This window comes from Kitasatospora sp. A2-31 (genome assembly GCF_022288725.1).
Taxonomy (GTDB): domain Bacteria; phylum Actinomycetota; class Actinomycetes; order Streptomycetales; family Streptomycetaceae; genus Kitasatospora.
This window is the reverse complement of sequence record NZ_JAKNTA010000017.1, coordinates 57,122-114,792: the sequence shown is the minus strand read 5'-3', so window position 1 is coordinate 114,792 and position 57,671 is coordinate 57,122. Positions and strand designations below refer to the sequence as shown.

Below are 57,671 nucleotides of genomic sequence, written 5' to 3'. Positions count from 1 at the left end.
GGGTCACCCCCGGCGCCCTGATCGGCCGCGACGTGGTCGTCGAGCCCGACCTCTCCAACGCCGCGCCGTTCTTCGCCGCCGCCCTGGTCACCGGCGGCCGCGTCACCGTCCGCGACTGGCCGAAGCACACCACCCAGCCCGGCGACCAGCTGCGCGAGATCTACAGCCGGATGGGCGGCGTCTGCGAGTTCACCGACGAGGGCCTGCAGTTCACCGGCACCGGCCGGATCCACGGCATCGAGGCCGACCTGCACGACGTCGGCGAGCTGACCCCGGTGATCGCCGCGGTCGCGGCGCTGGCCGACTCCGAGTCCCACCTCTACGGCATCGCCCACCTGCGGCTGCACGAGACGGACCGGCTGGCCGCGCTCGCCAAGGAGATCAACGACCTGGGCGGCGACGTCACCGAGACCGAGGACGGTCTGCGGATCCGCCCGCGCCCGCTGCACGGGGGCGTCTTCCACACCTACGAGGACCACCGGCTGGCCACCGCGGCCGCGGTGATCGGCCTGGCCGTCGAGGGCGTCCGGGTCGAGAACGTCGCGACCACCGCCAAGACCCTGCCGGACTTCCCCAAGATGTGGGACGAGCTGCTCACCGGGGCAGTGGCGGGCGGCTGAGCGGGAGACTGGGTACATGCGCCGCTACGGCAAGGACGCCGACGAGGACGACATCCGCAACCGCCCCGCGCGCCGGGGCTCCCGGCCGCGGACCCGGATCCGCCCCAAGCACGAGGACGCGGCCGAGGCGATGGTGCTCACCGTCGACCGCGGCCGGCTGACCTGCCTGGTGGACGCCGGGACGAAGCAGGAACGCGAGATCGTCGCCATGAAGGCCCGGGAGCTGGGCCGCAAGGGCGTCGTGGTGGGTGACGTCGTCAACATCGTCGGCGACCTCTCCGGGGACGCCGACACGCTGGCCCGGATCGTCCGGGTCGAGGAACGCAGCTCGGTCCTGCGGCGCACCGCGGACGACGACGACCCGTACGAGCGGATCGTCGTCGCCAACGCCGAGCAGCTGGCCATCGTCACCGCCCTGGCGGACCCCGAGCCCCGGCCCCGGCTGATCGACCGCTGCCTGGTGGCCGCGTACGACGCCGGGATGGAGCCGCTGCTCGTCCTCACCAAGTCGGACCTCGCACCGGCGGCCCCGCTGCTGGAGGCGTACGCGCCGCTGGGCATCACCTACGTGGTGACCCGGCGGGACGAGCTCGCCACCACCGGGGCGGAGGCGGTGCGCGCGTACCTGCGCGGCCGCTCCACGGTGTTCATCGGGCACTCCGGCGTCGGGAAGACCACCCTGGTCAACGCGCTGGTGCCGGAGCGGCAGCGGACCACCGGGCACGTCAACGCGGTGACCGGCCGCGGCCGGCACACCACCGTCTCGGCGCTGGCGCTTCGGCTGCCCCCGCCCCCGGGTGCCAAGCCGGGCTCGAAGAAGGCGCTCGACCCGGGCTGGGTGATCGACACCCCGGGCTTCCGCTCCTTCGGCCTCTCGCACATCGACCCGTCCCGGGTCATCCACGCCTTCCCCGACCTGGAGCCCGGCACCGTCGACTGCCCGCGTGCGTGCAGCCACGACGAGCCGGACTGCGCACTGGACGCCTGGGTCGCGGACGGGCACGCCGAGCCGGCCCGGCTCTACTCGCTGCGCCGGCTGCTGGCCAGCAAGGAGACCCGCGAGGGCGACTGACCGCCCGTCGGCACCCGCGTTTTCGCGTGTTCGAGGTGTCGGACCGCCCCGGCCTGGCGATCATAGGAAAGTCGGGCCGGGTCGCGGTCCGGCCCGTCGATCGACAGGGAGAGACGTGATGGCATGGGCCCTGGTGATCCTGGCCGGCCTGCTGGAGACCGGCTTCGCGATCAACCTCAAGCTCAGCGAGGGCTTCACCAAGCTCTGGCCCACCGTCAGCTTCTGCGTCTTCGCCCTCAGCAGCTTCGGCCTGCTGACGCTCTCCCTGAGGAGCCTGCCGGTCGGCCCGGCCTACGCGGTCTGGACCGGGATCGGCGCGGCCGGCACCGCGATCTACGGCATGGTGTTCCTGGACGAGTCCACCTCGGTGCTCAAGCTGGTCTCGATCTCCCTGGTGATCGCCGGCGTGATCGGCCTCCAACTCAGCGGCTCGCACTGATCGCCACTCCATCGGGGGGCAGGGCCGTCCGCTCCGCGAGCCCGACTGTCCCGATCCGGGTGGGCTCGCTAGGGTCTTGGACATGGCCGACTACCACGACGACCTCCGACTCGCCCACGTCCTCGCCGACTCGGCGGACTCGGTCACGCTGGAGCGATTCCGCGCGCTCGACCTGAAGGTCGAGACCAAGCCCGACCTCACCCCCGTCAGCGACGCGGACAAGGCCGCCGAGGAGCTGGTCCGCGGGGTGCTGCAGCGTGCCCGGCCGCGCGACGCGGTGCTCGGCGAGGAGTTCGGCCTGCAGGGCTCGGGCCCGCGCCGCTGGGTGATCGACCCGATCGACGGCACCAAGAACTACATCCGCGGTGTGCCGGTCTGGGCCACCCTGATCGCCCTGCTGGAGGACGGCCCCGACGGCGTGGAGCGCCCGGTGGTCGGCATCGTCTCCGCCCCGGCGCTGAACCGCCGCTGGTGGGCCGCCAAGGACCTCGGCGCCTTCGCCGGCCGCAGTCTGGCCAAGGCCGGCCGGATCCAGGTCTCCGGCGTCTCCCGGATCGAGGACGCCTCGTTCTCCTACTCCTCGCTCTCCGGCTGGGAGGAGCGGGGCCGGCTCGACCCCTTCCTGGACCTCACCCGGTCCTGCTGGCGTACCCGGGCCTACGGCGACTTCTGGTCCTACATGATGGTCGCCGAGGGCGCGGTGGACATCGCCGCCGAGCCCGAGCTCTCGCTCTGGGACATGGCCGCCAACTGCATCATCGTCGAGGAGGCCGGCGGCCGCTTCACCGGCCTGGACGGCGTCCCGGGCCCGGGCGGCGCCGACGCCGTCGCCACCAACGGCCTGCTCCACGACGAGACCCTGCGCCGCCTGAGCGTCTGAGCCACCTCCCCGGAGGCGAGTGGGCGAACCCCGCCCCGAGCCGAAGGGGCGCGCCGGTGCCGAAAGCGAGGAGCGACAAGCGAGGCACGAGCGCCGGAGCGACGACCGTCGGCACCGGGTCCGAGCGCCCCGGAGGCGAGTGGGCGAACCCCGCCCCGAGCCGAAGGGGCGCGCCGGTGCCGAAAGCGAGGAGCGACAAGCGAGGCACGAGCGCCGGAGCGACGACCGTCGGCACCGGGTCCGAGCGCCCCGCAGGCGAGCGGGCGAACCCCGCCCCGAGCCGAAGGGGCGCGCCGGTGCCGAAAGCGAGGAGCGACAAGCGAGGCACGAGCGCCGGAGCGACGACCGTCGGCACCGGGTCCGAGCGCCCCGGAGGCGAGTGGGCGAATAGTGGTGCGGGCCCGTTCCGGCCAGCTTTCTGGTCGGAACGGGCCCGCTGCTCATCGGGGTGCTACTGCTGCTTGCGCAGCTCCCGCACCGCCGCCTCCAGCCGCTGCCCGTAGTCGGCGTCGGCCTTGCGGAAGTTCTCGATCGCACGCTCGACGATGTCGTCGCGGTCGGCCGAGACCTTGGCGATGAAGCCGGCCAGGTTGGCGATCAGCCGCTGCTTCTCCTCCTCGGAGAACAGCCGGTAGAGGTTGCCGGCCTGCACGAAGTCGTTGTCCTCGGCGTGCGAGGGGGCCTCGTGGTTGCCGGTGGCGCCGGTGACCGGGACGGGCGCCCAGAGCGGACGGCCGGTCTGCACCGGGCCGCCGAAGCTGTTCGGCTCGTAGTTCTTCTGGCGGCCGTGGCGGCCGTCGTACAGGTGGCCGTCGCGGCTGTTGTTGCGGGCCTCGGTGGCGTGCGGGCGGTTCACCGGCAGGTGGTCGGCGTTGATGCCGACGCGGTAGCGGTGGGCGTCCGCGTACGCGAAGAGCCGGCCCTGCAGCATCTTGTCCGGGGACGGGCCGATGCCGGGCACGAAGTGCGCCGGGGAGAAGATCGACTGCTCGACCTCGGCGAAGATGTTGTCGGGGTTGCGGTTCAGCTCCAGCTTGCCGATCTCGATCGGCGGGTAGTCCGCGTGCGGCCAGACCTTGGTCAGGTCGAACGGGTTGAAGCGGTAGTTCGCCGCGTCCGCCGCCGGCATGATCTGGACCTGCACCGTCCAGCTCGGGAACTCGCCGCGCTCGATCGCCTCGCGCAGGTCGCGCTGGTGGCTGTCCGGGTCCTCGCCGGCGAGCTTGTTGGCCTCTTCCTGGGTCAGGTTCCTGATGCCCTGGTCGGTCTTGAAGTGGTACTTCACCCAGAAGTACTCGCCGGCCTCGTTCTGCCACTGGTAGGTGTGCGAGCCGTAGCCGTTGAGGTGGCGGTAGCTGGCAGGGATGCCGCGGTCGCCGAACAGCCAGGTCACCTGGTGGGTGGACTCGGGCGACAGGCCCCAGAAGTCCCAGACGTTGTCCGCCTCCTGGGAGCCGGTGTACGGGTCCCGCTTCTGGGTGTGGATGAAGTCCGGGAACTTGGTGGCGTCCTTGATGAAGAACACCGGGGTGTTGTTGCCGACGAGGTCGTAGTTGCCCTCCTCGGTGTAGAACTTCAGCGCGAAGCCGCGCGGGTCGCGGACGGCGTCGGCCGAGCCGAGGTTGCCGGCCACGGTGGAGAACCGCAGGAAGGTCTCGGTCTCCTTGCCGACCTCGGAGAGGAACGCCGCCCGGGTGTAGGCGGTGACGTCGGCGGTGACCGTGAAGGTCCCGTACGCGGCGGCGCCGCGGGCGTGCACGACGCGCTCCGGGATGCGCTCGCGGTTGAAGTGCGCCAGCTTCTCGAACAGCTGCTGGTCCTGGATGAGCGCCGGACCGCCGATCCCCGCGGTCTCGGTGTTCTGGTTGTCGGCGACGGGGGCACCCGCCTCCGTGGTGAGGATGGGGCGCAGCTCGTCCTGGGTGGTCATAAGAGGGTGCCTCCGCGTGATCCGCGTGATCCGGTCGTGACAGACTCGATCCTAACTTGGACTTTGTCTAAGTCAACACTGGAACCAATCTCGGAGCGTCACTTACCCTGTAGCCATGACTGACCTGCTGGAACGACTTCGCGGACGTGGGTGGCGGCTGACCTCGCAGCGCCGGGTCGTGGCCGAGGTCCTGAACGGTGAACACGTGCACCTCACCGCGGACGAGGTGCACGCCCGCGCCGTGGAGCGGCTGCCCGAGATCAGCCGCGCGACGGTCTACAACACGCTCGGCGAGCTGGTCTGCCTCGGCGAGGTCCTGGAGGTCGCCACCGACGGCCGGGCCAAGCGGTACGACCCCAACGCGCACCACGCCCACCAGCACCTGGTCTGCTCCGGCTGCGGCGCGATCCGCGACGTCCACCCGCAGGGCGACCCGCTGGCCGCGCTGCCCGACTCCGAGCGGTTCGGCTTCGCCGTCTCCGGAGCCGAGATCACCTACCGCGGGCTCTGCCCGGACTGTACGAACAGACCCTGATGCCCCGGGCGCCCGCGCGCCCCGACCCCCGACCGCCCGCTCGGCGACCGCCCGTCAGGCGCTCAGCTCGGCGTGCAGCGCACCCAGCAGCCGGCCGGCGCGCTCGGCGACCTCCGCCGGACCGTAGTCCGCGGCCCGGCGGCACCAGTTCTCCGCCTGCACCGGCTCGCCCCGGCGCAACGCCAGCAGCGCGAGCCGCAGCGCCGCCCGGCCGTGGCCCGCGTCGGCGGCCCGGGTGTACCAGAGCATCGCCTCGGCCTCGCTGTCCTGCCGGGCCAGCAGCAGGCCCAGGTTGAAGGCCGCGCTGCGGCTGCCCGCCTCGGCGGCCCGCCGGTACCAGCTCTCCGCGATCTCCAGCGCCCCGCGCTCCGCCGCCCGGACGCCCATCCGCACCTGCGCCCGGCGGTGCCCCGCGTCGGCCGCCACGGCGTACCAGTGCTCGGCCTCCTCGTCCGCGTCGCCGCGCCGGTCCAGCACCGAGGCCAACCGGAACGCCCCCTCGGCCGAGCCGCCGGCCGCCGCCTGCCGGTAGCGCTCCAGTGCGCCCGCCAGGTTGCCGCGCTGCTCCTGGACGACCGCGAGCTGCAGCGCCGCTTCGCCGTGGCCCTCGGCCGCGGCCCGCGCGTACCACTCCTGCGCCTGCCGGTGCTCGCCGCGCCCGGCGTGCAGGACGCCGAGGTTGAAGGCGCCGTCCACGCTTCCGGCCTCGGCGGCCTTGGAGAACCACGGCTCGGCGCCGGACTCGTCCCCGCGCTGGAGCAGCACCACGGCCAGCGCGTTGCAGGCCTCCCGGTGCCCGGCGTACGCGGCGCGGCGGTACCACTGCTCGGCCTGCTGGTCGCGGCCGGCGCCGGCGCAGAGCAGACCCAGGTTGAAGGCGCCGTTCTGGTCGCCGGCGTCCAGCGCGCTGCGGTACCAGCGTTCGGCCTCGGCGTCCTCGCCGCGGGAGGCGTGCAGCGCGCCCAGGGCGTTGGCGGCGTTGCCGTCGCCGGCCTCGGCGGCCTCCTGCCACCACTCGGCGGCGGTGGCGAGGTCCCCGGCGTCGCGCAGCAGGAAGCCCAGCGCGCAGGCCGCGCGCGGCTCGCCGTTCTGCGCCGACTGCCGGTACCAGCGGGCGGCCTCGTCGAGCAGCGACTGGTCGGTCCGGGCCCGCTCCTCCAGCAGCACGCCGAGCCGCAGCGCGGCGCGGGCGTGGCTGCGCGCGGCGGCGGTGCGGTACCAGGTCTCGGCGGTCTCCTTGTCCCCGGCGGCCTCGCGCATCCGGGCCAGCCGGTAGGCGGCCTCCCGGTGCCCCGCGTCCGCGGACACCTTGAACCAGCGTTCGGCGCGCACGTCCCGCCGGTGCTCCATCAGGTCGCCCAGGGCGTAGGCGCCCAGCGGGTGGCCGTGGTCGGCGGCGAAGTGCAGCCAGTACTCGGCGGCCTCCTCCTCGCCCTGGTCCCGCAGCTGCAGGCCGAGTGCGTGGGCGGCGGGCGCGCTGCCGGCCACCGCCGCCTGCCGCCACCACTGCGCGGCCTCGGCCCGGTGCCCCTGCTGGTGGAGCAGCACGCCGAGGTTGTTGGCCGCGGCGCGCAGCCCGGCCGCGGCGGCGCTGCGCAGGTAGGGCTCGGCGTCCTCCAGGTCGCCGCGGCGCAGCAGCAGCGTGCCCAGCCGGCTGGCGGCCTCCGGGTCGCCGTCGTCGGCGGCCTGACGGTGCCGGGCCTCCAGGGCGGCCTGCTCGCGTGCGGCCAGCGCGGTCTCGAAGCTGGTGGAGTCGATCCCGTCCGGGCCGGCCGCGTCCGCGCCGTCGGCCGGCTCGGTCATCGCGCCGTACGGGCCGATGGACGCGGTGAAGTGACGGGCCGAGACGTGCACCAGGCTGTCGGGGCCGTAGCCGCTCGGCCGGCGCTCGGACAGTCCGCTGGTGCGCTGCGCGGGCAGGGCGCCGGGGTGGTTCTCGGGGCTCTCCGCCCAGGCGTCGGTGTCCGCCTCGGTGGCCGCAGCGGGCTTGGCTCCTGGTCCGTTCCTGCCGATCAGCCTCATGCCGACTCCCGCTCCCCCAGAGTGTCGCGGCAGCATCCCCCAGCCTGCGGCCGGCGGGATCCCGAGGCGACGTGCCCGAACCGACGGCCGGTCAGCGGCCGTGCAACGTCCCCCATGTGTCCCATCGTCGCATCACCCGCAACCCGCGTACACCTGCCCCGGCCGAATTCGGCGGGGCGGACCCGAAGCCGACGGAATTGCTTCGGCGCTTTGTCGATTTCCCGACACTTCGGTCCCACAAACCCCGATGCCGGCGTCGTTGGCGACGGTCGATAGTACCGGAGCGGGCCCACACTCCCCCCGGTGACGACACGGGGGAACGCCGAAGGCCCGGAGGAGATCCTCCGGGCCTTCGTGCTACTGAGTAGCGGGGACAGGATTTGAACCTGCGACCTCTGGGTTATGAGCCCAGCGAGCTACCGAGCTGCTCCACCCCGCGTCGGTGGTTAAACCATAGCACGGGTGCGAGGTGGAACAGGAATCGGTTGTCGCTGCTCAGGGGCTCGCGGTCGGCGTGCCCGTCGGGGCCGGAGCCGGCGTGCCCGCCGGGGCGGAGCTCGGCGCGGCGCTCGGCGTGCCCGACGGGGTCGCAGCCGACGGCGTCGCCGAGGGGGCGAGGCCGGCCTTCTGCTGGGCCGCGGCCAGTGCCCTGGCCGCCTCGCTCTGCGCCTTCTGCGCCTGGCCGAGGGCCACCCAGTCCCCCGCCTTGGCGGCGTTGTCGGCGTCGTTCTGCGCCTTCAGCACGTCCGCGATCGCCTTCTGCAGCTCGGGCGTGACCGGGATCCCCGGTGTCGGGGTGGTGGGCGTGGTCGGGGTGCCGGGCGTGGTCGGGGTGGTCGGCGTGGTCGTGCCCGGCGCCGTGGGCGTGACCGGAGCCCCGGTCACCGCACCGCCGAGCACCTTGGCCAGTGCCTTCTCCAGGTTGTCCTCGACCGCGACCACCGCGTTCTCGTTGCCGTAGGTCGCCAGCACCTTCTTCAGCACCGGCACCTTGGCGCTGCGGCCGATCAGGTAGACCGGCTCGACGTTGAGCAGGCCTCCGCCGACCGGCAGGGTCAGCAGGTTGCCGTACTCGATGTCGGAGTCGGTACCGGTCTTCAGCAGGGTGAGCTGGTTGGCTACCAGCGGGTCCGAGTTGAACTTCGCCTGGACCTGCTTCGCCCCGAGCGCCCGGGAGTCGGTCTCCATCTTGGCGATCCGGATCTTCCCGTAGTCCGGCCCCGGGTCGGCGCTGACCGACATGAAGGCGGCCAGGTTGTCGCGCCCGCTCGGCGTGAACGAGGTGGTGAGCGAGAAGCTCGCGGCCTTGGCGTCGGGCATCCGGACCGTCAGGTAGTACGGCGGCTGGACCTCGTTGGTGTTGGTGGTCGGGTCCGCCGGCACCTGCCAGATGTCGGTGCCGTTGAAGAAGCCGCCGGCGTCGGTCATGTGGTACTCGGCGAGCAGGTCGCGCTGCACCTTGAACATGTCCTGCGGGTACCGCAGGTGCGGCATCAGCGTGTCCGGGATCTCGGCCTTCGCCTTGACGGTGTCCGGGAACGCCTTCATCCAGGTCTTCAGCACCGGGTCTGTCTCTTATACACATCTCATCCCGAGGTCCATCGCCAGGTGGACCACCACGTCCACACCGGCCAGCCGCTCGGCCACCGCGGGGTCGCGAACGTCGAGGATGCGCCACTGCACGCCCGGCACCTCGCCCCGGCGGTCGTCGACCGCGAGGACCTTCTTCACTCCCGGCGAGGCCACCAGGCGGGCCGCGACGCGCTCGCCGAGCACCCCGGCGGCACCCGTGACGGCCACGGTCAGCGGCCTGCCGCCGTAGGCTGGAGGCGGCGACGCCGTGGTGTCCGGGGCGTCCTCTCCTCCGGTCAGCCCAGAGCGAACGTCCGAAGGCGGGGAACTCACCGGCCATCCTCCACGGTTAGCTTATGTGCGTACGTACGTGTGTCACGTACGTCCATCCTGCCCGAGGCGGAGGCCCGGCGGTGCACCCGGCGCGGGTCAGCCGCACCGGGAGCCGCCCACCGGCCGCGAGTCCCCCCGCTCCGCCGACCGCCCCGGGCCCGCAGACCCACCGCCACCACCCGCATGACGGCCGACCGGATCGAGGACCCCCGTGAGCGACCTTCCCTTCGGATTCGGCGTTCCGCCAGAGGAGCCCGAGGACGGCAAGGCCAAGCCCGAGGACGCCAAGGGCGGGCCCGGCGACGAGCAGAAGAAGGAGCAGGGCGGCCCGCAGCCGTTCGGCTTCGCCGGCGGGAACCCGTTCGGCGCGCTGTTCGGGATGGGCATGCCCGGCGGCCCTGGCACGCCGGGTGCCCCCGGTGGCGCCGACAACCCGTTCGCGGCGATGTTCGGCGGCCTCAACCCCAACGACCTCGGCGCAGCGTTCCAGCAGCTCGGGCAGATGCTCTCGTTCGAGGGCGGCCCGGTGAACTGGGACCTCGCCAAGGACATCGCCCGGCAGACCGTGGTGGCCGAGCCCGCCGAGGGCAAGAGCAAGGACCGGTCGGTGAGCGCGGCCGAGCGCTCCGCCGTCGACGAGTCGCTGCGCCTGGCCGACCTCTGGCTCGACGGCGCCACCGAGTTCCCCTCCGGCGCCGGCACCGCCGTCGCCTGGAGCCGCGCCGAGTGGATCGAGGCCACCCTCCCGGTCTGGAAGGACCTCGTCGACCCGGTCGCCGAGCGGGTGGGCAACGCCATGGGCGGCGTGCTGCCCGAGGAGATGCAGGCGATGGCCGGCCCGCTGATGGGCGTCATGCGCTCCATGGGCGGCGCCATGTTCGGCACCCAGATCGGCCAGGCGCTCGGCGCGCTCGCCGCCGAGGTGGTCGGCTCGACCGACGTCGGCCTCCCGCTCGCCCCGACCGGCCGGGCCGCGCTGCTCCCGCAGAACATCGCCGAGTTCGGCGAGGGCCTGAACGTCCCCGCCGACGAGGTCCGCCTCTACCTCGCCCTGCGCGAGGCCGCCCACCAGCGCCTCTTCGCGCACGTGCCGTGGCTGCGCGCCCACCTGTTCGGCGCCGTCGAGGCCTACGCCCGCGGCATCAAGGTCGACACCTCCCGGATGGAGGAGCTGGTCGGCCAGCTCGACCCGAGCAACCCGGAGGCGCTCCAGGAGGCACTGGCCGGCGGCCTGCTCCAGCCCGAGGACACCCCCGAGCAGAAGGCCGCGCTGGCCCGGCTGGAGACCGCCCTGGCCCTGGTCGAGGGCTGGGTCGACGCGGTCGTCCACGCCGCCGCCGAGCCGCACCTGCCGCAGTCCGCGGCGCTGCGCGAGACCGTCCGCCGCCGCCGCGCGGCCGGTGGACCGGCCGAGCAGACCTTCGCCACCCTGGTCGGTCTGGAGCTGCGCCCGCGCCGGCTGCGCGACGCCTCCCGGCTCTGGGCGCTGCTCGCCGACGCCCGGGGCATCGAGGGCCGCGACGACCTCTGGCAGCACCCCGACATGCTCCCCACCGCCGCCGACCTGGACGACCCGGACGCCTTCGTGCACCGGGACGCCGCCGACGGCCTGGAGGGCGGCCTCGACTTCTCCGCGATCGACAAGCTGCTCGGCGAGGCCGCCGCGGGCGGCGCGCCGGGTGCCTCGAAGCCGGCCGAGCCGGGCACCGGGAAGCCCGACCTGCAGAAGAAGGACGACGAGGACGAGAAGGGCGAGCCCACCGCATGACGCTCACCGAGACGGGCTCCTCCGCCCTGCACGCGGACGCCGTCGCCACCCTGGACCGCTGGCGCCCGGCCGACCCCGAGCAGGAGCTGCTGCGCCGGGACTACCTCGCCCACCTCGCCGAGCAGCCCGAGGGCCTGTTCCGCTCCTGCCTGCCCGCGCACATCACCGCGAGCGCCGCGGTCGTCGACCCGGCCACCGGACGCGTGCTGCTCACGCTGCACCCCAAGGTCGGCCGGTGGCTGCAGATGGGTGGCCACTGCGAGCCGGGCGACCGCGACCTGGCCTCGGCCGCGCTGCGCGAGGCCACCGAGGAGTCGGGCATCCCGGACCTCGGGCTGCTGACCGTGGACGGCCTGCCGGTGCCGGCCAAGCTCGACCGGCACCAGGTCCGCTGCACCGGCAAGGACCAGCCGGAGAACACCCACCTGGACGTCCAGTACATCGCGGTCGCCCCGCCCGGGGCGCAGGCGCTGATCAGCGAGGAGTCGCTGGACCTGCGCTGGTTCGACTACGACCGCCTGCCCGAGCTGACCGACCACTCGGTGCGCGACCTGGTGGCGCGGGCCCGGAAGCTGACCGGCTGACGCCGGGGCGCGGCACGGCGAAGGGGCGCGGACCTGCATGGTCCGCGCCCCTTCCGCGTGTCCGGGAGGTCGGAACCGGCCTGCCCCGGCGGGCTGGTCGGCCCTCAGCGGCCCGGTCGGTTCGGTCGGGCCGGTCGGGCCGGTCGGTTCGCTCGGTTCGATCGGCCCGGTCAGCCGCAGGAGGCAGCGGGGTCCGGGTCCTGCGGACCGGCGTGCCGCGCCCCGGGGATGTGCGGCAGCCGCGCCGCCGACACCACGCCCTCCAGGTAGCCGCGGGCCCGCTCGGTGCGCGGGTAGGCCTCCAGCAGTGCCCAGAAGGCGGGCCCGTGGTCCGGCACCAGCAGGTGGGCCAGCTCGTGCAGCAGCACGTAGTCGACGACGTACTCCGGCATGCCCTGCAACCGGTGGGAGAGCCGGATGGTCCGCTCGCTGGGCGTACAGGATCCCCAGCGCGAGTTCTGGTTGGTGACCCAACGGACCTGCAGGGGCCGGGCCCGGCCGCCGAGGTAGCTCGCGGACAGCTCGCGCGCCCGCGCCGCCAGGGCGTCGTCACCGAGCACCCGGCGGCTCTCCTGGGCGGCCAGCTTCTCCAGCATCTGGGCGACCCAGCGCTGCTCCTCGGCGTGCGACATCCGGGCCGGGATCAGCACGATGGTGCGGTCGCCCTCGCGGTACGCGGAGACGGTGCGGCTGCGGCGGGCGCTGCGGCGGACCTCCACGCGGGAGCGGTCGGGGTGCCGGTCGGCGGGGCCGTCCACGTGCGGGGCGGTCGGCGGGGCGTCCGCGGAGCTCGGCCGCTGGTCCGGGCGCCCGCGCGTGCTCGGCGCCGCCACCTGCGACCCGGACGCTGCACGGGCACGCCGACGCGACGCCGGGGGATGGGAGTCCCGTTCGGCTGCCATGGCACACGACGTTACCCGGTATCACTGACAGAAGTCCGCTGCCGTGGCCGAAATCTTTCGTGGAGTGATCGGGAACGAAAAGCCGACGCCGGGTGTCCGGATCCCGACCCCGGGTCGACCGGCGGGTTATCCACAGGGCGTGCGAACGGATCTTGTGATCATGAGGCCGGGGCTGTGGACAACCCGGCGCACGGAGCCCGACCGCTCGGGCATGCTGCCGGCAACCGTCCGGAAACGCCGTCCGGAAACGATCGGAAGGAGGCCGCCGTGCGCCTCGCCCTGAAGCCCGCCCTGTCCCGCGGCTGGCGGGACTCCGAGACCCTGCAGTTCGGCACCGTCCAGCGCTACGCCGCGGTGCTCGAGAACGTGGACTCGACCCTGCGCGACTTCCTGGAGCTGCTCGACGGGACGCGCGACCGGGCCGCCCTGCTGGAGGCCGGCGAGCGGGTAGGCCTCGGGCGGGAGCCGGCCGGCGCCCTGCTCGACCGGCTGGAGCGGACCGGGCTGCTCGACGACGCCGCTGCCGCGGGCGCCGCGCTGGACCGCTTCCCCCAGCCGCTCCGGGAGCTGGTCGGCCCCGACCTCGCCTCGCTCTCGCTGGTGCACTCCGGCCCGGGCGCCGGGCCCGCCGTCCTGGCGCGGCGCAGCGAGCACCGGGTCGAGGTCCGCGGCGCGGGGCGGGTCGGCGCGGCGATCGCCGCCGTCCTCGCGGCGGCCGGCACCGGCACGGTCACCGTGGCGGACCACGGCCGGGTGCGGCCCGGGGACTGCTCCCCCGCCGGACTGCCGGCGTCCGACGTCGGACGGCTACGGGCCACCGCCGCCCGGGAGGCCGTCGGCCGGGCCTCGGCCCGGCGGGCACCGACGGCCCCGCGGCACGACCCCGACCGGCGTCCGCCCGACCTGGTGGTGCTGGCGCCCCGGGACGGCAGCGGCGCCTTCGCCGGCGGCACGCACACCGCACGGGAGCTGCTGCGCGGCGGCGTCCCCCACCTCTACGTCGGGGTGGTCGAGGAGATCGGCGTGGTCGGCCCGCTGGTGGTGCCGGGCCGCTCGGCCTGCGGCCACTGCCTGGTGCTCGCCCGCGAGGACGAGGACGCGGCCTGGCCCCGGCTGCTCGCCCAGCTCGCCGACGAGGGCCCCGGCCGGGCCCGCACCCCCGCCTGCGACACGGCGCTCGCCACCACCGTGGCCGGACTCGCCGCCCTGCACGTCGGGCTCCACCTCGACGGACTCCGCGCGCCCAGCGTGAACGGCTGGTGCGAGGTCTCGGCGGCGGACGGCATGGCCCGCCGGCTCAGGCTGAAGGGGCATCCGGACTGCGGCTGCCTCTGGCAGCCCCTGCCCCCGGGCTGAGGCCCGCCCGATCCACCCAGCTCGCCGGCGTGACCCGAATCACAGTCGCGCGGGCCGGGCGGATCGCCCACCATGGGACGACCTTCCGCCCGGCGACCGAGACCGCGCGCCAGGACGGCCGCCACGGCCGGAACAGCCGGAACAGCCGGGACGATCAGGACGGCCGGGCTGGCCCGAGGGAAGACCAGGGGGGAGCACCCGATGCCGGCCGAAGCCGCGCCCGCCACCCGCGAGGCCGACACCGCGCTCGTGCGGCGACTGCTTCAGGCGCAGTTCCCGCATTGGGCGGACCTGCCCCTGCGGCGGGTCGAGCCCGGCGGCTCGGACCACGTGATCCACCGGCTCGGCGACACCCTGGCGGTCCGCCTCCCGCGCGGCGCCTGGGCGGCCGGGCAGGCCGAGAAGGAGCACGCCTGGCTGCCCCGGCTCGCGCCACGGCTGCCGCTGGCGGTCCCGGTCCCGCTCGCGGTGGGCACCCCGGCCTTCGGCTACCCCTGGCACTGGTGCGTCGCCCGGTGGCTGGACGGCTCCACGCCGACGGCGGCGGACCTCGCCGACCCGCAGCTGACGGTCGCCCAACTGGCGGGGTTCCTGGCCGCCCTCCAGGAGATCCCGGCGGCCGACGGCTTGGCCGCCGGTCCGCACAACGGCTCCGTCGGGGCTCCGTTGGCCACCCGGGACGCGCTGACCCGGGACGCCGTGGCCGCCGTCGCCGGGGACTTCGACGCGGACCTGCTCACCGCCGTGTGGGAGGCCGCCCTCGCAGCGCCTGCCTGGGACCGGCCACCGGTCTGGGTGCACGGAGACCTGCACACCGGCAACCTGCTGGCCGCCGGCGGGCGGCTCTCGGCGGTCATCGACTTCGGCGGGCTGGGCGTCGGCGATCCGGCCTGCGATCTGGTGATCGCGTGGACACTGCTGGACCCGCCGGCTCGGGAGGCGTTCCGCGCGGCGCTGGGCGTCGACGACGCCACCTGGCTGCGCGGCCGCGGCTGGGCGCTGACCACCGGTCTGAACGCGTACAGCCACTACGCGGCGACCGACCCGCGGGTGGCCGCCGCCACCCGGCACCAGATCGCCCAGGCGGTCGCCGGCTTCGGCTGAGCGGCGCCGGGCTCGGCGGTTCCGGAGATCCGGGCCGGGGCCGGGGAGGTCAGCGGGCACAATGGCGTAGTGATGGTCGGCCCCCGACGGCGGGGTGCCGTGGGCGTGTGAATGGAGGCCCGGGTGAGCGATCTTCCGCGCAAGGCAGTGACCCGCACGGCACGGCTCGCCGCCCTGCCCCTGGGGATCGCGGGTCGAGCCACGCTCGGCCTGGGCAAGCGGATCGGCGGCCGGTCGGCCGACGTGGTGACGGCCGAGCTCCAGCAGGCCACCGCCGACCAGTTGTTCAAGGTCCTCGGCGAGCTCAAGGGCGGGGCGATGAAGTTCGGGCAGGTGCTGTCCGTCTTCGAGGCTGCGCTGCCGGAGGAGGTCGCCGGCCCCTACCGGGCCGCCCTCACCAAGCTGCAGGACGCCGCTCCCCCGATGCCCGCGGCCAAGGTGCACGCGGCGCTGGCCGAGCGGCTGGGCAAGGACTGGCGGAAGCTCTTCCTGGAGTTCGACGACCGGCCGGCCGCCGCCGCGTCGATCGGCCAGGTGCACAAGGCGGTCTGGCACGACGGCCGCACGGTCGCCGTCAAGGTCCAGTACCCGGGCGCGGGTGACGCCCTCCTGGCGGACCTCTCGCAGCTGAGCCGGGTCGCCTGGCTGCTCGGCCCGCTGATCCCCGGCCTCGACATCAAGCCGCTGATCACCGAGCTGCGGGAGCGGGTCGCCGAGGAACTGGACTACGAGCTGGAGGCGCAGGCCCAGCGCCGGCACTCCGAGGAGTTCGCCGAGGACCCGGACATCGTGGTGCCCGAGGTGGTGGCGCAGGCCGACCAGGTGCTGGTCACCGAGTGGATGGGCGGCACCCCGCTGGCGGAGGTGATCTCCGGCGGCACGCAGGAGGAGCGCGACCGGGCGGGGCACCTGCTGGCCCGGTTCCTGTTCGCCGGCCCGTCCCGGACCGGACTGCTGCACGCCGACCCGCACCCGGGCAACTTCCGGCTGCTGAAGGACGACGGACCGGCCGCCGGCTGGCGGCTGGGCGTGCTGGACTTCGGCACCGTGGACCGGCTGCCGGGCGGGCTGCCCGCCCCGATCGGCGCCTCGCTGCGGATGGCACTGGACGGCGACGCGGCGGGCGTCCTGGAGATGCTGCGCGAGGAGGGCTTCGTCAAGCCCTCGGTCGAGCTGGACCCGGACGCGGTGCTGGACTACCTGCTGCCGATCATCGAGCCGGCCACGGTGGACACCTTCCACTTCACCAGAGCCTGGATGCGGGCCCAGGCGGCCCGGATCGCCGACCCGCGCTCGCCCGCGTACAACCTGGGCAAGCAGCTCAACCTGCCCCCGGCCTACCTGCTGATCCACCGGGTCACGCTGAGCACCATCGGGGTGCTCTGCCAGCTGGGCGCCAACGCGCCGTTCCGGGCGGAGATGCTGCGCTGGCTCCCCGAGTTCGAGCCCGTCCCGAAGGTCTGAGCCCGACCGCACAACGGCCGCAGGCCGCTCCCCACTCGGGGGGCGGCCTGCGGCACGACGGGGGTGGAGCACTCCGGCTCCGGGCACGACGCCCGGGCGCTACATCAGCGCGACGGCGATGGCCTTACGGGCCCGCAGCGAGGCCCGCTCGGCCTTCTGCTTGAGCCGCCGGGCACGGACGACCCGGGAGACGAGCCGTTCGTGCTCGGCCTCCTGGAGGCGCTCTTGCATATGGGCCCGGGCCAGGGATTCGTGGAGGAGTTGCATTTCGAGGGTCCTGTTCTGGATCTGAAGTTCGGTGGTCTGCTCGGCGCGGACGGTCGGGTCGATGGCGGCGGCGGTCATGTCGTGGTCCTGCTCGTGGTGATGCGCTGGGAAGTGGGCGGTGTGGGCTGCGTCGGCCTTGGCGGCGGCGATTCGCACGGAGCGGCGGAGGGCGGTGTCCAGCGGGGGCTGCTCTCCCCGGCGGACGGCCTCGGCTCCGAGCGCGGGGTTCACGCCGCGACCTCGGTCTTGCGCGGACGGCCACGCGGCCGCTTGCGGGCCACGACGACGCCCTGGACGAAGAGCTCGCCACCCCAGACGCCCCACGGCTCGCGCCGCTCCAGGGCGCCGGTCAGACAGGCGTCCTTGACCGGGCAGGTGCCACAGAGGGACTTCGCGTACTCGACGTCGGCCGGCGTCTCCGCGAAGAAGACCTCCGGGTCGAAGGCGCGGCAGGGGATGGGGAGACCGAGCGCCTCGGCCTGCTCGATCGAGGTGAGCTGCATCAGGGAAACCTCCGGGGGGTCGGCCTGGTCGGCCTTGGTGATCTGGCTTGTCGTCGGTACGGACGGGGTGGGCGGTGTGATGACCGTGGACACTGTGGGCGTCTTCCTCGTCTTCTCAGTGGGTCCGGCCAGCTGACTGGTGGGGCTGGGCCGGAGGCCCCGGGGGGCCTGGGTGGTCTTGCGTACCGGACAAAACAGAAGGGCCGCGGATCCCGGTGTAACGGGTTCCGCGGCCCTGGAGGTGCCGACCTGAGGCTGACTCAGGTTCGTTCTCTCCAGGGTTCAGGCCCGCGGAAGGCCCGCATCCGGATGGCCGTGGCGCCCGTAAAGGCGGCCGTGGCCGTGATGATCTGCTGCTCGTTCTGCTTCTGGGCGTTTCCGGCACCGATGACCTGCGCATAGCCGCCATGCTTGGCAGCGGCTACGGCCGCCTTCGGTGCCTGGGTCGGTCGCTCATCACGCAGGGAGCGCGACAGCTCGACCGAGGCCCAGTCACGGGACAGACCGGTCTCGACAGAGGTGCCGCCGATGCCACGCTCCATGCCCGTGCCGCACAGGTCAGTGTGTCCGAGACCACTGACAGCGGAGGCGGGGGAAGCGGGGACGACGGAGACACCGGTGGCGTCGAGACCCAGACCGGTTCCGCCCAGCACGGCGAGAGCCCTCAGGCGGGCGGCACGCAGGGAGGCAGCGACGACGGTCTGGCCAGTCATTTTGGTGATCATGATGGTTTCCACTGCCTTCGCCTCCTCTCGGCGTCTCGCGGAGCCTGGTCTCCCGGGCTCCGAACTGTTCGGATGTCTGTCTCGGTGGTACAGGTGAAACTCTGTTGAAGCTCTGTGCTGCAGCTCCGTGGTGCACGTGAAGTCGGCGGGAGCACGAGGACATGGCACAGGCGTCACCCCGTGCGACCGCGTCCCCTTGACCGCTCCGGCAGGCTATTGCGCTCCCGGTACGGCGCGCAAACTATTTTTCCGGCGAGTTTCCCGATGAGTTCCCGGGCGCCGCACGGCACCGACTCGCATCGCCCAGGACCGGCTCAGGCCGGTTCGCCCGGATCGCCGTCCACGACGTCGACCGGATCCTCCTCGGGCTCCTCCCCCGCACACAACGAGAGCACGGCGGCCCCGTACTTGTCCAGCTTCATCGCGCCGACCCCTGAGATCACCGCCAGCTCCTGCCGGCTCGCGGGGACGTCCTCGGCGATCGCCATCAGCGTCGCGTCGGTGAAGACGACGTAGGCCGGCGCGCCCTGCTTCCGGGCCTGCCCGGCCCGCCACTCGCGCAGCCGCTCGTACAGCGCCTCGTCCATCGTCGAGGGGCAGCTCTCGCAGCGGCGCAGCTTGCGCTCGACCGCCTCGGTGAGCACGCGCTCGCAGACCCGGCAGGTGACCGGGCCGCGCACCCGGCGGCCGGCCTGGCGCTCGCCCGGCTCGACGCCGCCGCGCCCGCCCCGGCTCCCGGAGCGCGCGCCGGGCGCGCCGGACCCGGGGCGCAGCCCGTCCAGGAAGCGGGTCGGCTTCCGGCTCGCCCGGCCGCCCGGGGAGCGGGAGAGCGCCCAGGAGAGCGAGAGGTGCTTGCGGGCCCGGGTGACGCCGACGTAGAGCAGCCGGCGCTCCTCCTCGACCTGCTCGTCGGTCTTGGCGTAGATGATCGGCAGGGTGCCCTCGGTGAGGCCGACCAGGAAGACGGCGTCCCACTCCAGGCCCTTGGCGGCGTGCAGCGAGGCCAGCGTGACGCCCTCGACGGCCGGCGCGTGCTGAGCGGCGGCGCGGGCGTCCAGCTCGGCGACGTAGGCGGCGAGGTCGGCGGGCCCGCCGGCGGCGGCCTGGGCGCGCTCGAACTCCTCGGCCAGCCGGACCAGGGCGGCCAGCGACTCCCAGCGCTCGCGCACCGCGCCGGAGCCGGCCGGAGGCTCGGCGGTGAAGCCGCGGGTGGCGAGCACCGCGCGGACCTGCGCGGCGAGGCCCGGGGCGCCGTCGGTGAGCGGGTCGGAGCCGGCCCGGGCGGCGCCGCGCAGCAACACCCCGGCGTCGCGCACCTCGGGCCGCTCGAAGAACCGCTCGGCACCCTTGAGCTGGTAGGGGACGCCGAGGTCGGAGAGCGCCTGCTCGTAGACCTCGGACTGCCCGTTGGTGCGGAAGAGCACCGCGACCTCGCTGGCCCGCACGCCGGCCGCCAGCAGCTCCTGGATCCGGCGGCCGGTGGTCTCCGCCTCGGTCGGCTCGTCCTCGTACTCGGTGTATACCGGCTCGGGGCCGGCCTCGCGCTGCGAGACCAGCTCCAGCCGGTGCCGGGCGGCCTGCCCGCGGGCCTGGGCGAGCAGCCCGTTGGCCAGGTGGACGACCTGGGGGGTGGAGCGGTAGTCGCGGACCAGCTTGACCACCGTCGCCTCGGGGTGGCGGGTGCGGAAGTTCAGCAGGTAGTCGGGGGTCGCGCCGGTGAACGAGTAGATCGTCTGGCTGGCGTCGCCGACCACGCAGAGGCTGGCCCCGCCGCCGGGGCCGGTCCACTGGTCGAGCAGCCGCTGCTGGAGCGGGGAGACGTCCTGGTACTCGTCGACGGTGAAGTGCCGGTACTGGGCGCGGACCTGGTCGGCGATGTCCGGCCGGTCCTCCAGGATGGCGGCGGTGAGCAGCAGGACGTCCTCGAAGTCGATGACGCCGCGGCGGGTCTTCGTCTCCTCGTAGACGCGGTAGACCTGGGCGGTCTCGGCCGGGTCGCGCGGGGCCTCGCGGCCGGACTTCTGCACCGCGGTCGGGTAGTCGTCGGGGCCGATCTGGGTGACCTTGGCCCACTCGACCTCGGCGGTGAGGTCGCGCAGCTCGGTGCGCTGGACCCGGAGCCCGCAGCGCGCGGCGGCCTCGGCGACCAGCTGGACCTTGCGCTCCAGCAGCTGCGGCACCGGCCCGCCGACGGCGCGCGGCCAGAAGTACTGGAGCTGGCGCAGGGCGGCCGCGTGGAAGGTGCGGGCCTGGACGCCCTCGGCGCCGAGCTGGCGCAGCCGGCCGCGCATCTCGCCCGCCGCGCGGGCGGTGAAGGTGACGGCGAGGACCTGCGCGGGCTGGTAGACGCCGCTGCGCACGCCGTAGGCGATCCGGTGGGTGATGGCGCGCGTCTTGCCCGTCCCGGCCCCGGCCAGGACGCAGACGGGCCCCTGCAGGGCGGTGGCGACGGCCCGCTGCTCGGGGTCGAGCCCGGCGAGCACCGCGTCCGGGCCGGTGGCGGGCCCGGCACCGCCGAAGTCGAACGGGCTGCCGCTCAAGAGGTCTTCCTGCATGCGTTCATCCTCTCAGCCCGGTGGGACAACCCGGGAGGAGTTGTCCACAGGAGCGGTGTGATCGCAGGATGATCGCCGCGCGCGCGGGCGCGCACGGCCGAGCGGGCCGAGGCCCGAACGAGCAGCGGAGGCGAGCCGAGGCCCCGACAAACAGCCGAGCGAGCCGAAGGGGCGCGCCGGCGCCGAAAGGGAGAAGCGAGGAGGCTCCGAGGCACGAGGAGCCTTGGAGCGCCGACCGTCGGCACCGGGTCGCAGCGCCCCGGAGGCAAGCCGAGGCCCGACAAGCATCACGCGGAATGACGCGTGCGTGGCGAGTGTTGTCCCGCGAGACCGTACGCCCCCCTCTCCGAAGGAGTCCCCTCGATGTCCGGCAGCGTCACGATGTACAGCACGACCTGGTGCGGCTACTGCAACCGGCTCAAGAGCCAGCTGGACCGTGAAGGCATCGGCTACACCGAGATCAACATCGAGGAGGACCCGGCCTCGGCGTCCTTCGTCGAGTCCGTGAACAACGGCAACCAGACCGTGCCCACCGTGCTGGTGGTGCCGGCGGGCGGCGGGGAGCAGGTCGTCATGACCAACCCCAGCCTCCTGCAGGTCAAGAAGGCCCTCGCGGCCTGACCCGCCCCGGGCACGACGGCCCGGCCCGGCGCGTCACGGCGCGTCGGCCCGGGCCGGGTCGACCGGGGCGGCGGGCGCCGGCAGCTGGGCGGCGCGGGCGGAGAGGTCGCCGACGCCGTAGACCAGCCGGCTGCGGTCGGCGGAGTAGCGCGTCTCGATCACCCGGACCGGTCCGCGCCGGTCGTACGTCACCCGGGTCTGGACCACCAGCGGCACCCCGGGGCCGCCCTGGAACCACTGCGCCTCCTCCGGTCCGGGCATCCGGGCCACCAGGTGGTCGACGGCGCCGATCTCGGTACGGCCGAGCGCGGCGAGCACCGACTCGTCGCCGCCCTCGATCTGGTCCGGCTCCATCAGCGGGGTGCCGGCGGCGAGGCCGGCCCGGTAGTGGCTCTCCTCGATCGAGTAGGGCTCGCGGTCCAGCAGCCGCAGCTGGCGCCGGACCACGATGGCCTCGCCGGCCCGCAGTCCGAGCCGCTCGGCGATGTCGCCCCGGGCCCGGACGATCATCATCTCGAAGTCGACGGTGAGCTCCCGTCCGGCCTCGGCCGCCTCGCCCCGGTAGACGGCGGAGGGCAGCGCCAGGCAGTCCCGCAGCCCGACCAGCGGGTCCCGCGGCGCGGACCGCAGCGCGGGGCCGTAGGCCCGGTGGTCCAGGACGGGGTGCTCCCGCAGATAGGTGCCCTTGCCCTGGAGGCGGACCAGCCGACCCTCGTTGACCAGGACGTCGACGGCCAGCCGGACGGTGTTGCGGGCGACTCCGTACTGTCGTTCCAGTTCGCTCTCGACCGGCAGGGCGGCCTGGGCGGTGAACTCGCCCTCGGCGATCCGGCGGCGCAGATCGGCGGCGAGGCGCTGGTATTTGGGGGATTGGGCGGTGCCCCGTGGGATTGTCACCCGAGTGAATGTAGCGAGGCCGGTGACGTCGTTTCAGCCGATTCGCGCAATGTCGGCCAGGATCGCCGCCGCCCCGCCCGGCACTCCCGACCGGTGCGCCGGACCGGATGCAGGAACCGGCCCCTCCGGATACGAACATCTGGCCGCCACGGCCTCGGAATATCCGCCAGGATCACCCGTTCGGCCGCATCGGGCACCTGATCATCAGGCTTGAAAGCGGGCGCAGAACGGAAATGGGGGCGCACGGCATTGGCCGCACGCCCCCCAATCCGGAGAATTACCAGCGCGCCGCCGAGGGCAGCGGCCCGCCGTACCAGAGTTCGACCAGGTGACGCGCGATCGAAATGCCGGACGGCGGCAGGATCTCGCCGGCCGCCATGCCGGCCTTCAGCTCCTCGCGGGAGAACCAGCGCGCCTCGGCCAGCTCCTCGCCGTCCACGGTGATCTCCGTCCCCGCCGGGTCGGCCTTGCCCGTGAAGCCGAGCATCAGGCTGGACGGGAACGGCCACGGCTGGCTCGCCACGTAGGAGACCTCGGCCACCCGGACCCCGGCCTCCTCGAAGACCTCCCGGACCACCGCCTGCTCGATCGACTCGCCGGGCTCGACGAAGCCCGCCAGGGTCGACCAGCGACCCTCGGGCCAGAGCGCCTGACGGCCGAGCAGGCAGCGGTCCTCCTCGTCGGTGATCATCATGATCACCGCCGGGTCGGTCCGAGGGTAGTGCTCAGCCGCACACGAGGTGCAGCGCCGCACGTGCCCGGCGCCGGCCTTCTCCGTCGGGTGACCGCAGCGCGAGCAGAAGCTGTGCAACCGGTGCCAGTGCTCCAGCGCGACGGCGTGCACCAGGAGTCCGGCGTCCCGGTCCGAGAGCAGCCCGCCCACCTCGCGCAGCCCGGCCGGGCGGGCGTCGCCGTCCAGCCGTCCGGGCAGCGACTCGCCGGCCAGCGCGAAGTACGAGACGCCGTCCTCGTCGGTGCCGAGGAAGTAGCGGTCCCCGGTCTGCGGCGCCTCGAAGGAGGGCAGCAGGACCAGCTCGGTGCCCGCCCCGGTGTCCACCACGAACGCCTCGCCGCCCGCGATCGGCAGCACCTTGGTGGTCGGGTGGCTCCACGCGGCCGCCAGCCAGGGCTCGTCGAACCGGTGCTGCGCCGCCCGGTCCACCCCGGCCCGGGCCAGCGCCAGGTGCAGCGGGCGATCGGTCTCAGGCACGGTGCTCAACTGTTCCATCCCCACGTGAAATGCGTCATCCGGATGAGTGGTCCGCCCGCCGGGCGGGCGGCGGGGCCCTCAGGCACCGTCGCCGTCTCCCGGCCGCCAGTTCTCGGCCAGGTCGGCCCAGAGGTACGCGGCCGTCTCCACGCCCTTCGACAGCAGGTCCAGCTCGACCTTCTCGTCGACCGAGTGCCAGCCGTCGGAGGGCACCGAGATGCCGAGGAACAGCACCGGCGCGCCCAGCACGTCCTGCAGGTCGGCGGCCGGGCCGGAACCGCCCTCCCGGGTGAACAGGATCCGCTGCTCGAACGCCCGCCCCATCGCCCGCACGGTGGACTGCAGCGCCGGGTGGTCGAGCGGGGTCAGGCAGGGCCGGGTCGCCCCCGGGAACACCAGCTCGTACCGGATGCCCTCCGGCACCCGCGCGGCCACCCACGCCCGGACGGCCTCCCGGACCTTCTCCACCTCCTGCCCGGCGACCAGCCGGAAGGAGAGCTTCAGGTGCGCCGAGGCCGGGACGATGGTCTTGCCGCCCGGGCCGGTGTAGCCGCCCCAGATGCCGTTGACCTCGGCGGTCGGCCGGGCCCAGATCCGCTCCAGGGTCGAGTATCCCGCCTCGCCCCGGGTGCCGTACGACTTGGCGACCCGCAACCACTGCTCCTCGTCGAAGGGCAGCTCGGCGAAGAGCTCGCGCTCGCGCTCGGTCAGCTCGATCACGCCGTCGTAGAAGCCGGGGATGTCCACCCGCCGGTCCGCGTCGTGCAGCCCGGCGGCCAGCTCCGCGGCGACCGCGGCCGGGTTGGGGACGGCCCCGCCGAAGGAGCCGGAGTGGATGTCGGTGTCCGGGCCGAACAGGTCGATCTGGGCGTCGGCCAGACCGCGCATGCCGGTGCAGACGGTGGGCGTGGTCTCGGACCACATGCCGGTGTCCGAGATGATCACCACGTCGGCGGCCAGCCGCGCGGCCTCCCGGCGGACCAGGTCGGCGAAGTGCGGCGAGCCGGACTCCTCCTCGCCCTCGATCAGCAGCTTGAGGTTGACGGCCGGCGCGGTGCGCCCGGTGGCGGCCAGGTGGGCGCGGACGCCCAGGGTGTGGAAGAACACCTGCCCCTTGTCGTCGGCGGCGCCGCGGGCGAACAGCTGCTTGCCGACCACCGTCGGCTCGAACGGCTCGGTGGCCCAGCCGTCCTCCTTGGCGGCGGGCTGCACGTCGTGGTGCCCGTAGACCAGCACGGTCGGCGCGGACGAGTCCCCGGAGGGCCATTCGGCGAACACCGCCGGCAGGCCGTCCGTCTCCCACACCTCGGCCACCGGGAAACCGGTGTCCCGCAGCTTCGCGGCCAGCCACTCGGCGGACCGGCGCACGTCGCCGGCCCGGTCGGGGTCGGCGGAGACCGAGGGGATGCTCAGCCACTCGGAGAGGTCGGCGAGGAAGGCGGGCTGGTGCCGGTCGATGAAGGAGCGGACGACGCTGTCCGGGGTTCTCGTCATACGGACGACTTTAGTTCGCCCGTGAGGGTGTCCGCCCCGGCCGTCCGGCCAGCGGTCACCACAGCGGCTGTAACCTCCGTCACCCCCGGCCGCGCGGGGGCGGCGGCCGGGGGTGAGGGGGCGGTGTCGCGGACGGACGGCCGGCTCAGGCCGTGCGGCGCAGCAGGGAGATGCGCGAGCGGGTGAGCAGGGCGGCCAGCACCACCGCGATCAGGGGCAGGACGACGGCGGTGAGCCCGACCTGCAGCCACGGGAAGGCCACCAGGCCCCTGTCCGCCACCTCCTCGGCGCTCATCCCCGGGTAGGTGTCGGCGGCGGCCTCCACCTTGCGCAGCGCCACCGCCGGGACGACGCCGGCGACCACGCCGAGCAGGGTGCCCATCGCGGCGATCACCCCGCACTGGAAGCCGGACAGGGTGCGGCGGATCCGGGGCGCGGCGCCGACCGCGGCGAGCGTGGTCAGGTCGCGCTGGGAGTCGGCCGCGGCCAGGCCGGTGGCGATGCCGGCGGCACCGAGGGCGACCAGGCCGGCGAAGCCGGCCAGGCCGAGGCTGACCAGGCCGCGGTCGGAGTGGTAGCCGCGCTCGATCTTGAAGTGGGTGCCGTCGGAGAGCTTGCTGATCGCGCCCGTGGCCTTCTGTTCGGCACTGTCGGACGGCGCGGTCTCGGGCAGCCAGACCGAGCCGGCGTCGCGGGTGGTCAGACCGAGCCTGCGGGCGGTCTCCGGGCCGACCACCGCCTGGCCGCCGGTCGGGGTGACCGCGGCGGCCAGCACGGCCTCCACCTGGACGTCGTGGGTGACCTCCTTGAAGTCCCCGTCCGGGGTCGGGACGGCGTTCTCGTCCCGGGGCTCGGCCAGCCGGACGATGATCTTGCCGTCCTTGAGGTACTTGGGGTCGAAGACCACCGCCCGGCCCTCGGCCACCGCCCGGGCCGCGGCCGGATCGGTCACGCCGAAGAGGTTGCGCAGCAGGGCGGCGTCGCCGACGGCGAGGTCACCGAAGGGGTTGGCCCGGTAGCCGGGGCGCTCCTTGCAGCGCGGGTCCTCGTCGCGGATCCGCTCGATCTCCTGGTCCGAGACGGGCCGTGTGTCCCGGGAGTGCAGCGGGCACTGGCGCTCCTGGGGCATCTCGACGGTGGCGTAGCCGCAGTTGCCGCGGCTCGCGGCGCAGTCGCCCTTGTAGTTGACCTTCTGGACGTCGGCCCTGGTGCCGAGGCCGGGGATGTTGTTCTCCACCGCACCGCGCAGCCTGGGCAGCAGCGCGCCGTCGGCCGCGGAGCCCCAGCCGCTGCTGAGCACGACCGCGCCGGCGGGGCCGGAGGCCACGTAACCGCGGCGCGCCTCCTCGTCGCTGCTGGTGGTGTAGATGCCGATCGCGACCGAGCCGGCGACGGCCGCCATCACCGCGGCGACGGCCGGCGCGGTGCGGCCGCGGTGGCGGACGGAGTCGCGCAGGGCGAGCCGGGGGCCGAGCGGCAACCAGCGGCCGAGCCGGCCGAAGAGACCGACCAGGAAGGGCGTCAGGGCGACCATGCCGAGCTCGGCGATCACCGAGCCGCCGAGGACGGCCAGGCTGCGGCCGCCGAAGCCGCTGGTGCCGCCGAGCAGTGCCAGGGCGGCCCCGCCACCGAGCATCACCAGTCCGAGGACGGCCAGCCGGCGGCTCGGCGGCTTGAGCGAGTCGCGGCCGGTCAGCGCGGCGACGACGTCCTGCCGGGAGGCCTGCACGGCCGGTACGACGGCCGCGAGCAGACCGGTGACCAGGCCGATGGCGAGGACGCCGAGCAGATCGAGCGGCTGCAGGTCGAAGTGGCCGAACCGCTCGCCGGCGGCGTCCTCGGCGCGGGTGCGCAGCAGCGCGACCAGGCCGACGCCGAGGCCGAGGCCGAGCGCGGCGCCGGTGATGCCGAGGACGACGCCGCCGCCGAGGACGACCGCCCGGATGTTGGCGCGGTCACCGCCGCCGGCCGCGAGCAGGCCGAGCTGCCGCCGGGAGCGCCTGGCCCCGACGGCGAAGGCGGGGCCCGCCAGGAGGACGATCTCCAGCAGCGCCATGCCCATCACGGTGGCGACGATCACGACCGAGGTCTTGTCGAGGTAGTTGCCGGACCGGCCGCCGCCCTTCTCGTCCTGCTTGACGTAGAACGGGACGTCGGCGCGGGCCGGCGGGTCGAGCAGCACGCTGCGCGAGGCGGCAGTGAAGCCGTACTTGTTGAGCTCCATCACCTTCGGCCAGTCGAGCACGGCCCCGGCGGGGAGCTTGAGGAGCCAGGTGCCGGTCTCGCCCGGCGCGGTGCCGCGGCTGCCGCGGGACTGGTCGGCACCGGGCAGCTTGGCCAGCTGGTCGATCAGGGTGCCGGGCCGGGCGACCAGGCCGGTGGCCCGGAGTTCGCCGGGGTACTCGACGACGCCGGTGATGGTGAAGGGCGTGGCCTCCAGGCCGCGCGGGGCGGTGCGGTCGCCGAGCTTGAGCCCGGACCGGTCGAGGAAGTCCCGGGTGACGGCGATCTCGTGGTCGGCGCCGGGGGCCCGACCCTTGACCAGGTCGAACTTGCCCCGCCAGACCGGGTCGGTGAGGTCGGCCTCGACGGTCTGCACGCTGAGCAGGCCCTCGGCGGTGCTGGTGGGGGTGTAGGGGCCCTGGCGGAGCGGGACGAACACGGTGCCGGCCGGGAGCAGCTGGCGGGCGAGCACGGCGGGCTCGGTGTCGAGGCTACGGCGCTGCTCGGGGGTGTACTTGGGCTGCCCGTTCTCCGTCTTGGCGTCGGACGGGCTCTCGTGCGAGTAGTCGACGTCCGGGTCGGGCGCCTGGAGCACGATCGCGCCGCGCTCCATCAGGCGCAGCTCGGCGTCGGACTGGCCCATGGTGCGGACGACCTTCTCGACGGGGTCGAGTTCGGCGCTGCGGAAGACCACGTCGGCACCGGTGACGCCGAGGACGGGAAGGGCGACCATGGCGACGACGAGGGCGCTGCGGCCCTTGGCGCGCAGGGCGTCGCGGCGGGCGATGCGCAGGGCGACCCGCCAGGCACTGAGCCTCACTCTGCCACCGGGCCCTTCGCGTTGGCGGCCGCGGAGACGAGCAGGCTGCCGGCGTCCTGGCTGACGCTCTCGTCGACCATCCGGCCGTCGCGCAGGAAGACGACGCGGTCGGCCCAGGCGGCGTGGCGGGGTTCGTGGGTGACCATCATGGCGGCGGCGCCCTCGTCGCAGCGGGCGCGCAGGACGGCGAGGACGGCCTCGCCGGTGGTGGAGTCGAGGGCGCCGGTGGGCTCGTCGGCGAGGACGAGGCGGCGCTCGCCGATCAGGGCGCGGGCGATGGCCACGCGCTGCTGCTGGCCGCCGGACATGTCGTCCGGGAACCGGTCGGCGAGCTCGGGGATGCCGAGCTCGGCCAGCGCGGCGAGCGCCTCGCGGCGGGCCGCGCGGGCGGAGAGGCCGTCGAGCTCGCGGGGCAGCGCGATGTTCTCGGCGGCGGTGAGGGCGGGTATCAGGTTGTAGTCCTGGAAGACGTACCCGACCGAGCGGCGCCGGACCTCGGCGAGCTTCTTGCGGCCGAGTCCGCCGAGCGCGACGCCCTCCACCAGCACCCGGCCGGTGGTGGGGCTGTCCAGGCCCCCCGCAAGGGTCAGCAGGGTCGACTTGCCGGACCCGGAGGGGCCCATCACGGCGACGAACTCGCCCGGGTGCACCTTCAGGTCGATGCCGCGCAGCGCCTGCACCTCGGCCGCGCCCTGGCCGTGCACCCGGGTGACGTTCTCCAGGTGCAGCACCGGCTCGGCGGCGCCCCTGGTCGGATCGGTGTGGGACACGATTCCCCCTGCTGTTCGTGGGCCCGGGCCGGGTGACCGGCCGGACCGGGTGGTTCCTGTGGTCCGGACGGGGTTCAGGCCCTGGTCCGGCGGCGGCCGATCCGGCGGGTGCCGCCCTCCGGCGCGGCGGCGGCCTCGGCGGCCCTGGCCTGCTCGATCTCGGCCTGCTGGGCCAGCCTGGTCTCGCAGTGGTCGAGCCAGCGGATCTCGGCCTCGGTCTGGAAGATGAGCTGCTCGAGGACGAGCAGCCAGGCGAGGTCGGCCCCGGGCCCGCCCGGCTGGCCGCCCCCGGGCCGGGCCTCGCCGGCCAGCGCCCGGCCCTTGAGCCGGGTGTAGTCCTGGAGCGCCTTGATGCTGTGGCGGCGCTGGCCCTGGACGACGGCGGGCACGTCCACGCCGGGGACGGTCACCGCCATGGCCAGCTTGATCGCCAGCTCGTCGCGCGGCGGGTTGGTCCGCGGCACCGGGGTGTCGAACCAGGCGTGCAGCTCGTCCCGGCCGGACGCGGTGATCGCGTAGAACTGGTGCCCTTCCTCGTCCTCCCCCGCGGGCTCGACCAGGCCGTCGCGCTCCAGCCGGGACAGCGTGGTGTAGACCTGGCCGACGTTGAGCGGCCAGGTGGCGCCGGTGCGCGCCTCGAACTCGGTGCGCAGCTGGTAGCCGTAGCGCGGGCCCTGGTCGAGCAGGGCGAGGAGACCGTGACGGATGGACATACCGAGTATGTATACCCGGTATGCCCGGCCGGCTCAAGCGGCGCCCGCTCCGCCGCCGAGCGGGTACCGTCGTCCGGTGTGAGCCAGTTGCGCATCGCCACCTTCAACCTGTTGCACGGTCAGCCGCTCGCCCCGGACGGCGGTCCGCGGCCCTTCCCGGCCGATCCGGACGCGCCGCTGGCCGAGGCGGTGGCCGCCCTGGACGCCGACGTCCTGGCACTCCAGGAGGTGGACCGGTACCAGGCCCGCTCCGGCGGCACCGACCAGACGGCGGCGGCCGCCAAGGCGATGGGCGCGGCGGACTGGCGGTTCGCCGCCGCGCTGCACGGCCGCCCGGCCCCGGTGGCCGGCTGGCTGCCCGACCCCGCGGCGCCGCCCGGGATCCAGGTGTACGGGCCGGGCGAGGTCGGCGACCATGCCCCGCCCTCGTACGGCACCGCGCTGCTGACCCGGCTGCCGGTCCGGCACTGGCGGGCCCGGCGGTTCGCCCCGGCGCCGTTCGGGCTGCCGCTGCGGGTGGCCGGGCGGCGTGGGCTGACGCCGGTCCCGGACGAGCCGCGGGCGGCGCTGGCGGCCGTCCTGGAGGGCGGGCGCGGCCCGTTCACGGTGGTGGCCGCGCACCTGTCCTTCGTGCCGGGATGGAACATGGCGCAGCTCGCCGCGATCCGGCGGTGGATCGCGGACCTGCCCCGGCCCTACCTGGTGCTGGGGGACTTCAACCTGGTCGGCGCGGTGCCCCGGACGGTCCTGGGCGGGGCGGCCGCGCTGGAGCGCACCGCACCGCGGGCCCGGGTCCGGGTCCGCGAACTGCGGGAGGCCCGGCGGGCCCGGCCGGCGCTGGTGGAGCCGCGCCGCCGGCGGGTGCGCGAGCCGCGGGCCCGGCTGCAGGGCTGGCAGGACCTGGCCCGCACGCCCACCTACCCCTCGCACCGGCCGGCGGTGCAGTTCGACCACGTGCTGGCGGTGGGCGTGCCGCGGGCAGCCGTCGGCCCGGCGGCCGCACCGCGGACGGCGGTCTCGGACCACCGCCCGCTGGTGGTGCGGGTCAGCCTCTGACCGGCCCGGACCCCGGCCGGCTCAGGCCCTGGGCTGCGCCGCCAGCCCGTTCTGGTGCGGCAGGTGGGCGCCCGGCGGTACCGGGGGGTCGTACTGGAGCAGCAGCATCGCCGCGTCGTCGCCGAGCTGGCGGCCGACGTGGCGCACCACGTCCTCGTGCAGCCGCTGCAGGACGTCCACCGGGTTCCCGTCCGCGCACCGCGGCAGCCGGTCGGCGAGCGGGTAGAAGGTACCGGCCCGGTCCCGGGCCTCGATCACGCCGTCGGTGAAGAGCAGGACGCGATCGCCCCGGCGCAACGGGATCCGGTGCACCGGCGGTCGGACGTCGGCCGGGTCGAGCACGCCGAGCGGGGGCACCGTCTCGGCCAGCTCCAGCTGCCGGACCGGCTCGCCGCCGCGCAGCAGCAGCGGCGCGGGGTGGCCGCAGTTGACGATCTCGGCGGTGCCGTCGGGGCGGATCCCGATCAGCACCAGGGTGACGAACTCCTCCTCGACTCCTGGGTGGTCGTTCTCGTGCAGCGCGCGGTCGAGGCTGACGGCGAGCCAGCCGGCCACCCGGTCCAGCGCAGGCTCCTGGTGGGCGGCCTCGCGGAAGGCGCCGAGCACGGCGGCGGCGGTCTCCACCGCGCCGAGCCCCTTGCCCCGGACGTCGCCGACCACGGCCCGGACGCCGTGCCGGGTGTTGACCACCTCGTAGAGGTCCCCGCCGATCCTGGCGTGCGCGGCGGCGGCCTCGTAGTGGACGGCGGCCCGGACGGTGCCGACCCGCTCGGGGACCGGACGCAGCAGCACCCGACGGGCGATCGAGGCGACCAGCTGGGCGTCGGCGAGCGCCTTCTCCTGGCGCAGCCGCAGGGTGGCGCTGACCCAGCCGATCACGGCGACCAGCACGATGGCGAAGACGGTGGCGCCGTGCACCGACTCGCCCAGCACGTCGTTGTGGAAGGCCATCAGGAAGGCGGCGGCCTCCGTGCAGAGGCCGATCGCGAGCGGGTACCAGGTTCGGTGGCTGACCACGGCGGCCAGCGCGGGGACGGCGGTGAGGGCCGGTTCGACGGTCACCGCGGCATCAGTGAAGTAGTCGAGGACGACGACCAGCGCCATGCCGATGAACGGCAGCGACAGTGCCGTCCTCGGCCAGGTGCCGGTCGCGCCCGGAGCGGCCCCCGGGGTCGGCCCGGCGAACCGCTCTCTGATCCATCCGGTCGCGCTCAACTTCGGTCTCTCCAGCAGAAGACGCCGATGCCCTTGGGCACCTGCGGTGATGACGGAGGGTTAGGGGATACGGGCCTCGCTGGCGGCCGGAGCACGGGGGTTGACCGGTTACCGACCCCACAATAGGCGCGAAACGTGCACTACGCACAGGTTTCGCCCGTTGCCATGATGAGTTGGATGCTCTCCGTGACTCATTCTTCACTGTTCCCGATCAGGAGCCGTTCCAACGTCTTTCGGTCGGGAAGTCCTGCCGGTTGTTCGACCCGGCCGCTGCGGACGTACAGGAACGACGCGGTGACCTGCTCCAGCGGAACCCCCGACTGTTCGGCCCAGGCGACCCGGTAGACCGCGAGCTGGAGCGGATCGGCGGTCTCCTCCCGGTGCGTCTTCCAGTCCACCACTTCGTAGCGTGACGCGCCGCCGGATTCTGACCCGCCGTCACCGTACCGGTAGACCGCGTCGATCCGGCCGCGCACCACCCGGCCCGCCAGTACCAGCTGGAACGGCGCCTCCACCCGGTAGGGCGTCCGGTTCGCGTACGGGGTGCGCAGGAACGCCTCCTTGAGCCGCTCCAGGTCCTGCTCGTCCTCGATGCCGTCGTCGTCGGCGCCGGGCAGCGCCCCCGGCTCGACCAGCAGCAGCGGCTCGATCCGGGACTGCACCCAGGCGTGGAAGCGGGTGCCCCGGCGAGCCGCGGGCTGCGGCGGGCGCGGCATCGGGCGGGCGAGGTCGTGCGCGAAGCCGTCCGGATCGGCGGCCAGCCGCATCAGCTGGGTGGCGGAGAGCGTCGCCGGCAGCGGCACGTCGCGGACACTGCGCCGGGAGCGCGCGAGCTCGCCGAGCAGGGCCGTCAGGTCGCGGTCCCAGGACTCCACCAGACGGCGGTCCTCGGCGGCCATCGGCTCCGGCTCGGGCGCGGGCCGCCCGGCGAGGCGCCGGTGCACCACCTCGGCGACCTGGCGGCGGGCCTGCTGGGCGGCCGGGTCCAGCGGCAGCGGCCACGGCCGCTCGACCGGCGCGGCCAGGGCCGGGTTCCCGGCACCCTTCTCCGGCGGCTCGGCCCAGTGCTCGATCTCGCCCGCGCCGGGCTGCTCGCAGTGCTCCCGCAGCTGCTCCAGGAAGGCGGACGGGCCGCGCGGGGTCTTCTGGCTGGGGCCCCACCAGTGCCCGGAGGCGAGCAGCAGCGAGCGCGGCCGGGTGAAGGCGACGTAGCCGAGCCGCAGCTCCTCGGTGCCGGAGTGCTCGGCGAGCGCCTGCTTGAAGGCCGCCATCGACTTGGCGTTCCAGCCTCCGCGGACGTCGGGCAGGGTGGCCGCGTCGCCGCGCAGGGCGTGCGGGAGCACCCGCTTGGTGCTGGTCCAGCGCTCGCGCGCGGTCGAGGACGGGAACGCGCCCCGTACCAGGCCGGGGACGGCGACCACGTCCCACTCCAGGCCCTTGGACTTGTGCGCGGTGAGCACCTTCACGGTGTCCTCCCCGCCGGGCAGGCTGCTGTCCAGGCCGCGCTCGTACTCCTGGGCGGCGCGCAGGAACCCGAGGAAGGCCGCCAGCCCCGGATCGCCGTCCAGGTCGGCGAAGCCGGCCGCGACGTCCAGGAAGGCGTACAGGGTCTCCCGCCGGCGGGCGGCCAACGCCTTCGGGGAGGCTGCGAGTTCGACCTCCAGGCCGGTGACGGCGAGCACCCGGTGCAGCACGTCCATCAGCGGCTCGGCGAGCGAGCGGCGCAGCTCGCGCAGTTCCCGGGCGAGCCGGGCGAAGCGCGAGCGGGCCTCGGGCGAGAACGGCAGGTCGTCGGGCTGCTCGCCGTCCGGTCCGGACGGGGCGGTCAGGAAGGTCTCCAGCGCGTCGGCCAGCGAGACCACCTCGGTCGGGTCGGTCTCGGCCACGGCGGCGGCCAGCGCCTCGACGCCCTCCGGCCGGTCGGTGCGGACCAGCTCGGCGGCACGGCGGCCGAGCAGCGCGAGGTCGCGCGGGCCGATCCGCCAGCGCGGACCGATCAGCAGCCGCACCAGCGCGGCGTTGGCGGTCGGGTCCTGGAGCACCTCGCAGACCGCCACCAGGTCCGCCACCTCGGGCAGCTGGAGCAGGCCGCCGAGGCCGACCACCTCGACCGGCACCTCCCGGGCGACCAGCGCCGCATGGATGTCGGGGAAGGCCGCGCCGCCGCGGCAGAGCACGGCGATCCGGCCGGGGGCGGTGCCGGTGGCGACCAGGTGGGCGATCGAGTCGGCCAGCCAGTCGACCTCCTCGGCGTGGGTCGGCAGCAGCGCGGCCCGGACGTAGCCGTCCTGCTCGGCCCCCGGGGCCGGGCGCAGTGCCTCGACGCCCTCGTGCATGGCGCGCAGCGGCGCGGCCAGCGCGTTGGCGAAGGCGAGCAGCCGCCCGCCGCTGCGGCGGTTCTCGCTCAGCGCGTACCGGGCGGCGGGGCCGCCGCCGGCCCGCGGGAAGTGCCGGGGGAACTCGTCCAGGTTGGCCACCGAGGCGCCGCGCCAGCCGTAGATCGCCTGGCACGGGTCGCCGACGGCGGTCACCGGGTGGCCGCTCCCCCGCCCGTCCGGGCCGGCGCCGAACAGCCCGGCCAGCATCAGCCGCTGGGCGACCGAGGTGTCCTGGTACTCGTCGAGCAGCACCACCTTGAACTGGCCGCGCAGCAGCTCGCCGACCTCGGGGCGCTGCTGGGCGAGCCGGGCGGCGGCGGCTATCTGGTCGCCGAAGTCCATCAGTCCGGCGGCGGCCTTGCGGCGCCGGTACTCCTCGACCAGGCGGAGCAGCTCCAGCCGGGCCCGGGCGGCACCGGGGACGGCCCGCAGGTCCTCGTTGGTGAGCTTGGCCGTGGCCAGGGTGTCGAGCAGTTCCTCGTCGAAGGCGCGCAGCGCGTCCGGCTCGACCAGGTGCTCGGCGAGCTCGCCGTCCAGCGCCGTCAGGTCGGCGACCAGGTTGGCGAAGGTCCCGGTGAGGGCCGGGAACGGGCCCCGGGCGGTGCGCAGCACCTTGGCGGCGAGCTGGAACCGGGTGGCGTCGGCGAGCAGCCGCACGTCGGGCTCGATGCCGATCCGCAGGCCGTGCTCCTTGAGCAGGCGGCCGGCGAAGGCGTGGTAGGTGGAGATCTCCGGCACGCCGGGCGGCTCCCCGTCCGCCTCGGCGATCGCCCGCAGCAGGGCCGAGCGGACGCGCTCGGCGAGCTCGGCGGCGGCCTTGTTGGTGAAGGTGAGGCCGAGCACCTCCGAGGGAGCCACCGCGCCGGAGCCGACCAGCCAGACCACCCGGGCGGCCATCACGGTGGTCTTGCCGGAGCCGGCGCCGGCCACGATCACGGCCGGTTCCAGCGGGGCGCCGATGGCCGCCATCTGCTCCCGGTTGAAGGGGATGCCGAGCAGGTCCTTGAGCTGGTCGGGATGGCTGAGCACGGCGGTCACCCCGCAACGTTAACGGGGTGCACCGACACGCCGGACCGCCGGCGGGAGTGACCCTCGCTACTCCGCGCCCCTCCCCCGGCCCCTACTCGACGAGCTGGGCGCCGTCCCGCTGGGCCGAGCAGCTGCGGCGGAACGAGCAGCGGTCGCAGCCGCCGCCGGTCCGCGGCACGAAGCGCTCGGCGAGCACCTTCCCCGCCGCCTCGGCGAGCAGGTTCTCGATCCACGGCTCGCCCTCGGGCGGCTCCTGGCGCTGCACCTTCGGCACGTCCGGGCCGGACTTGTCCGGCTTGCGGAGCTGCACCAGCTCGGCGCCGCCCGACGCGGGCACCCCGCCGTCGAAGCCCGGCAGCTCGTTCAGCGCGCCCGCCCGGACGGCCAGCTGGTACACGGCGAGCTGCTTGTGGTCGGGCAGCGACTTGTCGGTCGGCACCTCCCTGCCGGTCTTGAAGTCGACCACGTAGGCGCGCCCGGCCTCGTCCTTCTCGACCCGGTCCATCGAGCCGCGGATCCGCACCCGGACCCCTCCCGCGTCCAGGGTGACGTCGAAGCCGTGCTCGGTGGCGACCACGTCCCGGCCGCGCTCCAGCACGTGCCAGTTGAGGAAGCGCTCCAGCGCCGCCCGCGCCTCGGTCTTCTCCTGCTGGGACTTCCAGGGCGCGTCGAAGGCCAGCGCGTCCCACACCGTGTCCAGCCGCTCCATCAGGACGGCGAGGTCGGCCGGCGTGCGGCCGGAGCCGACCTCGTCCGCGAGGGCGTGCACCACGTTGCCGAAGCCCTGGGCCGCCGAGCCCACGGTCCGCGCCTTGACCTCCTTGTCCAGGAACCACTGCAGCGAGCAGTTCTCCAACTGCTCCAGGCCGCTGCCGGAGAGCCGGACCGGCAGGTCGGCGCTGCGCAGCGGCTCCGGGGCGGCGGTGACGTCGTCCAGGCCCCACCAGCGGTCGGGGTGGGCGGCCGGCACCAGCGGCAGGCCGTCCTCGTCGGTGGCCAGCGCCAGGGTGGCGAGGCGCTCGGCGGCGGCGCGGCGCAGCTCGGGCGAGCGGGCCGGATCGACGGTGACCGCGCGCAGCTCGGCGACCAGCGCGGCGACCGAGAGCGGGCGGCGCGGGCGATGGGTGACGTCCTCGACGGTGGCCGGCGGGGTGCGGCGCAGCACCCGGCCGGTCCTGGGGTCGACCTCCTCCCGGTAGAGCTCGCGCAGGAAGCGGGACGGCTCGTCGCCGTCCTCGGCGGGTGCCTTGACGGCGGTGACGATCAGCCGCTCCTTGGCCCGGGTGGCGGCGACGTAGAAGAGCCGGCGCTCCTCGCCGAGCAGCGCGGCCGGGGAGAGCGGTTCCGCGAGGCCGTCGCGGCCGATCCGGTCCGCCTCCAGCAGCGAGCCGCGGCGGCGCAGGTCCGGCCAGAGGCCCTCCTGGACGCCGGCCACCACGACCAGGCGCCACTCCAGGCCCTTGGAGCGGTGCGCGGTCATCAGCCGGACGGCCTCCGGGCGGACGGCCCGCACCGTGAGCGTGTCGGCGGCGATGTCCTGGGCCTCCAGCTCGGCGAGCAGGTCGAGGGCGCTGCGGTGGCCGGTGACCTGCTCCTCGGCGCGGGCGGCGGTCTCGAACAGCGCGCAGAGCGCGTCGAGGTCCCGGTCGGCGTTGCGGCCGGCCGCGCCGCCGCGCAGCGCGGCCCGCTCCAGGCGCTCGCGCCAGCGGCGGCTGCCGTCCCAGAGCTCCCAGAGCGCGTCCTCGGCGGTGCAGCCGCCGGCCAGCCGCTCGCGGACCTTGCGCAGCAGCATGCCGAGGTCCCGGGCGCGCCGGGCGTACCCGGGGTCGAGCGCGATCAGCCGCTCCGGCTCGCCGAGGGCCTCCCGGATCAGCTCCCCGGCCGGGCGCGGCACGGCTGCGGGCCGGCCCTCGGCGCGCAGCGCGGCCCGCTCCTCCTCGCGCAGGGCCCGGCCCAGGCGCCGCAGGTCGGAGCCGTCCATGCCGCCGAGCGGGCCGGTGAGCAGGGTGTGGGCCAGCTCGGTGGTGAGCGGGTCGGGGGCGTCGGGGCCGGCGTGCCGGTCCCGGGCGGCCTGCTCGGCGCAGACCCGCAGGGCGAGCAGCAGCTGGGCGACGGCGGGCTCCTCGCGCAGCGGCAGGTCGTCCCCGTCTATCTCCAGCGGAACGCCGGCCGCACTGAGCGCCCGCCGCACGCCGGGGATGGAGCGGCCCCCGGCCCGGACCAGGACGGCCATCTCCCCCCACGGCACGCCCTCCTCCAGGTGGGCGCGGCGCAGCAGGTCGGCGATCGAGTCGAGCTCGGTGCCCGGGGTGGGGTAGGTGTACACCTCGACCCGGCCCCCCTCGCGGGAGGGCAGCAGGGCGCGGTGCTGGGCGAGCTTGTCGGCGGGCAGCCGGCCCATCGGCATCCGGCGGGCCAGCTCCCGGGAGGCGGCCAGCAGGACGGCGCCGGAGCGCCGGGAGACCCGCAGCACCCGGACGTCGGCGGGAGCGCCGTCGGCCCGCGGGAAGGCCTGGGGGAACTCCAGGATGCCGTTGATGTCGGCGCCCCGGAACGCGTAGATCGACTGGTCCGGGTCGCCGACCGCGACCAGGTCGCGCCCGCCGCCGGCCAGCCGGCGCAGCAGCCGGACCTGGGCGGGGTCGGTGTCCTGGTACTCGTCGACGAAGACCACGTCGTACCGCCCGCGCAGCTGCTCGCCGACCTCGGGGCGCTCGGCCAGCAGCACCGCGCGGTGGACCAGCTCCGCGTAGTCCAGGACGCCGCGCAGGTCGAGCACGTCCAGGTAGTCGGCGAGGAAGTGCGCGGCGGCGGCCCAGTCGGGGCGCCGGACGCCCTCGGCGAAGCGCGCCAGCTCCGCCTCGCCGAGGCCCAGCTCACGGCTGCGGGCGAGCACGGCGCGGACCTCGTCGGCGAAGCCGCGGGTGGTCAGGCAGGCCCGCAGGTCGAGCGGCCAGGCGATGCGGGGGCTGCCGAGCCTGGCGTCCTCGGCACCGCCGGCCAGCAGCTCGCGGACCATCACGTCCTGCTCGGGCCCGGAGAGCAGCCGCAGCGGCTCGGCGTAGTCGTGCGGGTCCTGGTGGGCGCGGAGCAGGGCGTAGCAGAAGGAGTGGAAGGTGGTGGCCTGGGGGGCGGCGGCCGAGGCGCCGAGCCGCCCGGACATCCGGTCGCGCAGCTCCATCGCGGCCTTGCGGCTGAAGGTCAGCACCAGGATCCGCTCGGGGTCGGTGCCGCGCTCGATCCGCCGGGCGACGGCCTCCACCAGCGTCGTGGTCTTGCCCGTTCCGGGCCCGGCCAGCACCAGCAGCGGGCCGCCCGCGTGCTCGACGACGGCGCGCTGGTAGTCGTCCAGCACGGGCGGGTCGGGCTGTGCGAGGGGGCTGCGCACCAGACGGTAGGGGGAGCTCACGGATGTCCTGGGGGTTGTGCTGCGGGCCACGGACGGCGGGCCCCGCCGGGGGCCCGCCGTATCGAGCCTACGATCCTGCCCCGTCATTCCCGTCCGCGCACCCGCTTCGGCTCAATCCCCCGCGAACCGGCCGTCCCAGCGGGCACGCCCGAGGTCGACCCGGGGAGGGTCGGCGAGCTCGCGCATCGGCGTACCCTCGTCGCCGTAGTGGGCGAGGGCGCGCTGCTCGTGGCCGGGCAGCAGCCGGCCGTCGGCCCGGATCACCCGCCACCACGGCACGGCGCCGCCGTAGAGGGCCATCACCCGGCCGACCTGCCGGGGGCCGCCCTGGCCGAGGTACTCGGCAACGTCCCCGTAGGTCATCACCCGGCCGGGTGGAATCCGCTCGGTCAGGTCGAGCACCAGTTCGGCGAAGGGCGGCAGTCCGACCCGGCCGCCGTCGTCGTCAGCGTCCGTCACCTGCGGCATTCTTCCTCATAGGGGCGGAGCGGCGGTCCGGTACGAACGATCCGCCGCGCCCGATCCGCCCCCTGTCCAGCACGGGGCGCCGAGGCATGCCACCATCTTCGGGGCGGTGAGTGGTGATACGAGGACAAGACCAGATGACCGGGACGGCTGACGTGGGCGTGGACGAGGACTCCGACGAGTCCGCCGACGCGCGGTCCGCGGCACCCTCCGGCGCACCTGGCGCCGAGCCGCCGCCCGCAGTCTCCCTGATCAAGGACCGGACGATCAAGACCCCGCAGCAGACCGACGCCGGGGCCGCAGCGGCGCCCGGCACCGCACCCGTACCCGCGGCCGAGGCGGGGCAATCCGCCGTACCGGTCCAGCCACCCGCACCGGTCAACGGCCACGGCGCCGTCGCGGCCCACCAGCCGCCGGACCCGGCCGAGCCCGAGCCGAACGAGGCGGGCGAGCCCGAGGCGGCCGAGGCGGGCGAGGCGCCCGACGACACCCCGCACCTGGACGTCGACGAGCCGCTGCTCGCCGCCCGCGCGCACCGGCCGTCCGACCTGATCCGCTTCCTGGCCGGCGTCCTCGGCATCGTCGCCGTCTTCGTCCTGGCCGGCGTGGCGACCTCGACCACCACCGGCATCGAGATAGACATCGCCTCCAACGCACCGCGGTTCTCCCCGGTGCTCTCCACCATTACCGGCCTGGTCTCCAGCGTCGCCGTCCTCGCCGTCCCGCTCGCCTTCGCGGTCGAGCGGCTGATCAAACGCGACGGCCTGCGGGTCGCCGACGGCGTGCTCGCCTCGGTGCTCGCCTACGGGGTCTCGCTGGGCATCGACTGGTGGGTCGCCGAGGGCGCCTCCGAGCACATCCGGGAGGCCCTCACCCGGTTCCCGCTGGACAGCACCAGCACCCTGACCGACCCGGTGCACGGCTACCTGGCACCGGTGATCGCCTACATGACCGCGGTCGGCATGTCGAGCCGTCCGCGCTGGCGGGTCGCCCTCTGGGTGGTCGTCGTCTTCAGCGGGATCACCGAGCTGCTCGGCGGCTACACCACCCCGCTGTCGCTGGTGCTCACCGTCCTGATCGGCTGGTCCGTCGCCTACGGCACGCTGTACGCGATCGGCTCCCCGAACATCCGGCCCACCGGCCAGCACCTCATGATCGGCCTGCGCAAGGTCGGCTTCACCCCGGCCAGCGCCCACCGCGCCCAGGACGCGCCCGGCGGCACCCGCCGCTACTTCGTCGCCCAGCAGAGCGGCCCGCCGCTGGACGTCCACATCATCGACCGCGAACAGCAGGCGTCCGGCTTCTTCTACCGTGCCTGGCGGCGGCTGCGGCTGCGCTCGGTGGCCGTCCGGCGCAGCCCGCAGTCCCTGCGCCAGGCCCTGGAGCAGGAGGCGCTGATCGCCTACGCGGCCGCCGCCTCCGGTGCCCGCGCCCCGCAGCTGGTCGCCACCTCCGAGCTGGGGCCGGACGCCGCGATCCTGGTCTACGAGAACGTCGAGGGCCGCACCCTGGACGACCTCACCGCCGAGGAGGTCACCGACCAGGTGATGGCCTCGCTCTGGGAGTCCGTCGCCGCCCTGCACGAACGCCGGATCGCCCACCGCCGGCTCACCGGCGAGTCGCTGCTGGTCGTCGACGAGAAGACGGCCTGCCTGGTCAACCTCTCCGGCGGGGACATCGCCGCCACCGACCTGACGCTGCGCATCGACGTCGCCCAGCTGCTCACCACCTTCGCACTGCGGATCGGCCCGGAGCGGGCGGTCGCCACCGCCAACGGGGTGCTCGGACCGGACCGGGTCGCCCAGGCGCTGCCGCTGCTCCAGCCGGTCGGCATGAGCCGCTCCACCCGGGTGGACCTGAAGAAGCTGAGCAAGGAGCGGAAGGCCGCGGCCCAGGCCCGGGCGCTGGAACAGGTCGCCGCCGGCGAACGCACCCAGCAGCAGGCCGAGGAGGACATCGCGGCGGCCGGAGAGGACCTGCTCAGCCGGATCCGCGGCCAGATCCTCCAGATCGCCCCCGAGGCGCCGATGGAGCCGGCCAAGCTGGAACGGCTCAAGCCGAAGAGCCTGATCATGGTGATCGCGCTCACCTTCGCCGCCTACCTGGCGCTGACCACCATCAAGCCGGCCCAGCTCAAGCTCTCCCAGATGAACTGGGCCTGGGCGGCGGTGGCCCTCGCCGCGGCCGCCTTCAGCTACGTGGCCGCGTCGATGAGCCTGACCGGGTTCGTGCCGGAGAAGCTGCCGTTCCGGCGGACGGTGGCGGCCCAGCTGGCCGGGTCGTTCGTCAAGCTGGTCGCCCCGGCGGCGATCGGTGGCATCGCCTTGAACACCCGCTACCTGCAGAAGGCCGGGATCCGCTCCGGGCAGGCGGTGGCCTCGGTCGGCGCCTCCCAGCTGGCCGGGCTGGCCGGGCACCTGCTGTTGCTGTTCAGCTTCGGCCTGATCACCGGCAGCCAGAACAACGGGGACCTCTCGGCCTCCCGCGCGGTGATCATCGGCGTGCTGACCGCCGCCGTGCTCTCCCTGGTGATCGCGGCCGTCGCCCCGCTGCGGCGGTTCGTGCTGAACCGGCTGCGCTCGCTGTTCTTCGGCGTGGTACCGCGGATGCTCGACCTGATGCAGACGCCGAGCAAGCTGGTCACCGGCTTCGGCGGCATCCTGCTGCTGACCCTCTCCTTCACCGCCTGCCTGGACGCCTCGGTGCAGGCGTTCGGCGGCTCGATCAGCTTCTCGGCGGTCGCGGTGGTCTTCCTGACCGCCAACGCGGCCGGCTCCGCCATCCCCACCCCCGGCGGCATCGGCCCGGTCGAGGTCGCCCTGATCGGTGCGCTCACGGTCGCCGACGTGCCCCCGGCGGTCGCCACCCCGGCGGTCTTCCTCTACCGGGCGCTCACCTTCTGGCTGCCGGTGCTGCCCGGCTGGATCTCCTACAACGTGCTGCAGCGCAAGGGTGCGCTGTAGGGGCCGCCGGAGGGGGAGGGCACGCTGCCCCGAAGACGCCGAAGGGCCCGCCGGAGCGATCCGGCGGGCCCTTCGGCGTCTGCCGACGGACGCCCGTCAGTAGACCGGCTTGTGCGGCTCGATCTGGTTCACCCAGCCGAGCACGCCGCCGCCGAGGTGGACGGCGTTGGCGAAGCCGGCCGACTTCACCACGGCCAGCACCTCGGCCGAGCGCACGCCCGACTTGCAGTGCAGGACGATCTTCCGGTCCTGCGGCAGCGACTCCAGCGCGTTGCCCATCAGGAACTCGTTCTTCGGGATCAGCACGGCGCCGGGGATGTTGACGATCTCGTACTCGCCGGGCTCGCGGACGTCGACCAGGAAGATGTCCTCCTCGTCGTCCTGCCACTGCTTGAGCTGCTTCGAGGTGATCGTCGAGCCGGCGGCGGCGGCCTGCGCCTCCTCCGACACGACGCCGCAGAAGGCCTCGTAGTCGATCAGCTCGGTGACGGTGGGGTTCTCGCCGCAGAGCGCGCAGTTCGGGTCCTTGCGGACCTTCACCTGGCGGTAGTTCATCTCCAGGGCGTCGTAGATCATCAGTCGGCCGACCAGCGGCTCGCCGACGCCGGCCAGCAGCTTGATCGCCTCGGTGACCTGGATCGAGCCGATGGACGCGCAGAGCACGCCCAGCACGCCGCCCTCGGCGCAGGACGGGACCATGCCCGGCGGCGGGGCCTCCGGGTAGAGGCAGCGGTAGCAGGGGCCGTGCTCGGCCCAGAAGACGCTCGCCTGGCCGTCGAAGCGGTAGATCGAGCCCCACACGTACGGCTTGCCGAGCAGCACCGCGGCGTCGTTCACCAGGTAGCGGGTGGCGAAGTTGTCGGTGCCGTCCACGATCAGGTCGTAGCCGGAGAAGATCTCCATGACGTTGGAGTTGTCGAGGCGCTCCTCGTGGAGGACCACGTTGACGTAGGGGTTGATCTCCTTGACGGAGTCCCGCGCCGACTCGCCCTTGGAGCGACCCACGTCCGACTGGCCGTGGATGATCTGCCGCTGCAGGTTGGACTCGTCCACCACGTCGAACTCGACGATCCCCAGCGTGCCGACGCCCGCCGCGGCCAGGTACATCAGCGCCGGCGAGCCCAGGCCGCCGGCGCCCACACAGAGCACCTTGGCGTTCTTCAGCCGCTTCTGCCCGGCCATCCCCACGTCGGGGATGATCAGGTGGCGGGAGTACCTGCGGACCTCGTCAACGGTGAGCTCGGCGGCCGGCTCGACCAGGGGTGGCAGCGACACGGGGACTCCGATGGTCGTCGGTTCAGGTGGCCGGGGGCCAACCTCTTCGGACTTGCGCGACGCCACCGACGGGTGGCTCTGCTACGCCAACAGTGTCATGCCGCACCGGTATTCCGAGACAGCCCGTCCGATGGGCGAGACGGGCGCCCTCGGATGCTGGAACCGCAGCCGCCCCGGGGCCACCGCCGGTCGCGGGTCGTCCGAGGGCGAGCCGGCCCGCCCCACGGGGGCCGTACCGCCCTCGGACGGCGGGCGTGCCGGCGCCCGGCACGGCTCAGACCCGGCAGGCCGTCTCCAGCCAGACGTCGCCGAGCGACTCCTCCAGCGGCACCTGCGTCCGCCATCCGAGACGGTCCCGGGCGGTCCGCACGTCCGCCTGCCGCCACGGCACCGGCTCGCCCGCCGCGACCCTCCCCTCGCCCGGCCGCGGCTCCGGCCCCCGGTGGGCCGGCCCGTGGTGACCCAGGTGCGGAACGCCGTGCTCGGCCGGTCCGCCGGCTTGCGCGGGCAGCATGACCTGCCGGTTCTCCTCGACCACGGCTCCCTCGAAGCCCGATGCCCGGACCAGCAGCTGGGCCGCCTCCCGGGCCCGGACAGCGTGCCCGCTGCCGATGTTGATCACCCCGGTGGCCGCCGACACGGCAGCCGCCCGGATCGCCCGCGCGACGTCCCGGACGTCCACGAAATCCCGGTATCCGGACAGGTCCGGCATCCGCACCTGCGCCTCGTCCCGTTCCAGCGCCCGCCGCAGCCCCTCGGCCAGGCGCCCGAAGAGCGAGGCGGTCGGCGCGCCCGGGCCCACCACGTCGAACACCCGCAGCACCGCGGCGTCCAGCCCGGAGGCCAGCACCAGCTCCGTCCCGGCGAGCTTCGACACCCCGTACGGGCCGACCGGGCGCGGCTCGGCGCTCTCCGAGACCGGCACCCCGCCCGGCACCGGGCCGTACTCGGCCGCCGAGCCGACGTGCACCAGCCGGGCGGGCTCGCGGCTGCGCCGGATCGCCTCGCAGACGGTGGCGACGGCCAGCGTGTTGGCCCGGATCAGGGTGCGCGAGCTGCCGTAGGTGGCCCCCGCGCAGTTGATCACCACCTGCGGCGCGACCGCGTCCAGGAACCGGGCCAGCGCGCCCGGACTGCCGGCGGTCAGGTCGAAACGGATGTCGGCCGAGTCACGCCGGCCGAGCACCGTCACCTGCAACTCCTGGTCCACGAGCAGACGATCGGTGACCCGGCGGCCGATGAAGCCGTCGGCGCCCAGCAGCAGCACCCTCATCGGGGGCGTCCTTCCACGAAGCGAGGTCGGGTACGACCTGGCGGACAGAGTGTGAGACGGATGGTGAGACAGGGTTCGAGAACCGAGACAGGGTTCGCGAACGACGGGGAGGCCCGGGGCCGGCGGCCGCGGGAGCGGCACCGCCGGCCCGGCGGCCGGCCGGCGGCGGCGCTCAGCGGTGCGCACCGGCCCGGCCGAGCACCGGCCACGCGTACGCCAGCACCGCCAGCGCGACGGCCCCGCCGCCGAGCAGCCCGACCGCCGGGGCGGACCGGCCCAGCGCCGGCGGCAGCGCGGCGGCGACCGCCCCGGCCAGTGCGCCCAGCGCCGCGGCGCCGGTCCGGCCGCAGTGGGCCAGCAGCGCCGGCAGCACCAGCAGCAGCCCGAGCACGCCCTGCGCCGCCCACTGGGCGGGCTCGGCGCGCTCGACCGCCAGGTGGAGCAGCCCGCCGCCCTGGCCCGGCCCCGGGCGCGGCGCGACCGCGGTCAGCACCGCGAGCGCGGCGAAGCTGAGCACCGCGAGCACCGCCAGGTGCAGGGCGACCGCCACCGGCAGCACCGGGCGCATCCGGGCCCGGAACTCGGCGAGGGTTCCGGCGGCCCCCAGGTGGCCCCGGCCGACGTGCCGGAACCAGCGGGCGGCCCACTCGGCCGAGCCGGCCGACAGCGCGGCCGCCAGCACCAGCGCCGCCGTCACCCGGCCGTCACCCGGCCCGGCCCCGGACGCGACGAGCGGGAGCAGCAGCATCCCGGCCACCCCGGCGCCGTGGCCGAGCGCGGCCGGCCGCCACCGGCGGGCCGGCTCCCCGGGCGGTGCTCCGGCCGGCCAGGGCGCGGCCTGCGGGCCCAGCTCGCCCTCGGCGGCGGAGGCGGCGGCCTCCGGATCGACCGCGCCCGCCGCCACCCGGGCCGGCGGGGGCGGCGCCCCGGCCACCCCGGCCGGCAGCAGTACGAGCGGGAGCGCGGCAGGCAACAGCGCCGGCCACCGCCCACCGAGTCCGGCGGCCGCCGCGACCGGCAGGGCCGTCAGCACCGCCGACCGCAGCGGCCCGCCACAGCGCCGCGGCCGGTTCTCCGGCGGCCCGGCCCCCCGCAGCGCGGGCGGACGGCGCGGCACCCGGGCGTACAGCTCCTCCGCGAGCGAGAAGAGGTCAGCGTGCCGGCAGCGCGCGGCCGCCGCAGGGCCCAGCCCGGCCGCCTCCAGCCCGGCGGCGATCTCCAGCGGGTCGACGGCGCGCTCGCACAGCTCGCGGTGCTCCGCCATGACCTCCCGGACCGGATCGGCACCGGGGGCCCCGGCCGCCGCCCCCTCCCGGGCAGCCCGCGGGGCGGACATCAGACCGCCTCCGCGAGGGCACCCGCCCGGTCGGCCGCCGCACCGGCGCCGCCGTCGGCGGCCTCGCCGTCCGCCGCGCCCCCACCGACCGTGACGGCCGCCCGGTCCGCACCGGCCGGGCCGGCGCCCTCTCCGGCGCTCCCCGGGCCCCGGCGGTCGGCCAGCCAGTACTCGGCGGGCCGGGCGAACGGGCGCGGCGGCGCGGCGGCCGTACCGCCGGCCCCGGCCGCCGGGAAGGCCGGCCACTGCGAGACCAGCTCCAGATAGATCTCCCGGAAGGCTCCGATCACCGGCTCCACGGCGAAGCGTTCCTGCGCCCGCAGCCGCCCGGCGAGCCCCAGCCGGGCCCGCCGCTCCTCGTCGCGCAGCAGCGCGAGGCAGGCCGCGGCCAGCGCCTGCGGGTCCCGGGGCGGGACGAGCAGCCCGGTCGGGCCGACCACCTCCCGGGCCACCCCGACGTCGGTCGAGACCACGGCCCGCCCGCTCAGCATCGCGTCCGCCAGCAGGCCGGGCCCGCGCCGGGAGAGGGCCGAGAAGACGATCACCGTGCCGCCCTCCCAGGCCCGCGCCACCGACTCCGGCCGCCCGGCGAACTCCACCGCCCCGGCGACCCCCAGTCGCGCGGCCACCGCCTCGCAGTGCGCCCGGTAGCCGCGGACCGCCTCCTCCCCGTGGATCACCAGCCGCGCCGCGGGCAGCTCCGCGCGGACCCGCGCGAAGGCGTGCAGCGATAGTTCGGTGTCGTGCCCCGGCTCCAGCGCCCCGGCCCAGGCCAGGGTCGGGACGGCCGGCTCCGGGCCGGCCGCCGCCCGGGACACCGCCGGCGTTCCGTCGTAGACCACCCGGGTCCGCGCCGGGTCGGCGCCGCAGCGCCGCTGCCACTCCTGGTCGTGGGCGCTGCCGGGGGTGAGTATCGCGGCCTGCCGGTAGGTCTCCTCGGTGAGCGCCCGGAAGAAGGAGAGCAGCAGCGCCCGGACCGGCCACCGGTACGGCGCCTCGCGGTAACCGAGGTACTGCTCGCGCAGGTGCAGGCCGTGCTCGGTGACCACGAACGGCACCCCGTGCAGCCGCTTGGCCACCAGGGCGGGCAGGGCCGCCGGGCCGCCGCCGACCACGTGGCAGAGGTCCGCCGCGCCGAGGCCGCCGGGACCGGTGCCGTACCAGGGCGCGGAGAGCGGGCGCAGGCACTGCTCCAGCAGGTCCGCGGCCACCAGCACGTCGCAGACCAGCGGCTGCCCGGCCGAGGTGTCGGCGCCCGGGCCGCGCCAGACCCGCTCCAGGGTGCGGCGGGCGTGCGCGGAGGCCAGGAAAGCGGGCAGGGCGCCGTCCTCGGCGGCCAGCACGGCCAGCCGGTACAGGCCGGTGCCGAAGCCGGCCCGCTGCCCCGGCACCACCAGCGCCCGGACCAGTTCCTCGTACGCCCGTGCGTACTGGCGTCTGCGCAGCGCCCCGGGTGCCCGGCCGGCCGGGCGGCGCCCCCAGAGCGCCAGCTCGTGCACGCCGAGCCACCGCGCGCTCGGGCTCCCGGCGATCCCGGGCCCGGCCCGGCCGGCCAGGACGTACAGCTCGAAGTCGTGCTCCCGCAGGCCGTCGACCAGTCGGGCCGACCAGCCGCCGAGGACACGCTGGGGGTGCGGACGCGCACCCTCGGTGAGCAGAGCAACGCGCACGGGAGACCTCCAGGGCAGAGCGGATCGGGAGCGATCGACGGATTGGATGAGCGGCCACGGCCGGCGCCCGGGGCCCCGCGGGACGGCGCGAGGAGGGGCCCGGGGGTGGGGGAGCCCGGTCGGCCGGGCACACGGCGGTCCGGGCCGGCGGTCGCACCGGCCCTGCCGACCCGTCCGCCTGCGGCCACGCTCTCCGGACATTCCGGGGGTGCTCCGGTGGCCGCGACTCCCCCACACCAGTTCGGTCCGACAGCAGAAAGGTAGGACCGGCCTCCGGCAATCCATCGGTCACATGCCTGGCTGCCACCTGAACGAGTGAACCGGCGTGACCTCGCCGCGAACGGGGGCGTTACCGCCGCCCGGCCGGCGGGCGGGCGGTCCGCCGCCCGCCGGGCCCGCCGCCCGGCCCCGTACCGGCGGTGTCCGCGCCGCCCGGCGCCGGCGCGAGCGGCTACCGCCCGGCCGGCGCGAACGGCTCCCGATCGGCTCAGGCCCGGCCGAGCAGCTCCCGCACCGCGCGGGCCACCTCGTCGGGGTGCTCCATCATCGCCACGTGCCCGGAGTCCGGGAGGACCAGCAGCCGGGAGTCCTGGAAGGCCTCGCAGGCCCGCCGCGCCGAGCGGTAGGAGACCAGCTTGTCGCGCAGCCCGTAGACCAGCAGCGTCGGCACCTTCACCTGGCGGGCCTGCCGCCAGAGCGCCTGGTCGCCGCGCTCGGTGTACGCCGTGACGATGCCTCGCGCCGAGCCGACCATCGCCTGCATCGCGTGCGGCACCTCGATCCGCCGCCGGTACTCGGCGACCGCCTCGGCCCGGGTGGCCGGCGGCAGGGCGGCCGGGTCGCCGTAGACCAGCCGCAGCAGCCCCTCGGTCGCCTCCTCGGGGGTGCGGGCGTTGACCGGCAGCCGGCGCAGCAGGGCGGGGACGCCGGGCACCGCGAGCAGACCGGTCGGCCAGGCGTACCGCTGCGGCGGCAGCTCCGGCAGCGCGGGCGAGATCAGCGTGAGACTCCGCACCAGGTCCGGCCGGAGGGCGGCGAGCCGGACCGAGAGCGCTCCGCCGAGGGAGTTGCCGAAGAGGTGGACCGGGCCGCGGCCGGTCGCCTCCAGGTAGCCGATCAGCGCGCGGACGTGACCGTTGACCGTGAGGTTGCCGTCCGCCGGCGGCGCGGAGCGGCCGAAGCCGGGCAGGTCCACGGCCTCGCCGTCGAGCAGGCCGCCGAGCCGTGCCATGAGCGCCGTCCAGTTGGCGGCCGAGCCGCCGAGACCGTGCACGAAGAGGGCCGGCGCGCGCCCGTCGACGGGGCCGCCGTCCGCCTCGGGGCGGTGCACGGCGAGCACCGCCCCGGGCACCTCGACCGTGCGCCACGGTGCGGGCCGGCCGGCCTCCGGGCGTATCTGCTGCTCAGCGCTGCTCATGGTGGACGATGGTAGTGAGCCGCCGGCCACCCGGCCTCGGTCGGGACCGTCCGTCCCACTCCTTGTCGCACCACTGCCGTTGCCCGTGGTCAGCGCCGTATTGTGGGCTCCTGACAAGGGGGGTCCCTGCTTTTCTCAGGCTCGCCAAGTACGAACGCGGTTACCGAAAAGTAGAATCGGTCACCTTGCCAGCCCCGAACAACCCGTGAAGTGAGGAGCGCCGTGACGGCCATCCAGGAGGCGCAGGAGCGCCCGCGCGGTGCCCGCCTGCCGCGAAGCGCCCGCCGTGAACAACTGCTCGGTGCCGCCCAGGAGGTGTTCGTCGCGCAGGGTTACCACGCGGCCGCCATGGACGACATCGCCGACCGCGCGGGGGTCAGCAAGCCGGTGCTGTACCAGCACTTCCCCGGGAAGCTGGAGCTCTACCTGGCGCTGCTCGACAAGCACTGCGACGCCCTGGTCGAGTCGACCCGCGAGGCGCTGTCGACGACCACCGACAACAAGCTCCGGGTCGCGGCGACCATGGAGGCGTACTTCAACTACGTCTCCAGCGAGTCCGGCGCCTTCCGCCTGGTCTTCGAGTCCGACCTGACCAACGAGCCGGCCGTGCGCGAGCGCGTGGAGCGGGCCTCGGAGGCCAGCGCGACCCTGGTCAGCCAGGTCATCCAGGAGGACACCGACCTCCCCGAGGCCGAGTCCAAGCTGCTCGCCGCCGGCGTCTGCGGCCTGGCCCAGATCACCGCGCGCTACTGGCTCTCGCAGGGCCTGGAGATCCCGCGCGACGAGGCGGTCCGGCTGGTCGCGAGCCTGGCCTGGCGCGGTCTGAAGGGCTTCCCGATGCACCCCGGCGCCGAGTCGGCCGAGGCCCCGGCCGCGGAGCACTGAGCCGCGGGGTGATCGGCCGACCTTCGCCTCGGCCTTGATCCCGTGCTCTATGGTGAAGCCGTACGGCGCGGTCGCCGCGATCGCCTGTCCCAGGTGGTCCGGTACCGCGCGTGGATGGCTGCAACCCCGGAGGGACGGAAGCCGTGGAGGTCAAGATCGGCGTGCAGAACGCGCCGCGCGAGATCGTGATCGAGAGCTCGCAGACTGCCGATGAGGTCCAGAGCGCGGTCGCCAAGGCGCTGGAGGGCACCGAGAAGCTCTTCACGCTGACCGACGAGCACGGCCGCCGCGTCATCGTCCCGGCCGAGCGCCTGGCGTACGTGGAGATCGGCGAGCAGGCCGCCCGCAAGGTCGGATTCGGCACGCTCTGAGTCGTCGGACGGTGCCCCGTCCCCCACCGGGGGGCGGGGCACCGTCGCGTGTACGGCCGGGTGCACCGGGGTACGGCCAGGGGTGCGGACGCCCCGCGCCGCACGCCCGCAGCCCAGGGGAGGCACCCTTGCTGGTCGAGACGCTCGCCTTCGCCCTCGTCGGCCTGATCGTCGGCGCGGCCGCGCTGGTGTCACTGCCCGACCACTTCCCCGGCGGCCGGGCACTGACGGCGGGGACGGCCGTGGTGGCCGCACTGCTCGGCGGGGTGATCATGCACTTCACCCTGGACGGAGCGTTCCCGGGGGTCAGCATCGCGGTCTCCGCGATCGTCTCGGGCCTGCTCACCTCGGTCCTGGCCCGGCCGGACCTCGCGGAAGGGCGACTGCCCGCGCACCGGCACCAGCCGCGGCGGGCCGGCGGCGAACGCCACCCGCACCGGGTCGGCGGCGCGCACCGGCGACACCGGCACGCCTGACCTCCGCCCGCGGGGCCGGCCCGGCTCCAGCGGGCCCGGCGCCGGGGCGGGGCCCGACGCCGGGCGCAGGCGTCAGGAGGCGAGGCCCAGGGCGGCCATCCGCTTGGTGTGCGCCTCGGTGATCCGGTTGAACATCTTGCCGACCTCGACCAGGTCGAAGCCCTGCACCTGCACGCCGCCGACCAGCAGGTTGGAGAGCGCGTCCCGCTCGGCGACCACCCGCTGGGCCTGGCTGAGCGCCTCGCCCATCAGCCGGCGGCCCCAGAGCGCGAGCCGGCCGCCGGCCCGCGGGTCGGCCTCGATCGCCTGCCGGACCTTGTCGACGGCGAACTGGGCGTGGCCGGTGTCCGACATCACGCCGAGGACCAGCTCGCGGGTGTCGTCGTCCAGGCGGACGGCCACCTCGCGGTAGAAGTCGGTGGCGATCGCGTCGCCGACGTACGCCTTGACCAGGCCCTCCAGCCAGTCCGAGGGGGCGGTCATCCGGTGGAACAGCTCCAGCGGCTCGACGAACGGCCGCATCGCCTCCTGCGGGTCCGCACCCACCTCGGCCAGGCGGTCGTGCAGCCGCTGGTAGTGCTGGAACTCGGCGGAGGCCATCCGGGCCAGCGCCGCCTTGTCGGCGAGGTCCGGCGCGAGCTTGGCGTCCTCGGCGAGCCGCTCGAACGCGCTCAGCTCGCCGTACGCGAGGGCGCCGAGCAGGTCCAGCACGGCCGCGCGGTACCCCGGGTCGGCCGAGCAGCTCGCCCAGTCCCCGATCGAGCCGGCCGCGATGTCCTGCGTCTCACCATGCGTCTCCATGACCCGCCACCTTAGTCCGGCCGGGGCCTGCGCACACGCATGCCGCCGCCCGGCCGGGGGCGGCGGGCCCGGCCGCCCGGCACCTCCCGGAACGCCCGGGGCGGCACCGGGGGACCCCGGCCCCGGCGCGCCGCCGACGGGCGCCGCCACCTGGGGTGTCACCGGCGTCACGTGTTCGAGTCGTCGCGTGACTGTATGGTGGTAGGGAGACCCGTAGTGCTTGCACGGTGTCACCGCCGTCTCGGTGACCCCGGCCAGTCCGCTCCGAAGCGGCGCCGTCCGACGGACGTGCCCGCCCCGGAAGCCGGGTACTCACGTACGCGGATGCCCGGTCGGAGAGCCGATCGGCTCCGACCATGGCTTGGACTTCAAGCCTTGGCACCGCATCAGTGGCCGAGCGAGGGCCGCCGAGACCGCGCCAGCCCGGCGCAGGTCCCGCGCAGGTCCCTCACGGGAATCCTCCCCGACGCCGCCGAGACCGCGCCCCTCACCGGGCCGCGCGGACCGGCCGGCCGCAGGGACCGGCGCGGTTGTGCGTCCGCGCAGCTGTATTCAGGGCCTTCCAGGCCCGTACACAGCCGCGCGGCTGCCCGCCCGCCGCTCGCTCTCGGCCCCTCCACACGGAAGAGGCAGCACCCTGTCCACCACCGCTGAACCGACCAAGACCACCTTCCGGGACCTGGGGATCCTCCCGGAGACCGCCGAGGCCCTCGAGTCCGTCGGCATCGTCCACCCCTTCCCCATCCAGGAGATGACCCTCCCGGTCGCGCTGACCGGCCACGACGTCATCGGCCAGGCGAAGACCGGCACCGGCAAGACGCTCGGTTTCGGCCTTCCGCTGATCGAGCGCGTGGTCGTCCGCGCCGACGTCGACGCCGGCCGGGCCGAGGAGGAGCAGCTCTCCGAGTTCCCGCAGGCGCTGATCGTCGTCCCGACCCGCGAGCTCTGCACCCAGGTCACCAACGACCTGCAGACCGCCGGCAAGGTCCGCAACGTGCGGGTGCTCGCCGTCTACGGCGGCCGGGCGTACGAGCCGCAGGTCGAGGCGCTGAACAAGGGCGTCGACATCGTCGTCGGCACCCCGGGCCGCCTGCTCGACCTGGCCGGCCAGAAGAAGCTGAACCTGTCGAAGGTCCGCTCGCTCGTCCTGGACGAGGCGGACGAGATGCTCGACCTCGGCTTCCTGCCGGACGTCGAGAAGATCCTCACGATGCTGCCGGCCAAGCGGCAGACCCTGCTGTTCTCCGCCACCATGCCGGGCCAGGTCATCAACCTCGCCCGCCGGTACATGAGCCAGCCGACCCACATCCGGGCCACCGCCCCGGACGACACCGGCACCACCGTCGCCAACATCGAGCAGCACATCTTCCGTGCGCACTCGCTGGACAAGGTGGAGATGGTCTCGCGCATCCTGCAGGCCGAGGGCCGCGGGCTGTGCATGATCTTCTGCCGGACCAAGCGCACCGCCGCCGACGTCTCCGACCAGCTGACCCAGCGCGGCTTCGCGGCCGGCGCCGTCCACGGCGACCTCGGCCAGGGCGCGCGCGAGCAGGCCCTGCGGGCGTTCCGCAACGGCAAGGTCGACGTGCTGGTCTGCACCGACGTCGCGGCCCGCGGCATCGACGTCGAGGGCGTCACGCACGTCATCAACTACCAGTGCCCCGAGGACGAGAAGACCTACCTGCACCGGATCGGCCGCACCGGCCGGGCCGGCGCGTCCGGCACCGCCGTCACGCTGGTGGACTGGGACGACATCCCGCGCTGGCAGCTGATCAACAAGGCGCTGGACCTGCCGTTCAACGAGCCGGAGGAGACCTACTCCACCTCGCCGCACCTGTACGAGCTGCTGAAGATCGCCAAGGGCACCACCGGCGTGCTGCCGCGTTCCGAGCGCACCCGGGCCGGCCTGAACGCCGAGGAGGTCGAGGACCTCGGCGAGACCGGCGGGCGCGGTGCGCGTTCGGCCGGCGGCCGCGGCCGGAACGGCTCGCGGGGCGGCTCCGGCCGTTCCGACGCCGCCGCGCCCGCCGAGGAGAAGCCGGCCCGCCGGACCCGTGAGCGCCGTCGCACCCGCGGTGGCGCCGCGGTCGCGGGCGACGCGGCCACCGCGCCCGTCGCCGAGGCCGTCGAGGCCGCCGCCGTCGAGGCTCCGGCCGTGCCGGCCGCCGAGGGCGCCGAGGGCGCGGCACCGCGCCGCCGCCGTCGCCGTCCGCGCAGCACCGCGTCGGGCGAGACCGCCGTCGCCGCGGTGGCCGAGGCTGCGGCCGAGATCGCCGAGGCCGCCGCACCGCCGGCCGCCCCGGCCGCCGACGCGCCCGCGGAGAAGCCGGCCGCCAAGCGCACCCGCAGCCGGGCCAAGGCGAAGGCCGAGCCCGCCGCCGAGGCCGCTGCCGCCCCGGAGGCCGGCGGCGACGCACCGGCCGAGGCCCCGGCCCCGCGCCGCCGGACCCGGACCCGCCGGCCGGCCGCCGCCGCGGCGCCCGAGGCGACGCCGGAGGGCTGACCGCCGCCGCACCGCCCGGAGGGGGCGGTCCGGATCCCCGTCGGGACCGGGCCGCCCCCTCCGGCGTCCCCCGGGTCGGCCGGCCCGGCCCGGGGGACGCCCGCCCGACTACCCTCAGGGGTTACCGGCCGGTCACCCCGGCCGCCGGCCGCACCGCAGGAGCCCCAGGAGATCCGCCCATGAGCACCCCGCCGTTCCTCACCCTCCCCCACTGCGCGCGCCCGCTGCGGCTGGCGACCGCGCGCGGGGAGTTCGCCGCGCTGCGGGCCGAGCCGGCCGGCGCGGTACGCGGGTCGGCACTGCTGGTACCCGGCTTCACCGGCAGCAAGGAGGACTTCATCGCGCTGCTGGAGCCGCTCGCGGCGGCCGGCTACCGGGTGACCGCGATCGACCAGCGCGGGCAGTACGAGACCGGCGGATCGGACGACCCGGCCGAGTACGCCGTCGACGCGCTGGGTACGGACGTCCGGGAGCTCTCCGCCGTCCTGCGGTCCGAGCCCGGGGGCGACACCGGCCCGCTGCACCTGCTGGGCCACTCCTTCGGCGGCCAGGTGGTCCGCGAGGCGGTCCTCGCGGCCGCGGCCGAGGGCCCGCTGCCCTGGCGGTCGCTGACCCTGATGTCCACCGGCCCGGGCGCGATCGACCCGGCGGAGGCGGAGCGGACCAAGCTGCTGCTGTCGGTGCTGCCGACGATGAGCCTGGAGGAGATCTGGCAGGTGCTCCAGCAGATGGAGGAGGGCTCCGGCGACCCGGCGCGCCGCCCGGCCCCCGAGGTGACGGACTTCCTGCACCGCCGGTGGGTGGCCAACGTGCCGCAGGCGCTCGCCACCACCGGCGGGCACCTGGTGGCCGCGCCGGACCGGGTGGACGCGCTCGCGGCGGCGGCGACCGCGGCCGGACTGCCCCTCCTGGTGCTCTCCGGCGTCCGGGACTACGCCTGGCCGGTGCCGGAGCAGACGGCGATGGCCGAGCGGCTGGGTGCCCGTCGCGTGGTGGTCGAGGACGCCGGCCACTCCCCCAACGCGGAGCAGCCCGCCGTCACCGCCGAGGCCCTGACCGGGTTCTGGGCCCTGGCTCCGGCCGGGGCCTAGCCACCCGCGGCCTGCCGTAGGCCCCCCGCGCGGTGGTCCGCAGGATGACCTGCAGGACGATCCGCGGGGCAAACCACGGGACAAAATTCGTTAGTTGCGGTAATATTTGATTCTGTCCGGGAATCATCGTCGCCATCGACGTCGGCGTGAATCCGCCGAAACCCGGGCTTCACGGACGGGCAACGGCCCGGTAGCAACACCACGCGACAGTGGTTCACGAGGGACCAGGCGTGCCCGGCAAGCAGGGGGAGCCCTTTGCCGCAGCAGACCGTCGACCCCGTCGACCGTTCGACCCGACAGACCGAGAAAGGGCTGATACCGACTCAGCCACGACCGCCCCGCCCGACGGGGCCGGGAAAGGAGACGCCCATGCGCTTCGAGATCCTCCGCCTGGACGACGCCCACGGCACCGCCACCGACCGCCTGATCGCCGACGCCGAGACCGTCCGCGAACTGGTCCAGGCCGCCGCCAGCACCGGCGAACGCCTGCTCATCCGTCCGTGCCCGACCGTCTGACCCGGCGCGGCGCCCCCGCCCCGGGGACCTCACCCGCCGCCGAAGAGCCGGGAGCGTCCGACTCCGACGTCCCGATACCCGACTGACGCCCCGTCGCCGCACCGGCGATGACGGGGCGTCAGTGCGTCCGGCCCCGCCGCCGCCCGGGCGGGCCGACGTTTGCCGCCGCCCGCGGCTGGACATTCCCTACCGGGAGCCGCCCGTTCCGCGCCCACCCTGCGCGGGGCCGGGCGCCGCCACCGACAGGTGCCGCCGAGCCCTCCGTACGGGTGATCGTCCTTGACGCGGCGGTCCGGAGGGAGGAGCGTTGTCGGCTATGAGGGGCGAGCCAAGCTGCCCGAGGTGCGCCGGTAGGGTCCGCGCCCCCGGTCTGTTCTCAGACACCTGGCAGTGCGACCGGCACGGCGCCGTGCACCCGATGCAACCGGTGCTGCCCCCGAGCGTGGAGGCGCTCGGCGTGGCCGTCGCCCGCTCGCAGGTCCCCGTCTGGCTTCCCTGGCCGCTGCCGGTCGGCTGGCTGTTCACCGGCATCGCCCACGTCGGCGACGACGTCTCGGGGGCCCGGGCCACCGCCGTCGCCTGCTCCGGCCCGGCGCCGCTCGGCGGCTTCGGGGAGCTGGTCCTGGTCGCGGAGGAGCTCGGCGTCGGCCTCGGCGCCCGGTACGCGGGGCTGGCCGGGCCGGACCCGGGCGAGTCCGTCGCCCTCTACAAGCCCGCCGACGCCAAGCTGATGGCCGCCGGGCGGCCCACCCCGATGTTCCACGTCCCGGACGCCCCCGCCGACCGCGCGGTCTTCGTCGGCGAGGCCCGCGGGCTCTGGCTCTGGGCGGTGGCCTGGCCGGAGCAGTCGGCCCTGGTGATGTACGACGAGCTGGTCCTCACCGACCTGCGCGAGGCCGGCGCCGAGCTGGACCTGCTGCCCTGCGGGGCGCTCTCCCCCCGCCTGCTCGGCTGACCGCCGCACTATCCTGGGCGCCAGCCGACCCCAGGGAGCCCCGCCCGTGCGCATCGACCTGCACGCCCACAGCAACGCGTCCGACGGCACCGACAGCCCGGCCGAGCTGGTCGCGGCGGCGGTCGCCGCGGGCCTGGACGTGGTGGCGCTGACCGACCACGACACGGTGGCCGGCCACGCCGAGGCCGCCGAGGCGGTGCACGCGCTGCCCGCGGGCACCCGGCTGACCCTCGTTCCGGGCGCCGAACTGTCCTGCGTCGTCGAGGGCGTCAGCATGCACCTGCTGGCCTACCTGTTCGACCCGGCCGAGCCGGCCTTCGCGCAGGAGCGGGAGCTGGTGCGCACCGACCGGTTCCGGCGCGGGCGGGCGATCGTCGAGCGGTGCCGGGCGCTGGGCGCGGACATCAGCTGGGCGCAGGTCCAGCGGATCGCGGGCGCGGGCTCGGTGGGCCGCCCGCACATCGCCAGCGCGCTGGTCGAGGCCGGCGTGGTGGCCACCGTCTCGGACGCGTTCACCCCGCAGTGGCTGGCCAACGGCGGGCGCGCGGACGTCCGCAAGCACGAGACCGACCCGGTCGAGGCCGTCCGGCTGGTCCGGGCGGCCGGCGGGGTGCCGGTCTTCGCCCACCCGGGCGCGGTCAAGCGGGGGCGCACCGTCCCGGACCAGGTGATCGCGGACCTCGCGGCGGCCGGTCTGGCGGCGCTGGAGGTCGACCACACGGACCACGACGAGGCCGCCCGGGAGCACCTGCGCGCGCTGGCGGGCGACCTCGGCCTGCTGACCACCGGGTCCAGCGACTACCACGGCACCCGTAAGACCGTCCGGCTCGGCGAGCACACCACCGATCCGGCCGTCTACGAGGCGCTGGTGGCCCAGGCGACCGGCGCGAAGCCCGTCGGCGGCTGAGCCGAGCCGGCCTCGCCGGCTGGGCCGAGCCCGGCGACGGGCGCGGAGCCGCCGGCGCCCCGAGCGCGGCCCCGGCGCGTGCGCCGGGGTGCGGGAGCGTCGACCGTGGTGCGGCGCCGCCGCGGCGCTGGCCCGCGGTCCGGGCCCGGTTCCGGGCCGGGGTCGAGACGCCACGCCGCCGGGCCGGGGTCGAGACGCCACGCCGCCGGGCTGGCGCCGCATCGGCTGAGTCGGGGTCAGTCCAGCGGAACCGCGCGGCGCTCCGGGTCGCGCAGATCGGTCCCGTGCTTGAGCCAGCGCT

General features: G+C 75.0%; 47 protein-coding genes and 1 tRNA gene (2 of these 48 running past the window's edge). 21 read left to right on the top strand and 27 right to left on the bottom strand.

The window, feature by feature from the left end:
- From aroA to hisN, 4 genes are all read left to right on the top strand, one after another.
- Positions 1 to 620 carry the 3' portion of a 3-phosphoshikimate 1-carboxyvinyltransferase gene (gene aroA / locus MCM47_RS33625; protein WP_238950223.1) on the top strand. It extends 712 nt beyond the left edge of the window, so the window shows 620 of its 1,332 coding nt (coding positions 713-1,332); its start codon lies beyond the left edge, outside the window; its stop codon occupies positions 618 to 620.
- A gap of 16 nt (positions 621 to 636) precedes the next feature.
- Positions 637 to 1,692, top strand: a complete 1,056-nt coding sequence (gene rsgA, locus MCM47_RS33620) for a ribosome small subunit-dependent GTPase A (protein ID WP_238950220.1) — start codon at positions 637 to 639, stop codon at positions 1,690 to 1,692.
- A gap of 118 nt (positions 1,693 to 1,810) precedes the next feature.
- A complete protein-coding gene (locus MCM47_RS33615) occupies positions 1,811 to 2,131 on the top strand; it encodes a multidrug efflux SMR transporter (RefSeq protein ID WP_238950218.1) in 321 nt (106 codons plus the stop codon).
- An 82-nt stretch (positions 2,132 to 2,213) separates the two neighbouring features.
- Positions 2,214 to 3,011, top strand: coding sequence for a histidinol-phosphatase (gene hisN, locus MCM47_RS33610; protein ID WP_238950216.1), 798 nt, complete (start codon positions 2,214 to 2,216; stop codon positions 3,009 to 3,011).
- Between the two features lie 451 nt (positions 3,012 to 3,462).
- Here hisN and MCM47_RS33605 read toward each other — a convergent pair whose 3' ends face one another.
- Positions 3,463 to 4,941 (bottom strand): catalase, encoded by a 1,479-nt coding sequence (locus tag MCM47_RS33605; protein WP_238950206.1) that lies wholly within the window; start codon positions 4,939 to 4,941, stop codon positions 3,463 to 3,465.
- Positions 4,942 to 5,056: 115 nt separating this feature from the next.
- Here MCM47_RS33605 and MCM47_RS33600 point away from each other — a divergent pair, with 115 nt between their 5' ends.
- Positions 5,057 to 5,476: a Fur family transcriptional regulator gene (locus MCM47_RS33600; RefSeq protein ID WP_238950204.1), complete on the top strand. Its 420-nt coding sequence runs from the start codon at positions 5,057 to 5,059 to the stop codon at positions 5,474 to 5,476.
- A gap of 54 nt (positions 5,477 to 5,530) precedes the next feature.
- Here the strand turns inward: MCM47_RS33600 and MCM47_RS33595 are convergent, their stop codons facing one another.
- The 4 genes from MCM47_RS33595 to MCM47_RS33580 all read right to left on the bottom strand — a co-directional run bounded on the left by MCM47_RS33595 (position 5,531) and on the right by MCM47_RS33580 (position 9,298).
- On the bottom strand, positions 5,531 to 7,279 hold the full coding sequence (locus tag MCM47_RS33595) for a tetratricopeptide repeat protein (RefSeq protein WP_374209257.1): 1,749 nt from the start codon (positions 7,277 to 7,279) through the stop codon (positions 5,531 to 5,533).
- Positions 7,280 to 7,863: 584 nt separating this feature from the next.
- Positions 7,864 to 7,937, bottom strand: a tRNA-Met gene (locus MCM47_RS33590).
- 56 nt (positions 7,938 to 7,993) lie between these two features.
- Positions 7,994 to 9,061, bottom strand: coding sequence for a UPF0182 family protein (locus MCM47_RS42740; protein ID WP_308222555.1), 1,068 nt, complete (start codon positions 9,059 to 9,061; stop codon positions 7,994 to 7,996).
- 12 nt (positions 9,062 to 9,073) lie between these two features.
- Positions 9,074 to 9,298, bottom strand: a complete 225-nt coding sequence (locus MCM47_RS33580) for an NAD-dependent epimerase/dehydratase family protein (protein WP_374209254.1) — start codon at positions 9,296 to 9,298, stop codon at positions 9,074 to 9,076.
- 316 nt (positions 9,299 to 9,614) lie between these two features.
- Between MCM47_RS33580 and MCM47_RS33575 the strand changes: the two genes are divergently transcribed.
- The gene (locus MCM47_RS33575; protein ID WP_238950200.1) at positions 9,615 to 11,171 is read left to right on the top strand and encodes a zinc-dependent metalloprotease; all 1,557 of its coding nucleotides are present in this window, start codon (positions 9,615 to 9,617) and stop codon (positions 11,169 to 11,171) included.
- Positions 11,168 to 11,755: an NUDIX hydrolase gene (locus MCM47_RS33570; RefSeq protein WP_238950198.1), complete on the top strand. Its 588-nt coding sequence runs from the start codon at positions 11,168 to 11,170 to the stop codon at positions 11,753 to 11,755. The genes MCM47_RS33575 and MCM47_RS33570 overlap by 4 nt, the downstream gene beginning before the upstream one ends.
- A gap of 170 nt (positions 11,756 to 11,925) precedes the next feature.
- Here MCM47_RS33570 and MCM47_RS33565 read toward each other — a convergent pair whose 3' ends face one another.
- A complete protein-coding gene (locus MCM47_RS33565; RefSeq protein WP_238950180.1) occupies positions 11,926 to 12,513 on the bottom strand; it encodes a M48 family metallopeptidase in 588 nt (195 codons plus the stop codon).
- A 411-nt stretch (positions 12,514 to 12,924) separates the two neighbouring features.
- On the opposite strand from MCM47_RS33565, the gene MCM47_RS33560 reads away from it, so the two are divergent.
- The 3 genes from MCM47_RS33560 to MCM47_RS33550 all read left to right on the top strand — a co-directional run bounded on the left by MCM47_RS33560 (position 12,925) and on the right by MCM47_RS33550 (position 16,581).
- Positions 12,925 to 14,013, top strand: coding sequence for a ThiF family adenylyltransferase (locus tag MCM47_RS33560; RefSeq protein WP_238950178.1), 1,089 nt, complete (start codon positions 12,925 to 12,927; stop codon positions 14,011 to 14,013).
- 201 nt (positions 14,014 to 14,214) lie between these two features.
- A complete protein-coding gene (locus MCM47_RS33555; protein ID WP_238950176.1) occupies positions 14,215 to 15,117 on the top strand; it encodes an aminoglycoside phosphotransferase family protein in 903 nt (300 codons plus the stop codon).
- Between the two features lie 123 nt (positions 15,118 to 15,240).
- Entirely contained in the window at positions 15,241 to 16,581 is a 1,341-nt protein-coding gene (locus MCM47_RS33550; protein WP_238950174.1) for an AarF/ABC1/UbiB kinase family protein, read from the top strand.
- A gap of 99 nt (positions 16,582 to 16,680) precedes the next feature.
- On the opposite strand, the gene MCM47_RS33545 is transcribed toward MCM47_RS33550, so the two are convergent.
- The 4 genes from MCM47_RS33545 to MCM47_RS33530 form a co-directional block, all read right to left on the bottom strand.
- Positions 16,681 to 17,079 (bottom strand): hypothetical protein, encoded by a 399-nt coding sequence (locus MCM47_RS33545; RefSeq protein WP_238950163.1) that lies wholly within the window; start codon positions 17,077 to 17,079, stop codon positions 16,681 to 16,683.
- Positions 17,076 to 17,444, bottom strand: coding sequence for a WhiB family transcriptional regulator (locus MCM47_RS33540; RefSeq protein WP_374209253.1), 369 nt, complete (start codon positions 17,442 to 17,444; stop codon positions 17,076 to 17,078). Before MCM47_RS33540 ends, MCM47_RS33545 begins: the two co-directional genes overlap by 4 nt.
- Positions 17,445 to 17,611: 167 nt before the next feature.
- The gene (locus tag MCM47_RS33535; protein WP_238950161.1) at positions 17,612 to 18,088 is read right to left on the bottom strand and encodes a hypothetical protein; all 477 of its coding nucleotides are present in this window, start codon (positions 18,086 to 18,088) and stop codon (positions 17,612 to 17,614) included.
- A 302-nt stretch (positions 18,089 to 18,390) separates the two neighbouring features.
- Positions 18,391 to 20,559, bottom strand: a complete 2,169-nt coding sequence (locus tag MCM47_RS33530; RefSeq protein WP_238950351.1) for an ATP-dependent DNA helicase UvrD2 — start codon at positions 20,557 to 20,559, stop codon at positions 18,391 to 18,393.
- 435 nt (positions 20,560 to 20,994) lie between these two features.
- Between MCM47_RS33530 and MCM47_RS33525 the strand changes: the two genes are divergently transcribed.
- Positions 20,995 to 21,252, top strand: coding sequence for a mycoredoxin (locus MCM47_RS33525; protein ID WP_238950159.1), 258 nt, complete (start codon positions 20,995 to 20,997; stop codon positions 21,250 to 21,252).
- A 33-nt stretch (positions 21,253 to 21,285) separates the two neighbouring features.
- Here the strand turns inward: MCM47_RS33525 and MCM47_RS43540 are convergent, their stop codons facing one another.
- The 6 genes from MCM47_RS43540 to MCM47_RS33495 form a co-directional block, all read right to left on the bottom strand.
- A complete protein-coding gene (locus MCM47_RS43540) occupies positions 21,286 to 22,149 on the bottom strand; it encodes a GntR family transcriptional regulator (protein WP_238950157.1) in 864 nt (287 codons plus the stop codon).
- 277 nt (positions 22,150 to 22,426) lie between these two features.
- Positions 22,427 to 23,377, bottom strand: coding sequence for an NAD(+) diphosphatase (gene nudC / locus MCM47_RS33515; protein ID WP_238950155.1), 951 nt, complete (start codon positions 23,375 to 23,377; stop codon positions 22,427 to 22,429).
- Between the two features lie 60 nt (positions 23,378 to 23,437).
- Entirely contained in the window at positions 23,438 to 24,853 is a 1,416-nt protein-coding gene (locus tag MCM47_RS33510; RefSeq protein WP_238950153.1) for a dipeptidase, read from the bottom strand.
- A gap of 145 nt (positions 24,854 to 24,998) precedes the next feature.
- The gene (locus MCM47_RS33505) at positions 24,999 to 27,896 is read right to left on the bottom strand and encodes an FtsX-like permease family protein (protein WP_238950151.1); all 2,898 of its coding nucleotides are present in this window, start codon (positions 27,894 to 27,896) and stop codon (positions 24,999 to 25,001) included.
- Complete coding sequence (locus MCM47_RS33500) at positions 27,893 to 28,666, bottom strand: ABC transporter ATP-binding protein (protein ID WP_238950148.1); 774 nt, start codon at positions 28,664 to 28,666, stop codon at positions 27,893 to 27,895. The genes MCM47_RS33505 and MCM47_RS33500 overlap by 4 nt, the downstream gene beginning before the upstream one ends.
- 74 nt (positions 28,667 to 28,740) lie before the next feature.
- On the bottom strand, positions 28,741 to 29,379 hold the full coding sequence (locus MCM47_RS33495; protein ID WP_238950146.1) for a PadR family transcriptional regulator: 639 nt from the start codon (positions 29,377 to 29,379) through the stop codon (positions 28,741 to 28,743).
- 78 nt (positions 29,380 to 29,457) lie between these two features.
- On the opposite strand from MCM47_RS33495, the gene MCM47_RS33490 reads away from it, so the two are divergent.
- Positions 29,458 to 30,435, top strand: a complete 978-nt coding sequence (locus MCM47_RS33490) for an endonuclease/exonuclease/phosphatase family protein (protein WP_238950136.1) — start codon at positions 29,458 to 29,460, stop codon at positions 30,433 to 30,435.
- A gap of 21 nt (positions 30,436 to 30,456) precedes the next feature.
- On the opposite strand, the gene MCM47_RS33485 is transcribed toward MCM47_RS33490, so the two are convergent.
- The 4 genes from MCM47_RS33485 to MCM47_RS33470 form a co-directional block, all read right to left on the bottom strand.
- A complete protein-coding gene (locus MCM47_RS33485) occupies positions 30,457 to 31,650 on the bottom strand; it encodes a PP2C family protein-serine/threonine phosphatase (protein ID WP_238950134.1) in 1,194 nt (397 codons plus the stop codon).
- 191 nt (positions 31,651 to 31,841) lie between these two features.
- Positions 31,842 to 35,066 carry an ATP-dependent DNA helicase gene (locus MCM47_RS33480; RefSeq protein WP_238950132.1) on the bottom strand — a complete coding sequence of 1,075 codons (3,225 nt, stop codon included), beginning with the start codon at positions 35,064 to 35,066 and terminating at the stop codon, positions 31,842 to 31,844.
- Between the two features lie 82 nt (positions 35,067 to 35,148).
- Complete coding sequence (locus tag MCM47_RS33475; RefSeq protein WP_255753143.1) at positions 35,149 to 38,553, bottom strand: ATP-dependent DNA helicase; 3,405 nt, start codon at positions 38,551 to 38,553, stop codon at positions 35,149 to 35,151.
- Positions 38,554 to 38,577: 24 nt separating this feature from the next.
- Positions 38,578 to 38,934, bottom strand: a complete 357-nt coding sequence (locus MCM47_RS33470) for an MGMT family protein (protein ID WP_374209252.1) — start codon at positions 38,932 to 38,934, stop codon at positions 38,578 to 38,580.
- Between the two features lie 134 nt (positions 38,935 to 39,068).
- On the opposite strand from MCM47_RS33470, the gene MCM47_RS33465 reads away from it, so the two are divergent.
- Positions 39,069 to 41,894 (top strand): flippase-like domain-containing protein, encoded by a 2,826-nt coding sequence (locus tag MCM47_RS33465; RefSeq protein WP_238950126.1) that lies wholly within the window; start codon positions 39,069 to 39,071, stop codon positions 41,892 to 41,894.
- Positions 41,895 to 41,990: 96 nt separating this feature from the next.
- Here MCM47_RS33465 and moeZ read toward each other — a convergent pair whose 3' ends face one another.
- The 5 genes from moeZ to MCM47_RS33440 all read right to left on the bottom strand — a co-directional run bounded on the left by moeZ (position 41,991) and on the right by MCM47_RS33440 (position 48,865).
- Positions 41,991 to 43,169 carry an adenylyltransferase/sulfurtransferase MoeZ gene (gene moeZ / locus MCM47_RS33460; protein ID WP_238950115.1) on the bottom strand — a complete coding sequence of 393 codons (1,179 nt, stop codon included), beginning with the start codon at positions 43,167 to 43,169 and terminating at the stop codon, positions 41,991 to 41,993.
- 274 nt (positions 43,170 to 43,443) lie between these two features.
- Positions 43,444 to 44,442, bottom strand: a complete 999-nt coding sequence (locus tag MCM47_RS33455) for an NAD(P)-dependent oxidoreductase (RefSeq protein ID WP_238950113.1) — start codon at positions 44,440 to 44,442, stop codon at positions 43,444 to 43,446.
- A 172-nt stretch (positions 44,443 to 44,614) separates the two neighbouring features.
- Positions 44,615 to 45,778 (bottom strand): hypothetical protein, encoded by a 1,164-nt coding sequence (locus MCM47_RS33450; RefSeq protein ID WP_238950103.1) that lies wholly within the window; start codon positions 45,776 to 45,778, stop codon positions 44,615 to 44,617.
- Positions 45,778 to 47,448, bottom strand: coding sequence for a DUF3492 domain-containing protein (locus MCM47_RS33445; protein WP_238950091.1), 1,671 nt, complete (start codon positions 47,446 to 47,448; stop codon positions 45,778 to 45,780). Before MCM47_RS33445 ends, MCM47_RS33450 begins: the two co-directional genes overlap by 1 nt.
- Before the next feature lie 487 nt (positions 47,449 to 47,935).
- Positions 47,936 to 48,865 (bottom strand): alpha/beta fold hydrolase, encoded by a 930-nt coding sequence (locus MCM47_RS33440; RefSeq protein ID WP_238950088.1) that lies wholly within the window; start codon positions 48,863 to 48,865, stop codon positions 47,936 to 47,938.
- A gap of 222 nt (positions 48,866 to 49,087) precedes the next feature.
- Between MCM47_RS33440 and MCM47_RS33435 the strand changes: the two genes are divergently transcribed.
- The 3 genes from MCM47_RS33435 (at position 49,088) to MCM47_RS33425 (ending at position 50,597) form a co-directional block, all read left to right on the top strand.
- A complete protein-coding gene (locus tag MCM47_RS33435) occupies positions 49,088 to 49,750 on the top strand; it encodes a TetR/AcrR family transcriptional regulator (RefSeq protein WP_238950086.1) in 663 nt (220 codons plus the stop codon).
- Between the two features lie 143 nt (positions 49,751 to 49,893).
- On the top strand, positions 49,894 to 50,121 hold the full coding sequence (locus MCM47_RS33430; RefSeq protein ID WP_238950083.1) for a DUF3107 domain-containing protein: 228 nt from the start codon (positions 49,894 to 49,896) through the stop codon (positions 50,119 to 50,121).
- 128 nt (positions 50,122 to 50,249) lie between these two features.
- On the top strand, positions 50,250 to 50,597 hold the full coding sequence (locus MCM47_RS33425) for a hypothetical protein (protein ID WP_238950081.1): 348 nt from the start codon (positions 50,250 to 50,252) through the stop codon (positions 50,595 to 50,597).
- Positions 50,598 to 50,669: 72 nt separating this feature from the next.
- On the opposite strand, the gene MCM47_RS33420 is transcribed toward MCM47_RS33425, so the two are convergent.
- Positions 50,670 to 51,398, bottom strand: coding sequence for a ferritin-like fold-containing protein (locus MCM47_RS33420; RefSeq protein ID WP_238950078.1), 729 nt, complete (start codon positions 51,396 to 51,398; stop codon positions 50,670 to 50,672).
- A gap of 532 nt (positions 51,399 to 51,930) precedes the next feature.
- On the opposite strand from MCM47_RS33420, the gene MCM47_RS33415 reads away from it, so the two are divergent.
- The 5 genes from MCM47_RS33415 (at position 51,931) to MCM47_RS33395 (ending at position 57,370) form a co-directional block, all read left to right on the top strand.
- A complete protein-coding gene (locus tag MCM47_RS33415) occupies positions 51,931 to 53,901 on the top strand; it encodes a DEAD/DEAH box helicase (protein ID WP_374209251.1) in 1,971 nt (656 codons plus the stop codon).
- A gap of 179 nt (positions 53,902 to 54,080) precedes the next feature.
- Positions 54,081 to 54,992, top strand: a complete 912-nt coding sequence (locus MCM47_RS33410; protein WP_238950058.1) for an alpha/beta fold hydrolase — start codon at positions 54,081 to 54,083, stop codon at positions 54,990 to 54,992.
- 369 nt (positions 54,993 to 55,361) lie between these two features.
- A complete protein-coding gene (locus tag MCM47_RS33405; protein WP_238950056.1) occupies positions 55,362 to 55,508 on the top strand; it encodes a hypothetical protein in 147 nt (48 codons plus the stop codon).
- A 316-nt stretch (positions 55,509 to 55,824) separates the two neighbouring features.
- Positions 55,825 to 56,463: a DUF6758 family protein gene (locus MCM47_RS33400; protein ID WP_238950043.1), complete on the top strand. Its 639-nt coding sequence runs from the start codon at positions 55,825 to 55,827 to the stop codon at positions 56,461 to 56,463.
- Positions 56,464 to 56,509: 46 nt separating this feature from the next.
- On the top strand, positions 56,510 to 57,370 hold the full coding sequence (locus MCM47_RS33395; RefSeq protein ID WP_238950041.1) for a PHP domain-containing protein: 861 nt from the start codon (positions 56,510 to 56,512) through the stop codon (positions 57,368 to 57,370).
- Between the two features lie 236 nt (positions 57,371 to 57,606).
- Here the strand turns inward: MCM47_RS33395 and MCM47_RS33390 are convergent, their stop codons facing one another.
- Positions 57,607 to 57,671, bottom strand: partial view of a suppressor of fused domain protein gene (locus MCM47_RS33390; RefSeq protein WP_238950038.1) — the final stretch only. 598 nt of this gene lie beyond the right edge of the window; 65 of the gene's 663 nt are visible here — the last part of the coding sequence; its start codon lies off the right edge, out of view; its stop codon occupies positions 57,607 to 57,609.

Excerpts from the sequence above, each read along its gene's own strand:
- rsgA (WP_238950220.1), top strand. The coding sequence starts at position 637 with ATGCGCCGCTACGGCAAGGACGCCGACGAGGACGACATCCGCAACCGC.
- MCM47_RS33615 (WP_238950218.1), top strand. The coding sequence starts at position 1,811 with ATGGCATGGGCCCTGGTGATCCTGGCCGGCCTGCTGGAGACCGGCTTC.
- hisN (WP_238950216.1), top strand. The coding sequence starts at position 2,214 with ATGGCCGACTACCACGACGACCTCCGACTCGCCCACGTCCTCGCCGAC.
- MCM47_RS33605 (WP_238950206.1), bottom strand. The coding sequence starts at position 4,941 with ATGACCACCCAGGACGAGCTGCGCCCCATCCTCACCACGGAGGCGGGT.
- MCM47_RS33600 (WP_238950204.1), top strand. The coding sequence starts at position 5,057 with ATGACTGACCTGCTGGAACGACTTCGCGGACGTGGGTGGCGGCTGACC.
- MCM47_RS33595 (WP_374209257.1), bottom strand. The coding sequence starts at position 7,279 with ATGACCGAGCCGGCCGACGGCGCGGACGCGGCCGGCCCGGACGGGATC.
- MCM47_RS33570 (WP_238950198.1), top strand. The coding sequence starts at position 11,168 with ATGACGCTCACCGAGACGGGCTCCTCCGCCCTGCACGCGGACGCCGTC.
- MCM47_RS33555 (WP_238950176.1), top strand. The coding sequence starts at position 14,215 with ATGCCGGCCGAAGCCGCGCCCGCCACCCGCGAGGCCGACACCGCGCTC.
- MCM47_RS33525 (WP_238950159.1), top strand. The coding sequence starts at position 20,995 with ATGTCCGGCAGCGTCACGATGTACAGCACGACCTGGTGCGGCTACTGC.
- nudC (WP_238950155.1), bottom strand. The coding sequence starts at position 23,377 with ATGGAACAGTTGAGCACCGTGCCTGAGACCGATCGCCCGCTGCACCTG.
- MCM47_RS33510 (WP_238950153.1), bottom strand. The coding sequence starts at position 24,853 with ATGACGAGAACCCCGGACAGCGTCGTCCGCTCCTTCATCGACCGGCAC.
- MCM47_RS33495 (WP_238950146.1), bottom strand. The coding sequence starts at position 29,379 with ATGTCCATCCGTCACGGTCTCCTCGCCCTGCTCGACCAGGGCCCGCGC.
- MCM47_RS33475 (WP_255753143.1), bottom strand. The coding sequence starts at position 38,553 with ATGACGGGGCAGGATCGTAGGCTCGATACGGCGGGCCCCCGGCGGGGC.
- MCM47_RS33470 (WP_374209252.1), bottom strand. The coding sequence starts at position 38,934 with ATGCCGCAGGTGACGGACGCTGACGACGACGGCGGCCGGGTCGGACTG.
- MCM47_RS33465 (WP_238950126.1), top strand. The coding sequence starts at position 39,069 with ATGACCGGGACGGCTGACGTGGGCGTGGACGAGGACTCCGACGAGTCC.
- MCM47_RS33455 (WP_238950113.1), bottom strand. The coding sequence starts at position 44,442 with ATGAGGGTGCTGCTGCTGGGCGCCGACGGCTTCATCGGCCGCCGGGTC.
- MCM47_RS33450 (WP_238950103.1), bottom strand. The coding sequence starts at position 45,778 with ATGTCCGCCCCGCGGGCTGCCCGGGAGGGGGCGGCGGCCGGGGCCCCC.
- MCM47_RS33440 (WP_238950088.1), bottom strand. The coding sequence starts at position 48,865 with ATGAGCAGCGCTGAGCAGCAGATACGCCCGGAGGCCGGCCGGCCCGCA.
- MCM47_RS33420 (WP_238950078.1), bottom strand. The coding sequence starts at position 51,398 with ATGGAGACGCATGGTGAGACGCAGGACATCGCGGCCGGCTCGATCGGG.
- MCM47_RS33410 (WP_238950058.1), top strand. The coding sequence starts at position 54,081 with ATGAGCACCCCGCCGTTCCTCACCCTCCCCCACTGCGCGCGCCCGCTG.
- MCM47_RS33405 (WP_238950056.1), top strand. The coding sequence starts at position 55,362 with ATGCGCTTCGAGATCCTCCGCCTGGACGACGCCCACGGCACCGCCACC.
- MCM47_RS33400 (WP_238950043.1), top strand. The coding sequence starts at position 55,825 with ATGAGGGGCGAGCCAAGCTGCCCGAGGTGCGCCGGTAGGGTCCGCGCC.